The sequence below is a fragment of the uncultured Metabacillus sp. genome (genome assembly GCF_947503125.1).
Classification (GTDB): Bacteria; Bacillota; Bacilli; order Bacillales; family Bacillaceae; genus Metabacillus.
The window spans coordinates 57,672-115,342 of sequence record NZ_CANNCR010000012.1 but is presented as its reverse complement, the minus strand read 5'-3'; the positions used below and the strand labels follow the sequence as shown (position 1 = coordinate 115,342).

54 protein-coding genes and 1 other annotated feature (2 of these 55 cut by a window edge) are annotated in these 57,671 nt (G+C 36.8%); of the genes, 11 read left to right on the top strand and 43 right to left on the bottom strand.

All coding sequences use genetic code 11. From position 1 onward, the window contains the following. The 4 genes from Q1B07_RS11090 to Q1B07_RS11075 form a co-directional block, all read right to left on the bottom strand. On the bottom strand, nt 1–217 hold the 5' end (the start) of the coding sequence (locus tag Q1B07_RS11090) for an SDR family oxidoreductase (protein WP_299094480.1). Its footprint begins 545 nt before the window's first position; only the first 217 of its 762 coding nucleotides appear in the window; it begins with the start codon at nt 215–217; its stop codon lies beyond the left edge, outside the window. Nucleotides 218–419: 202 nt separating this feature from the next. Then, nucleotides 420–578 carry a hypothetical protein gene (locus Q1B07_RS11085; RefSeq protein WP_299094481.1) on the bottom strand — a complete coding sequence of 53 codons (159 nt, stop codon included), beginning with the start codon at nt 576–578 and terminating at the stop codon, nt 420–422. A gap of 77 nt (nt 579–655) precedes the next feature. Beyond that, nucleotides 656–2,029 carry an argininosuccinate lyase gene (gene argH / locus Q1B07_RS11080; protein WP_299094482.1) on the bottom strand — a complete coding sequence of 458 codons (1,374 nt, stop codon included), beginning with the start codon at nt 2,027–2,029 and terminating at the stop codon, nt 656–658. Continuing rightward, nucleotides 2,026–3,225, bottom strand: a complete 1,200-nt coding sequence (locus Q1B07_RS11075; RefSeq protein WP_299094484.1) for an argininosuccinate synthase — start codon at nt 3,223–3,225, stop codon at nt 2,026–2,028. Before Q1B07_RS11075 ends, argH begins: the two co-directional genes overlap by 4 nt. A gap of 273 nt (nt 3,226–3,498) precedes the next feature. Between Q1B07_RS11075 and Q1B07_RS11070 the strand changes: the two genes are divergently transcribed. Next, nucleotides 3,499–3,816 carry a hypothetical protein gene (locus Q1B07_RS11070; RefSeq protein WP_299094486.1) on the top strand — a complete coding sequence of 106 codons (318 nt, stop codon included), beginning with the start codon at nt 3,499–3,501 and terminating at the stop codon, nt 3,814–3,816. 211 nt (nt 3,817–4,027) lie between these two features. Here the strand turns inward: Q1B07_RS11070 and Q1B07_RS11065 are convergent, their stop codons facing one another. The 9 genes from Q1B07_RS11065 to sppA form a co-directional block, all read right to left on the bottom strand. Beyond that, on the bottom strand, nt 4,028–4,540 hold the full coding sequence (locus Q1B07_RS11065) for a MogA/MoaB family molybdenum cofactor biosynthesis protein (RefSeq protein ID WP_299094487.1): 513 nt from the start codon (nt 4,538–4,540) through the stop codon (nt 4,028–4,030). Next, nucleotides 4,533–5,390 (bottom strand): EcsC family protein, encoded by an 858-nt coding sequence (locus Q1B07_RS11060; RefSeq protein WP_299094489.1) that lies wholly within the window; start codon nt 5,388–5,390, stop codon nt 4,533–4,535. Before Q1B07_RS11060 ends, Q1B07_RS11065 begins: the two co-directional genes overlap by 8 nt. A gap of 135 nt (nt 5,391–5,525) precedes the next feature. Beyond that, nucleotides 5,526–6,713 (bottom strand): acetate kinase, encoded by a 1,188-nt coding sequence (locus Q1B07_RS11055; RefSeq protein WP_299094490.1) that lies wholly within the window; start codon nt 6,711–6,713, stop codon nt 5,526–5,528. A gap of 383 nt (nt 6,714–7,096) precedes the next feature. Continuing rightward, on the bottom strand, nt 7,097–8,086 hold the full coding sequence (locus Q1B07_RS11050; protein ID WP_299094491.1) for a class I SAM-dependent methyltransferase: 990 nt from the start codon (nt 8,084–8,086) through the stop codon (nt 7,097–7,099). Nucleotides 8,087–8,521: 435 nt separating this feature from the next. After that, nucleotides 8,522–9,022, bottom strand: a complete 501-nt coding sequence (gene tpx / locus Q1B07_RS11045; protein WP_299089173.1) for a thiol peroxidase — start codon at nt 9,020–9,022, stop codon at nt 8,522–8,524. A 131-nt stretch (nt 9,023–9,153) separates the two neighbouring features. Beyond that, a complete protein-coding gene (gene ytfJ / locus Q1B07_RS11040) occupies nt 9,154–9,609 on the bottom strand; it encodes a GerW family sporulation protein (protein WP_299089175.1) in 456 nt (151 codons plus the stop codon). A gap of 77 nt (nt 9,610–9,686) precedes the next feature. After that, a complete protein-coding gene (locus tag Q1B07_RS11035) occupies nt 9,687–10,370 on the bottom strand; it encodes a DUF2953 domain-containing protein (RefSeq protein ID WP_299089177.1) in 684 nt (227 codons plus the stop codon). Between the two features lie 102 nt (nt 10,371–10,472). Next, the gene (locus Q1B07_RS11030; RefSeq protein ID WP_299089179.1) at nt 10,473–11,000 is read right to left on the bottom strand and encodes an RDD family protein; all 528 of its coding nucleotides are present in this window, start codon (nt 10,998–11,000) and stop codon (nt 10,473–10,475) included. Between the two features lie 14 nt (nt 11,001–11,014). Continuing rightward, nucleotides 11,015–12,019 (bottom strand): signal peptide peptidase SppA, encoded by a 1,005-nt coding sequence (sppA, locus tag Q1B07_RS11025; RefSeq protein ID WP_299089180.1) that lies wholly within the window; start codon nt 12,017–12,019, stop codon nt 11,015–11,017. A gap of 153 nt (nt 12,020–12,172) precedes the next feature. Between sppA and Q1B07_RS11020 the strand changes: the two genes are divergently transcribed. Next, on the top strand, nt 12,173–12,976 hold the full coding sequence (locus Q1B07_RS11020) for an NAD kinase (protein ID WP_299089318.1): 804 nt from the start codon (nt 12,173–12,175) through the stop codon (nt 12,974–12,976). Between the two features lie 60 nt (nt 12,977–13,036). On the opposite strand, the gene Q1B07_RS11015 is transcribed toward Q1B07_RS11020, so the two are convergent. From Q1B07_RS11015 to ezrA, 6 genes are all read right to left on the bottom strand, one after another. Beyond that, the gene (locus Q1B07_RS11015; protein ID WP_299089181.1) at nt 13,037–14,632 is read right to left on the bottom strand and encodes an amidohydrolase; all 1,596 of its coding nucleotides are present in this window, start codon (nt 14,630–14,632) and stop codon (nt 13,037–13,039) included. 119 nt (nt 14,633–14,751) lie between these two features. Next, nucleotides 14,752–16,335, bottom strand: a complete 1,584-nt coding sequence (locus Q1B07_RS11010) for an acyl-CoA synthetase (RefSeq protein WP_299089182.1) — start codon at nt 16,333–16,335, stop codon at nt 14,752–14,754. A 543-nt stretch (nt 16,336–16,878) separates the two neighbouring features. Beyond that, entirely contained in the window at nt 16,879–17,091 is a 213-nt protein-coding gene (locus tag Q1B07_RS11005) for an alpha/beta-type small acid-soluble spore protein (RefSeq protein WP_046517455.1), read from the bottom strand. An 88-nt stretch (nt 17,092–17,179) separates the two neighbouring features. Continuing rightward, nucleotides 17,180–18,379 (bottom strand): tRNA uracil 4-sulfurtransferase ThiI, encoded by a 1,200-nt coding sequence (gene thiI / locus Q1B07_RS11000; RefSeq protein WP_299089188.1) that lies wholly within the window; start codon nt 18,377–18,379, stop codon nt 17,180–17,182. Between the two features lie 4 nt (nt 18,380–18,383). Further along, nucleotides 18,384–19,529 (bottom strand): cysteine desulfurase family protein, encoded by a 1,146-nt coding sequence (locus Q1B07_RS10995; RefSeq protein ID WP_299089190.1) that lies wholly within the window; start codon nt 19,527–19,529, stop codon nt 18,384–18,386. A 281-nt stretch (nt 19,530–19,810) separates the two neighbouring features. Next, complete coding sequence (ezrA, locus tag Q1B07_RS10990; RefSeq protein WP_299089191.1) at nt 19,811–21,508, bottom strand: septation ring formation regulator EzrA; 1,698 nt, start codon at nt 21,506–21,508, stop codon at nt 19,811–19,813. A gap of 407 nt (nt 21,509–21,915) precedes the next feature. Between ezrA and hisJ the strand changes: the two genes are divergently transcribed. Beyond that, nucleotides 21,916–22,722, top strand: a complete 807-nt coding sequence (hisJ, locus tag Q1B07_RS10985) for a histidinol-phosphatase HisJ (RefSeq protein ID WP_299089193.1) — start codon at nt 21,916–21,918, stop codon at nt 22,720–22,722. On the opposite strand, the gene refZ is transcribed toward hisJ, so the two are convergent. After that, a complete protein-coding gene (refZ, locus tag Q1B07_RS10980; RefSeq protein WP_299089195.1) occupies nt 22,705–23,355 on the bottom strand; it encodes a forespore capture DNA-binding protein RefZ in 651 nt (216 codons plus the stop codon). The genes hisJ and refZ overlap by 18 nt on opposite strands. Nucleotides 23,356–23,475: 120 nt before the next feature. On the opposite strand from refZ, the gene Q1B07_RS10975 reads away from it, so the two are divergent. Next, a complete protein-coding gene (locus Q1B07_RS10975; RefSeq protein ID WP_299089197.1) occupies nt 23,476–23,955 on the top strand; it encodes a GAF domain-containing protein in 480 nt (159 codons plus the stop codon). Between the two features lie 35 nt (nt 23,956–23,990). Here the strand turns inward: Q1B07_RS10975 and Q1B07_RS10970 are convergent, their stop codons facing one another. Then, the gene (locus Q1B07_RS10970) at nt 23,991–25,796 is read right to left on the bottom strand and encodes a diguanylate cyclase (protein ID WP_299089199.1); all 1,806 of its coding nucleotides are present in this window, start codon (nt 25,794–25,796) and stop codon (nt 23,991–23,993) included. Nucleotides 25,797–26,223: 427 nt separating this feature from the next. On the opposite strand from Q1B07_RS10970, the gene rpsD reads away from it, so the two are divergent. Beyond that, a complete protein-coding gene (rpsD, locus tag Q1B07_RS10965; RefSeq protein WP_299089200.1) occupies nt 26,224–26,826 on the top strand; it encodes a 30S ribosomal protein S4 in 603 nt (200 codons plus the stop codon). 225 nt (nt 26,827–27,051) lie between these two features. Here the strand turns inward: rpsD and tyrS are convergent, their stop codons facing one another. Further along, complete coding sequence (tyrS, locus tag Q1B07_RS10960) at nt 27,052–28,314, bottom strand: tyrosine--tRNA ligase (RefSeq protein WP_299089201.1); 1,263 nt, start codon at nt 28,312–28,314, stop codon at nt 27,052–27,054. 81 nt (nt 28,315–28,395) lie between these two features. After that, nucleotides 28,396–28,619 (bottom strand) — a binding site (T-box leader). A 189-nt stretch (nt 28,620–28,808) separates the two neighbouring features. On the opposite strand from tyrS, the gene Q1B07_RS10955 reads away from it, so the two are divergent. Further along, entirely contained in the window at nt 28,809–31,700 is a 2,892-nt protein-coding gene (locus tag Q1B07_RS10955; RefSeq protein WP_299089203.1) for a transglycosylase domain-containing protein, read from the top strand. A 277-nt stretch (nt 31,701–31,977) separates the two neighbouring features. Here the strand turns inward: Q1B07_RS10955 and acsA are convergent, their stop codons facing one another. Continuing rightward, nucleotides 31,978–33,693, bottom strand: coding sequence for an acetate--CoA ligase (gene acsA / locus Q1B07_RS10950; protein WP_299089204.1), 1,716 nt, complete (start codon nt 33,691–33,693; stop codon nt 31,978–31,980). A 252-nt stretch (nt 33,694–33,945) separates the two neighbouring features. On the opposite strand from acsA, the gene Q1B07_RS10945 reads away from it, so the two are divergent. Beyond that, nucleotides 33,946–34,578 (top strand): GNAT family N-acetyltransferase, encoded by a 633-nt coding sequence (locus Q1B07_RS10945; RefSeq protein ID WP_299089205.1) that lies wholly within the window; start codon nt 33,946–33,948, stop codon nt 34,576–34,578. Between the two features lie 152 nt (nt 34,579–34,730). Further along, a complete protein-coding gene (locus tag Q1B07_RS10940) occupies nt 34,731–35,900 on the top strand; it encodes an acetoin utilization protein AcuC (protein ID WP_299089319.1) in 1,170 nt (389 codons plus the stop codon). A 70-nt stretch (nt 35,901–35,970) separates the two neighbouring features. On the opposite strand, the gene ccpA is transcribed toward Q1B07_RS10940, so the two are convergent. From ccpA to Q1B07_RS10915, 5 genes are all read right to left on the bottom strand, one after another. Beyond that, nucleotides 35,971–36,972, bottom strand: coding sequence for a catabolite control protein A (ccpA, locus tag Q1B07_RS10935; RefSeq protein ID WP_299089207.1), 1,002 nt, complete (start codon nt 36,970–36,972; stop codon nt 35,971–35,973). Nucleotides 36,973–37,376: 404 nt separating this feature from the next. Next, nucleotides 37,377–38,453: a bifunctional 3-deoxy-7-phosphoheptulonate synthase/chorismate mutase gene (locus tag Q1B07_RS10930; protein WP_299089208.1), complete on the bottom strand. Its 1,077-nt coding sequence runs from the start codon at nt 38,451–38,453 to the stop codon at nt 37,377–37,379. Nucleotides 38,454–38,819: 366 nt separating this feature from the next. Next, a complete protein-coding gene (gene ytxJ / locus Q1B07_RS10925) occupies nt 38,820–39,149 on the bottom strand; it encodes a bacillithiol system redox-active protein YtxJ (RefSeq protein WP_299089209.1) in 330 nt (109 codons plus the stop codon). Nucleotides 39,150–39,198: 49 nt separating this feature from the next. Continuing rightward, a complete protein-coding gene (locus tag Q1B07_RS10920; RefSeq protein WP_299089210.1) occupies nt 39,199–39,705 on the bottom strand; it encodes a YtxH domain-containing protein in 507 nt (168 codons plus the stop codon). A gap of 33 nt (nt 39,706–39,738) precedes the next feature. Continuing rightward, nucleotides 39,739–40,167: a DUF948 domain-containing protein gene (locus Q1B07_RS10915; protein WP_299089211.1), complete on the bottom strand. Its 429-nt coding sequence runs from the start codon at nt 40,165–40,167 to the stop codon at nt 39,739–39,741. Between the two features lie 224 nt (nt 40,168–40,391). Between Q1B07_RS10915 and Q1B07_RS10910 the strand changes: the two genes are divergently transcribed. Beyond that, entirely contained in the window at nt 40,392–41,507 is a 1,116-nt protein-coding gene (locus tag Q1B07_RS10910) for an aminopeptidase (protein WP_299089212.1), read from the top strand. A 65-nt stretch (nt 41,508–41,572) separates the two neighbouring features. Here Q1B07_RS10910 and Q1B07_RS10905 read toward each other — a convergent pair whose 3' ends face one another. From Q1B07_RS10905 to Q1B07_RS10855, 11 genes are all read right to left on the bottom strand, one after another. Continuing rightward, nucleotides 41,573–42,139 (bottom strand): ABC transporter permease, encoded by a 567-nt coding sequence (locus Q1B07_RS10905; protein WP_299089213.1) that lies wholly within the window; start codon nt 42,137–42,139, stop codon nt 41,573–41,575. Nucleotides 42,140–42,147: 8 nt separating this feature from the next. Continuing rightward, nucleotides 42,148–42,336, bottom strand: a complete 189-nt coding sequence (locus Q1B07_RS10900; RefSeq protein ID WP_299089214.1) for a hypothetical protein — start codon at nt 42,334–42,336, stop codon at nt 42,148–42,150. Then, on the bottom strand, nt 42,336–43,262 hold the full coding sequence (locus Q1B07_RS10895; protein WP_299089215.1) for an ABC transporter ATP-binding protein: 927 nt from the start codon (nt 43,260–43,262) through the stop codon (nt 42,336–42,338). Before Q1B07_RS10895 ends, Q1B07_RS10900 begins: the two co-directional genes overlap by 1 nt. A 193-nt stretch (nt 43,263–43,455) precedes the next feature. Continuing rightward, entirely contained in the window at nt 43,456–44,754 is a 1,299-nt protein-coding gene (murC, locus tag Q1B07_RS10890; RefSeq protein WP_299089216.1) for a UDP-N-acetylmuramate--L-alanine ligase, read from the bottom strand. Nucleotides 44,755–45,081: 327 nt separating this feature from the next. Beyond that, nucleotides 45,082–45,735: a hypothetical protein gene (locus Q1B07_RS10885; protein ID WP_299089217.1), complete on the bottom strand. Its 654-nt coding sequence runs from the start codon at nt 45,733–45,735 to the stop codon at nt 45,082–45,084. A gap of 39 nt (nt 45,736–45,774) precedes the next feature. Further along, nucleotides 45,775–48,906, bottom strand: coding sequence for a DNA translocase FtsK (locus Q1B07_RS10880; RefSeq protein ID WP_299089218.1), 3,132 nt, complete (start codon nt 48,904–48,906; stop codon nt 45,775–45,777). 335 nt (nt 48,907–49,241) lie between these two features. Further along, the gene (locus Q1B07_RS10875) at nt 49,242–50,045 is read right to left on the bottom strand and encodes a DUF1444 domain-containing protein (RefSeq protein WP_299089219.1); all 804 of its coding nucleotides are present in this window, start codon (nt 50,043–50,045) and stop codon (nt 49,242–49,244) included. A 38-nt stretch (nt 50,046–50,083) separates the two neighbouring features. Beyond that, entirely contained in the window at nt 50,084–50,401 is a 318-nt protein-coding gene (locus tag Q1B07_RS10870) for a thioredoxin family protein (protein WP_299089220.1), read from the bottom strand. A 170-nt stretch (nt 50,402–50,571) separates the two neighbouring features. After that, nucleotides 50,572–51,069 carry a hypothetical protein gene (locus tag Q1B07_RS10865; protein WP_299089221.1) on the bottom strand — a complete coding sequence of 166 codons (498 nt, stop codon included), beginning with the start codon at nt 51,067–51,069 and terminating at the stop codon, nt 50,572–50,574. Nucleotides 51,070–51,257: 188 nt separating this feature from the next. Then, complete coding sequence (locus Q1B07_RS10860) at nt 51,258–51,773, bottom strand: DUF84 family protein (protein ID WP_299089222.1); 516 nt, start codon at nt 51,771–51,773, stop codon at nt 51,258–51,260. Nucleotides 51,774–51,792: 19 nt separating this feature from the next. Continuing rightward, the gene (locus Q1B07_RS10855) at nt 51,793–52,866 is read right to left on the bottom strand and encodes a M42 family metallopeptidase (RefSeq protein ID WP_299089223.1); all 1,074 of its coding nucleotides are present in this window, start codon (nt 52,864–52,866) and stop codon (nt 51,793–51,795) included. A gap of 171 nt (nt 52,867–53,037) precedes the next feature. Here Q1B07_RS10855 and Q1B07_RS10850 point away from each other — a divergent pair, with 171 nt between their 5' ends. Beyond that, nucleotides 53,038–53,349 carry a PepSY domain-containing protein gene (locus tag Q1B07_RS10850; protein ID WP_299089224.1) on the top strand — a complete coding sequence of 104 codons (312 nt, stop codon included), beginning with the start codon at nt 53,038–53,040 and terminating at the stop codon, nt 53,347–53,349. Between the two features lie 60 nt (nt 53,350–53,409). On the opposite strand, the gene Q1B07_RS10845 is transcribed toward Q1B07_RS10850, so the two are convergent. Together Q1B07_RS10845 and trmB are read right to left on the bottom strand one after the other, a co-directional pair. After that, nucleotides 53,410–54,264: an MBL fold metallo-hydrolase gene (locus tag Q1B07_RS10845; RefSeq protein ID WP_299089225.1), complete on the bottom strand. Its 855-nt coding sequence runs from the start codon at nt 54,262–54,264 to the stop codon at nt 53,410–53,412. A 139-nt stretch (nt 54,265–54,403) separates the two neighbouring features. Beyond that, on the bottom strand, nt 54,404–55,051 hold the full coding sequence (gene trmB, locus Q1B07_RS10840) for a tRNA (guanosine(46)-N7)-methyltransferase TrmB (RefSeq protein WP_299089226.1): 648 nt from the start codon (nt 55,049–55,051) through the stop codon (nt 54,404–54,406). A 266-nt stretch (nt 55,052–55,317) separates the two neighbouring features. Here trmB and Q1B07_RS10835 point away from each other — a divergent pair, with 266 nt between their 5' ends. Then, nucleotides 55,318–55,596 (top strand): YtzH-like family protein, encoded by a 279-nt coding sequence (locus Q1B07_RS10835; protein ID WP_046517397.1) that lies wholly within the window; start codon nt 55,318–55,320, stop codon nt 55,594–55,596. On the opposite strand, the gene Q1B07_RS10830 is transcribed toward Q1B07_RS10835, so the two are convergent. Continuing rightward, entirely contained in the window at nt 55,593–56,405 is an 813-nt protein-coding gene (locus Q1B07_RS10830) for a phosphotransferase family protein (protein ID WP_299089229.1), read from the bottom strand. The two genes, Q1B07_RS10835 and Q1B07_RS10830, sit on opposite strands and share 4 nt — an antisense overlap. A 221-nt stretch (nt 56,406–56,626) precedes the next feature. After that, on the bottom strand, nt 56,627–57,671 hold the 3' end of the coding sequence (gene pulA / locus Q1B07_RS10825; RefSeq protein WP_299832733.1) for a type I pullulanase. The gene runs 1,082 nt beyond the window's last position; 1,045 of the gene's 2,127 nt are visible here — the last part of the coding sequence; its start codon lies off the right edge, out of view; it ends in the stop codon at nt 56,627–56,629.

Genomic DNA, 57,671 nt, shown 5'->3' with positions numbered 1-57,671 from the left:
ATTGATCAATCATCTTCGAAAGATCTTCTTTTTTTGTTACATCCGCTTGAACAAAGTGAAGACGATCTTGAAAATGTGAGAACTTAGCCTGAAATTCCTTGACGGCACTTGTATCTTTTCGATAACTCACCGTAACAGAAAAACCATTTTTCAAAAATTCCTCTGTTACCTTCTTACCTAAGCCTTTTGAGCCTGCCGTAATAAGGGCATGTCGCACGATCATTTCCTCCTCATATAACTTGTCCTTATGTATAGAGCTATCCCTTTCATCTTTAACATTCTGATAATAACAATTTTTTGTCTCTATTGTGATAATAACATATCCATTTTACAATAATCTGTTTGAAACCTTCATATTTCTTCTATATTTAAAACAAAAAACCTCCAAACACATTATTGGTGTTTGGAGGTCTAATCGGTTAGCCATTCCTTATTTCGAAGTGCTCTTGGAGGAAATTTTGTTCATATTGCTGTTCAACTACCCCGCTGGAATAGGCATCCGTTATTTGCTTCATCGTTTCCTCTTCGCCTAAATGATCGTAGTAGTAAGTCTGCCTTGTTACTCTTTTTTTATACAACACGTTCAGCTCCTTAATCTCTTTTTTGCTCGCGTTTAGTGTTTCTGAAATTAAGAAGCTTATTCCATTTTGAACGTTTATTTAAACGTTGCTTTTGCCTTATCAATTGCTTTTCGAACCACATCAAATCCGGTACCGCCGGCGCTCATACGTTTTCTCACTGCTTCAAAAGGATTGATGACTTCATATAAATCTTCTTCAAACAGCTCAGAAGCTTGTTTATACTGTTCAAAAGGTAAATCCTTTAAATAAATACCTGATTGAATACATTTGTAGACAAGTGTGCCAACAACCTCATGCGCTTCTCTGAATGGCATTCCTTTTGTAGAGAGATAATCTGCTAATTCTGTTGCATTTGAGAAATCTTCTTTGGTTGCCTTTTCCATCTTATCCTTATTTACTTTTAATGTATTGATCATACCGATAAAGATCTGGAGGCTTCCTTCAATCGTTTTTACCGTATCAAACATACCCTCTTTATCTTCTTGAAGGTCTTTATTATATGCCAAAGGAAGTCCCTTTAGAATCGTCAATAAAGACATTAAATTCCCATAGACTCTCCCTGTTTTCCCTCTAATTAACTCTGCCATATCGGGATTTTTTTTCTGTGGCATGATGCTGCTTCCTGTTGCATATGTGTCATCGAGCTCAATAAATTGAAACTCTTGAGAGCACCATAAAATAATCTCTTCACAGAAACGTGATAAATGCATCATTAATAATGAACTATTGCTAAGGAATTCAATGATAAAATCACGATCACTAACACCGTCTAAGCTATTTTCGTAAATTCCATCAAACTCAAGCTTTTCAGCTGTATACTTACGGTCAATCGGAAAGGTAGTACCCGCAAGTGCAGCACTGCCTAAGGGAGAAAGATTAATACGCTTCAGTGATTCCTGAAATCGCTGTTTATCACGATCCAGCATCCAGAAATACGCCATTAAATGATGGGCAAATGAAATCGGTTGTGCCCGTTGAAGATGGGTATAACCTGGTAAAATCGTTTCTACATGCTTGTCAGCCTGTTCTATAAGAGCATTTTGGAGCCCTTCAATCAATTCAATAACCATTGCTACATGTTTACGTAAATACAAATGCATATCAGTAGCAACCTGATCGTTACGACTTCTTCCAGTATGTAGCTTTCCACCAACAGGTCCAATTTCATCAATTAACATTTTTTCGATATTTAGGTGAATATCTTCATAGTTAACAGAAAAGGTAAGTTCATTCTTTTTGGCCTTTTCTAAAAGAGATGTTAAGCCTTTTGTAATTTGTTCTGCTTCATCTTTGCTGATGATGCCGCACTTGCCAAGCATATCGACATGTGCAAGACTTCCTGTGATGTCTTCCTCAACTAATTCCTGATCAAAATGGATGGATGCTCCGAACTCATCCACCCATTGTTCAGGGGTTTTTTGGAAGCGTCCACCCCAAAGTTTTTTCATACTTCCACCTTCTTGTTTTTTACCATGCTGTTTACTTTTGTTGGCAGTCCAAATAATTCAATAAATCCGATTGCTGCATTGTGATCAAATGCATCGTCTTTAGTATATGTCGCAAGTTTTTCATCATATAAAGAATACTCAGATTTTCTTCCTTCTACAATAGCATGCCCTTTAAATAGTTTTACACGCACTGTTCCTGTTACATATGTTTGAGTTTCCTTTAAGAAAGCATGTAAAGCAGTCTTTAGAGGAGAGAACCAAAGTCCGTTATAAATAAGCTCTGCAAGTTTTTGCTCGATTACCGGTTTGAAATGAGCTACTTCTTTTACTAATGTTAAGTCTTCTAGCTCTTTATGTGCTTTAATAAGTGTCATTGCACCCGGGCACTCATATACTTCACGAGATTTGATACCCACAAGTCTATTTTCAACATGATCAATACGTCCCACACCGTGCTTTCCTGCGATTTCATTTAGCTTCAAGATCAATTCATGAAGCGGATATGCTTGATCATTGATTTTTACAGGAACACCTTTTTCGAAATGAATTTCAATAATATCAGCTTGATCAGGCGTTTTTTCCAATGGTGCTGTTAAATCATATGCACCTTCTGGAGGAGCTGCCCATGGATCTTCAAGGACACCGCACTCATTGCTTCTTCCCCATAGGTTTTGATCAATTGAATAAGGGCTATCTAAGTTGATTGGAATTGGAATACCATGCTTTGCCGCATATTCGATTTCTTCTTCACGTGACCAACCCCATTCTCTTACTGGAGCAAGCACTTCAAGATCTGGATTTAATGCTTTAATTGAAACTTCAAAACGAACTTGGTCATTTCCTTTTCCAGTACATCCGTGCGCAATCGCTACTGCATTTTCTTTTTCAGCAATCTCAACAAGTTTCTTTGCAATTAACGGACGAGATAATGCAGAAACTAGCGGATATTTTCCTTCATATAATGTATGAGCTTGTAAAGCAACTAACGCAAAGTCATTAGCAAACTCTTCTTTCGCATCAATCATATATGATTCAATCGCTCCAACTTGAAGAGCTTTTTGCTGAACAAATGCTGTATCTTTCCCTTCACCTACATCAAGGCACGCTGCTACAACATCATACCCTTTCTCTTGTAACCATTTAATTGCAACAGAGGTATCTAATCCTCCAGAATAAGCTAACACAACTTTCTTCATCTATTTGTTCCTCCTCGGTTGTATAAACATGAATATATGTTAATAAAAATACATTTTCTTTATAGGTAACACTTTACCAACTGCGCCCTATTTCGTCAATAGAAAAATGCATATTTTCACAGAATCTTTGTATAAAAATTAACGCATATGAATGAATAGCCAAATTCAGTTATATTGTGTGAATATTCAAACACATAAAAGCTATAAAGTGCGGTAGTTCTTACCTATGGAATGTTGTAAAATCTAATAAAACATGTTTCGGGAGGAAATGAAATGAACGATTACTTTATCTATGACTCTAGACTAAAAATAAAGATTCCCAAATTAACAAAGCCATGGGAATTGTATAGTGGATATATTCAAAATAGCATTTTAACCGAATGGGAAAAAATTCGCGGCGGAATACCTGATCGTATAGCTGAGCTAGAGCATGAAATTAATAGGAAACAAAATGAACTTAATCTTGAGGAGGATTTTCCTCATTCTTGTAAATTAAATGAAGAAATCTCTGAACTTGCCTCCATCATTAACGACCTTTGGATATGGTTTAGAACAACACAGTATATATCAATTGAAAAAGTTCACAATTAAGAAAAGTGCAAGCGCCTGTCTAGAGTAAATAAGGCGCTCATAAATTGACTATTCATGAGCGCCTTGGACCCTAGAGAGGCTGGGGGCTTGCGCTAGACACAAAAACTAATTAAAAATATTATGCTTGGCACAGACCTTCTGTTTTACTTTTTATATAATAGAGGAAGAGTGGAAGCAATCGGCAAATAACCAATTTTTTTATTGATAAAATCTATAAGTCTTTTCTTATTTCTCTTATGACATGTCCTAATTCAGGGATAATCAGTTTTTCCATTGCTAGTTTTACAGCTCCTGAAGAACCCGGCATAGCAAAAACAGCTGTATTCATTGAAACACCTGCGATCGCTCTACTTAAAATGGCTGCAGAGCCAATATCCTCTGTATAGCTAAGTATACGGAAAATTTCACCGAAGCCCGGTATTTCTTTTTCAATAATTGATTGAACTGCTTCGATGGTGACATCTCTTTTGGCAATCCCTGTTCCTCCATTTGTAAGTACCACATCGATGCCTCGGGCTTCACAGCCTTTTAAGACGGAGCTTCGAATCAAAATTTTTTCATCTTTTACAATTTCATAACCAGCCACATGATGTCCATGCTCCTCCAACAATTTCATTATCAGCTTCCCGCTTTTATCTGTTTCTTCCGTTCGAGTGTCACTGATCGTGATGACTTTACACTTCACTGAATGAGGAGCTTCAAGCTTATGTTCAATACTACTCATCATAAAGACCTCCTGCAATATTTTTCTCGCTTATTAATCGGTACTGATAAAATTTATTAGCAAAATCCGTTACTTGACGAGTCAGCTGATAATTTGCACCTGCACCAATCATAATGCTAATGAGAGGAAGTCCGGCGACAAGTCTTCTTTTAAAAAGAGAGATCACGGAAAGCTTTGCAATTTGCTTTAAGAGAAATTCTAAGCTTTGTGAGTTAACCAGGTCATCATTCCCTTCATAAAAATAGGACATCATATTATCTGACGTCAGCTCCTCCTTCAAATCAAGCCATGCTTTATATTGCAGATGCTTCGGCATTAATGATGCATGATAAACCTTTAAAGAGGTCATCATTTCATAAGGATTCGATATTTCATATCCGTAACACATTGACACCATTTGAATCGATCGTAAATTAAGAATTGTTTGAACCGGTATATCAATACCCGTCAAAAGAAGACCGCCGGTACCAGTTATCCCACCTTGCAAAAAAGAATAAAGGCGGTGTTTTGATGTTTGAAGGTCAGCTAAATAATGAAGCTGATCGATTGGCAGCTTATGTAAATCACTAAAATCTATAATGTCTTCATTCAATGCTTTTGCTGATAACAGGATTTGTTTTTTTGCATCCTGTTGAACAAAGGAGCTTTGAATAAAAGAGTGGAGATGAAATAAACTTGCATCCAACTTCTTAAAAAATAACCGTTTCATCGAATCAGGTATTTCATTAAGTTTATGATTCATCCATCTATCAAATGTGCGTTGAAAATCCGTTCGAAGATCATTCTGCAACTCACTTTCCCACAACATGATCTCATCTAAAATTGCTCTCTCGCGTATTGAATCGATCATCCTAACGTCTCCTTTATTCTATGATAAGTTGATCCAGCTTAACGGATAATAATGCCTCTGAATAAAGTCTCTCTTTATCATAACACAAAAAGACAGCCGATTTCTTCCCGGCTGTCTTTTAATCCAATCACTGTATTACTTTGCTATGCGTAAAACATCACGTGCAATCATAACCTCTTCATTTGTAGGGATCACTAATACCTTTACTGGTGAATGCGGATAGCTGATATAGGCTTCCTCACCACGTACTTTATTAAGGGCTGGATCCCAATAAATCCCCATAAACTCTAGGCCTTTTAATACACGTTCACGGATTTCTATACTATTTTCACCGATACCTGCAGTGAAGATTATCGCGTCTACACCTGACATTCTTGCTGCATAAGAACCAATATATTTGTGAATACGGCTCGCAAATACTTCAAGAGCAATTTTAGCTCTTTCATTACCTTCATTTGCAGCTTGTGTAATATCACGAAGGTCACTTGAAAGTCCTGATACACCTAAAATCCCACTCTTTTTATTTAAGATATCAAGTACTTCATCTGCTGACTTTCCTGTTTTCTCCATGATAAACGGAATGAGTGCTGGGTCAATGTTTCCTGATCGAGTCCCCATCGCAACTCCTGCAAGCGGCGTAAAGCCCATAGAAGTGTCAATTGATTTTCCACCCTCGATTGCTGCGATACTTGCACCGTTACCTAAATGACAAGAAATCAAACGAAGATGTTCAATTGGTCTGCCCAAAATTTCTGCTGCCCGCTCTGAAACATATTTATGTGAAGTTCCGTGGAATCCATATTTACGAATCCCAAAGTTTTCATAGTATTCATATGGAAGACTATATAAGAATGATTGCTCTGGCATTGTTTGGTGGAAAGCTGTATCAAATACTGCAACAGCTTCAACATTTGGCAATACCTCTTTAAAAGCTTTAATCCCAACAACGTTAGCTGGATTATGAAGCGGCGCTAATTCAGATAGATCTTCAATCTGTTTTAGGGTTTCATCTGTAATTAGTGCTGAATCATTAAATACTTCCCCACCATGTACAACCCTGTGGCCAATTCCTTCAATCTCATCTAAAGACTTAATTATACCTAAATCGGTTAATTTAGATAAAAGAATTTTTACTGCCACGGCGTGATCAGGAATATCTGAAATTTCTTTTTGATTTTCCCCATTTACTGAAATCGAAAATATCGAATCTTTTAGACCGATTCTTTCTACTAATCCTTTCGTTAATACTGTTTCGCTAGGCATATCAAAAAGTTGAAATTTCAATGATGAACTACCAGCATTAATTGCAATAATTTTTGCCATTCTGTTACTCTCCTTTTTGTCCGTTCCAACTGTAAATACATAATGTCGCTTATAAAAACAGTAAGACGCGATTCTTCCTTTATTTATTGTTATTGTCATACAATATTTATTATTTAACAGCTAGACATTTAGCTTTTTTATTACCTATTATTCTTTGCAAAAAGCTTTCGATTATTATCTGCCTTTTCCATTTAAACACTGCCATTTCAACATTTCAAGAACTTGATTTAATTGTTATCGTTTACAGGTAAAAGTCTTATTATTCTAAAAATTTTGCCATCTGGAAGACAACAAATTCTTCGTGCTTCCCTTTCGAATAAAGCTAAAAATCCCCATAAAAAAAGAGGCCTATATAGCCTCTTATCCATCCGTTCATTTCCTTCCTATTTATTTTCCTTAAACCACTGGTCAATTTGCTTCATAATCGAATTCATTGCTTCTTTATTAGAGAATTTAGGTAATTCAACTAACATTGCCTGCTTCGGCGGTTTACTTGTTTCACCCTTCTTTTGGACGATTAAGATGCTTTTTCCATGCTTTTCATCTTTAAATAAGGATAAAGGCAACTGAATAAATCCTTGGATGATGGCAGTCTTTCTTAAATATTGATTAAGCTTAGGTGCTTCTTTTGTATCAAATAGAGAATTAGGAACAATAAAAAATAAGTAGCCATCTTCTTTCACATGGTTTATGCTCTGTTCAATGAATAAATGGTGAGAATAGGAATGGCCTTCATCTGCCCTGAGTTCATACCTTAAAGCCTCCACGTCATTAGGATAATACCCTACAGGCAGGTCGCATACAACGATATCAACCGGGTCAATCAACAACCGTTCCAAGCTATCTTGATTAAAAAATTGTACGGGATGTTCCTGAAGATTTGCACTAATATACGCTAATTTAATAAGCAAATCATCTACTTCTACTCCATAACTATCAACCTGTTTATTTGAGAGATAATTTATGATCGTTGTAAGCAAATTACCCGTCCCAACAGCAGGATCTAAAATGGAAATGTTCTTTTGATTACTTACAAATTTGCTGACCAAATAGCCGAGGAAGATCCCAATCGTATCTGGTGTCATTTGATGGTTAGGATGTGCCGCTTCTTTTAACCCTTTTAAGATCGCCAGCTGGTACGCCTTGCGAATTTCTTCTTTATTTAATGCACTGATTTGAATTGCTTCATATTTCCGTTTCAAGCTTTTTTGTGTGATCTCACTAAGACCTTCCTGCAAAATAGATCCTTGAAACAGATTATCTCCCGTTTCAGAAACTGCCTCTATGTAAGTCATTTGACATTCTTTTGCGATAAGCTCCGCTGTTTCATTTATAACTGCAAACAAATTTTCTATTTTTGAAACTGTTTTCATCCTCATCCTCCTCGCCGTAATACTCTATCCATTTTAGACATTGTATAAAAAAAGCGCAAGGCGCCTGCCTATCGGCGACAAGCATAAGGCGAACAGGAATAGAAGGTGTACTTTACCTTCAATTCCTGTTTGACTTATGACCTCGAGCCGATGGCGCCTGGAGCTAGATTCAGAAACGCAAGCTATGTTAAGAAAATATATAAATTCTGATATTATAAGAAAAGCGCAAGCGCCTTGAACAGCCTAGGGCAAATAAGACGCTCATGAATAGAAGGCGTTCTTTGCCTTCAATTCATGAGGGGCTAGACCCTAGAGGGGCTAGGCGCTGGAGCTGATACGTGAGAGCTTATCCACAGTTCACGAAATTTTATAATTTACGCTAAACAAAAAATAAGACTGCCATAATGGCAGTCTTACACACAACTTGTTTCTTTTTTATTGGGCAGCTTTGGCAGCTTCAATTGCCGCTTCATAATTCGGATGGTTTGTTGCTTCACTGACATATTCTACATATGTTACCTTGTCATTTGCATCAACAACAAATACAGCACGAGCTAATAAACGCAATTCTTTAATATGAACGCCATATGCTTCAGCAAAAGAAAGATCACGATGGTCAGAAAGTGTTTGAACATTTTCTAAGCCATTTGAAGCACACCATCTTTTTTGGGCAAATGGTAAGTCCACACTAATGGTTAAAACCTCAACATTGTCCAACTTTGACGCATCTTCATTAAAGCGACGTGTTTGTGCATCACAAACTCCAGTATCAATTGAAGGGACAACAGAAATTAAACGAACCTTCCCTTTTGAATTTGAAAGGGTAACTTCAGATAAATCGTTTGCTAGTACTGTAAAATCAGGTGCTGTATCACCAACTTTTACTTCATTCCCTAATAACGTAACAGGATTATTCTTAAACGTAATTGAAGCCATACCAAATTCCTCCTTTTAATTATGTACAGTGTAAATATAGCCTAGCTTTTAAGATTTATCAAATGTTTTGACCAATTAATCATGAACTTCTTTCCTAACATCATACAAAAAAATAACTGCCTCAGTGGCAGTTAAAAGTCTAAATCTTGTTTTTGCTGGTGTTGTTCTTGTGAATTTTCATTATTGCTTTTATCTTTATTTTTCTTGAACATACCCTGTATTTTTTCAACTGTTTGCGGTGCTGCTTCTAATATTTTTTCATATAAATGTGTGCTTTTGTCTAAATGAAGCATTTTAACACCTGTTGATGAAACAATTAAAAATGCTATTGGAGTTATCGATACTCCGCCACCGCTTCCTCCGCCAAAAGGAAGCTTCGAAGCTTTCTGGTCACCGCCGTTTTCGCCGGCATTTCCATTGAACTCACTACCGCCAGCCGCAAATCCAAATCCTACTTTTGATACTGTTAAGATGACACTTCCGTCTGGGGTTTCTACTGGATCACCTATGATGGTATTCACATCAATCATTTCTTTTAGGTTTTCCATTGCAGTTTTCATAAGTCCTTGAATAGGATGATCACTCATGTTATGTAGCCTCCTTGTCTTAATAACAATATTTAACCGGTCGTACTCATTCCATACTTAAAAGGCAAGCCGCTTGTTTAGTTTGTAAAAAATGAAAATGGCTTTGATTTTAACTTCGGAAGGCCGCCTTTCCAATATTTAATGAATTGAATACCTGCGAACATAGCTTGCCCGATTTGAAACTGAAAAATACATTGGAATTTCGTTCTTGAACAGAATCGGTTAAAATCTGGAGTAATTGTAACGATAGGAGTTGTTTTAAACTTCATATATTGGCCGATTAATCCAATAACACCGCCTTTAATCGTCCATGCTGCTCCTGTTAATATACCAGTATGTGCTGCATCTCCGATTCCGAATTGAGAATGCCATTCTAATTTTTTTATTTTAATTTTCCGTAAAAACCTTCGAATGATTCTATTCATTCCGATAATATGCTGAGCAATCTCCTTTATATCACTCATGATGGTTAGTATATCATCAGGAGATATTTTATCTTCTTTTTCCATCACCTTTTTATCTTTATTTTCACTTCCTGCTTTTTGATCTTGCTTAATAACCAAATTTGGTCCATCATCGTCGATCTTCACTAACGGTATATCAATGGTATAGCGTATTAATCCAAACCATGCGCGAATTTTTATTTTAAACTGATCATTATCTCCAGTATGGTTAAAGTCTAAGGTTATCGTAAGTTTTGTAAAAATAAGAAGAAAAAAGAGCAAAAGGACAAAAAGTATAATGATCATGATCCAAAACACGGTTTTCACACCCTTTCAATCTACCATTATCACCTCTCTAAAACGAAATTAAACCTGTTGTATTCAATATTAAATTTAAAAAACATCAAAAAAGCCAGCTGATTATTCAGCAGGCTTATCTTCACTCTTTTTTATAAATAACTTCTCATGGATTACTTGTGTATCTGCAAATATATCGTGAAGTCCTTGTTTCTTTGGGGTAAACGCAACAATGAGATAACCGATCCATATCGTTTTCGATATATAACGGCCAATTAATTCCCGAAATAAAATTGTCCCCCAATTTAACGTTTCATCTTTAGCAGAAATAACTTTAATTCCAAAAACCATTTTTCCTAATGTTTGATTAAGATTTTTTGTCATTAATACAAAATAGGCGAAAAAAATCACCGCTGTTGCAATTGAAACGGGAGAAAACATAAATGAAGTATTGGTATCTAGACCAAGTAACTGAAATACCGGGTAAATAATAATACGATTTACGCTTCCAATAACAAGCAGGTCGATTATATATGCCCAAAAACGGATCCAAAACCCCGCTTGTAAATAATTGTAATCACTTACCTTTTTTATATGAACAGATTCATAAGGCAACTCTGTATTCTTTGCTCCTTCATAAGTAGCGTCCACTTTTTCATCCCTCCCTATTCAGAATATAGGTACATTAATCTTGGAGAGTTTGAGTTTGACAGCAGCTGATATAAGCTTGATAGTTCTGCATCTTCTTTAAAGACCTTGCTAACACTCATTGATAGGAATGATTCAAGACCTAGTGCTGTTCCATATTCAACGACTTGTGGATCCTCTAAATCAAGGTCCTTTTTCATTGCGGCTACCACATCATCAAAATAACCAAGCTCATCAATTAGCTTCTTTTCCTTTGCTTGTCTTCCATCATAGATACGTCCGTCCGCCACTTTACGGACTTCCTCCTCTGATAACGGCCTTCCCTCTTTAATCACTTGAACAAAGCCATTATAGGCATTGTCAACCATTGTTTGAAGAATTTGTCTTTCCTCATCTGTCATTGCGCGTGTTGGTGAGAAAATATCCTTATAAGGACCACTCTTTATCGTTTCAAATTTAACCCCATACTTTTCAGCTAATTCCCCATAATTAATCGACTGCATGATGACCCCTAGTGAACCTGTAAGGGTATCTGGAGCAGCGAAGATTTTATCTGCTGCAGTAGATATGTAATAACCACCTGATGCTGCCTGAGTCCCCATAGATACGTACAACGGTTTTTTACTTTCTTCCTTTAGCTCCATAAGCTTTTTATGAATTTCCGCACTTTCCACTACACCTCCGCCTGGTGAATTAACTCTAAGAATGACACCTTTTACACTTTCATCCTCACCAGCTGCCTCCACCATATCTAAAAAGGTTTGGTGATGATAGCCTGCTGTACTAAAAAAAGAGGTAACATCTTCCCCCGTATCTTGGATAACACCACTTACATCTAATACGAGAATTTTATCAAAGGAAGATCCTTCATCAATAATTTCCTCTGAAAAGCCAGAGGTTGTTGCAAATGCTTCTTTAAACATTTCACTTTGGTTAATAAACATCATAGTTGAGCTGATAATAATCGAAAAGACGAATAATACACCAGCTATTGCTAATGCTCCCCAGCGTTTACCATTCATTAAGTTTGTCTCCTCCTTATACATGAACTGATATGATATGATTTACATAGCTTTTAACATTTAATTATGTAAAAGTGGTAAACTAAATAACATAGAGTATTGTAACACTTTCAAGGAAAAAAGTGGAGATTTTACCTATATTGAGGAGGAATCATTGTGTCAGATCGTCGTAATGTTTATTTTTTCTACAAAAAAGAAGATAAGCTAATAGAGAAAATTCAATCTCTAATTGATTTTGCAAGGGAACATGAATTTCGCGTAGTTGAAGATCATGCACAAGCTAATATTATTGTAAGCATTGGCGGAGACGGTGCCTTTTTACAAGCTGTTCGAAAAACAAACTTTCGATCAGACTGTTTGTATGTTGGAATTGGAATTGATGATACATTGAGCTTGTATTGTGATTTCCACCTTGATGACAGACAAAAAATGATTCAGGCAATGACTGAATCAACAATTGAGGTAAGACGCTATCCTGTCTTAGAAGTAAAGATAGATGAAACGACCATGTTTAAATGCCTGAATGAATGTTCCGTTAAATCAAGTATTATTAAAACGTTTGTTATGGATGTATACATAGATGATCTTCATTTTGAAACATTTAGAGGAGACGGCATGCTGATTGCGACTCCTACAGGCAGTACAGCATATAACAAATCTGTAAATGGAGCAGTTGTCGATCCGATGCTGCCATGTTTACAGGTGAGTGAGCTGGCCTCCTTAAATAACAATCTATATCGTACACTCGGCTCATCATTTATTTTAAGTGACAAAAGAAAATTAATATTAAAAATTGTACAGGATGGCAATGACTACCCGGTCATTGGAATGGATAATGAAGCATTAAGCATTCAAAATGTGAAGCAGCTGGAATTCGGGTTAAGCGAGTTCCCGATTAAAACGGTAAAGCTGAAAGATAATTCATATTGGGAAAAGGTAAAAAGAACGTTCTTATAAACCTCTTCATCCCGCAAAAAATAAGAGGAAGCAGCGATCTGCTTCCTTTTTACTTGTTACTTATTCTTTGCTTTCAGTTTGATACATAATTTCATTATCTACCACAGTCATCACGACATTTGTTGTTAATAAATCCTTGTCTGCCACCTCAAAAATATCCTGATCAAATACGGTAAAATCTGCTTTAAAGCCTTGCTTGATCATTCCAAAATCATGTGAATGATGAATAGCGTACGCACTTCCTTTAGTAAAAAGTTCAACCGCCTCGTAAACTGAAAGCTTTTGTTCAGGATTATAACTTTTCCCTGATTGTTCATACAGACTCGTTCTTGTCACTGCAGCATAAATACCTAATAGAGGATCAACTGGCTCTATCGGCGCATCAGACCCGCCAGCACAATGGATTCCTTCTTTGAGGAGGGTTTTCCATGCATAGCATGTATCCATATGTTCTTGTCCAATTCGCTCAATCACCCAAGGAAAATCACTTGCGACAAATCGCGGTTGAATATCTAAAATGATTGGAAGCTGTTTTGCTTTTTCAATTAACTCTTTTCTTAAAATTTGGGCATGTATTAAACGGTCATGCTGTCCCTTAAGCGGCGGATGCTCTTCAATAACATCCAGTATCCAATCAAACGCTAAATCGCCGATGACATGAACTGCTACTTCCATTTTGTAAGACCTTGCTTTTTTGACGAGTTTAGCTAATTCAGCCTTTGAATGAATTGCCACTCCTGATGTGCTGGGATCATCTTTATATGGAAAACTTAACAGCGCAGTTCTTCCTCCTAAAGCCCCATCAGCAAAAATTTTCATAGCACCAAATTCGCCATACTGTCCAATTGTTCTTTCTTTTTCCTTGAATTCATCAACAACCTGATGATGGACAAGAAGATGGGTGCGAAATTTTATCCCTTTGCTTAAAACATTCTCGAAAGCACCTAACGTATTATCTAAACTGCCATAATAAGATAAATCCTCAGAATGAGCACCAACAAGCCCCTTTTTCAGGCAATCTTGGATTGATATTTCAAGGGTTAGTTCCAGCTCTTCCTGGGTCGGAAAAGGTGTTACTTGATAAATAAGCTCCTGAGCCTGATCCAGTAAATAACCAGTCGGTTCATTATTCTCATCTCTAACAATAACGCCTCCTTGCGGGTTAGCCGTATCAGCAGTAATTCCAGCAAGCTTTAAAGCCTGTGAATTAGCGATAACCGCATGTCGGCAAATTCTTTTCAGGACTACCGGATGATCCGGGGCAACTTCATCCAATTCCGTTTTATGAATAATTTTTTGGTCAGCTAATTGATTTTCATTCCAGCCTTCTCCAATTACCCACATACCTTTTTTCAAGTCCTTGACTCTCTGTTTAATCCTGTGTATTATTTCCTTTGAGTGTGTAACTTTAGAAAGATCCAGTCGTAATAGCTTTTCACCATGTCCAATTAAATGAAGATGACTATCGACAAGGCCCGGGATCATCGTCCTTCCATTTAAATCATACTTCTCCTTAAGGTCCTCTTTGTATTTTTCTACTAATTTTTGATACCTTCCTGTTTCAATAATACAGCCATTTTGAACATATACTGCTTCAACTTTTTCTCCTTCATTTTCTAACGTATAGATGTTTCCACCGAACCATAATGTACCCAATACCATTCCTCCAAAAATTTATTTCTATCAGCATGGTACCATAATGCATAACAGATCAAAAAAACCAGGCAATATCCTGGTTTTTTTGATCTTGTTAAAAATATATACATAAGTGTGAGTTACGCTTGTTTCAATTCAAGCTCACTCTGCCTTAACTCAATCCTGCGAATTTTGCCTGAGGTTGTTTTCGGTAATTCATTAATAAATTCAATTTCCCGCGGATATTTATATGGTGCGGTCAACTCTTTCACATGTTCCTGTAAAGTTTGAATGAGATCAGCATTGGTTTTATGAGAAGGATCGCGTAACACTATATACGCTTTTACAATATTTCCCCTTATTTCATCGGGGCTTGCTACTACCGCACATTCTTTTACTAACGGATGTTTGACAAGTGCATCCTCTACCTCAAATGGACCGATTGTATAGCCGGAGCTAATGATAATATCGTCACTTCTGCCTTCAAACCAAAAATAACCGTCTTCATCCATTTTTGCCCTGTCTCCTGTAATATAATAATCTCCTCGATACTGCATCGCCGTACGTTCAAAATCCTTGTAATATTCTTTAAATAAAGCTGGTGTATCCTTATGGACGGCAATATCTCCAACTTCATTTATTCCACAAGGCAGACCATCATCATTAATAATGATAACATCATTACCTGGTGTTGGTTTCCCCATTGATCCAGACTTAATTTCCATTTCCTTCATAACACCAACTAGAAGAGTATTCTCTGTTTGGCCATAGCCATCACGTACCTTTACATTAAAATAGCGCTGAAACGTATCAATTACTTCACGATTTAAAGGCTCACCGGCAGATACAGCACTATGAAGATTTGCAAGAGAATAGTTTTCCAGTTTCTCAACCTTTGCCATTAATCGATATTCGGTCGGCGTGCAGCATAATACATTTACTTTGTACTCATCTAACAGCTTTAAATATTTCTCGGGTTCAAATTTCCCATGATAAACAAGGCCAGTTGCACCTGATCCCAACACAGATAAGAACGGACTCCAAATCCATTTTTGCCATCCCGGTCCAGCCGTTGCCCAGACAGTATCCTGTTCATTTATACTAAGCCAATTTTTTGCTGCTGTTCGTAAATGGGCAAATGCCCACCCATGTGTATGTACGACACCTTTCGGATTCCCGGTTGTGCCAGATGTGTAGGATAAAAATGCCATACTATCTGATTTTGTCTTTGCTATGTCCATTGATGTACTTTGATTTGCCATAAGATCGTCTAAAGAGAGCCAATCCTTCTCATTTCCATTCACTACTATCTTTATGAGTTGATCATATTCTTTAATCTGCTTAAACTCATTTGTATATAAACCGTAGCTGATGACAGCTTTAACATCTCCATGTGACACTCGATATTGTAAATCCTTTGTTCGCAACATTTCAGAGCTAGGAATTACGACTAAGCCTGCTTTTAAAGCACCTAGATAAACAGCATATGCTTCTATAACCCTGGGAATGACAACAAGAACTTTATCGCCTAATGTTAATCCCACATTAATTAAAGCGTTTCCAATTTGATTTACCTTATGTAATAATTGCCGGTAGGTAATCTCCTTTTTTTCACCTTGTTCACTTTCCCATAACAATGCAACTTTTGTTGAATCTGCTGCATACTTTTCAAATTCTTCTACAAGGTTATAGCTTAATGGTGCAAGTAGTTCTTCCCTTACCATTGTTCCCCCTCCTTCATGTTTGTACAATAATATTATACCTAATAGTGTCAATATTTTAAATATTAACTAAGAAGCGGAAGCGCCTCGAACAGCCCCGACAAGCATAAGACGCTCATGAATAGAAGGCGTTCTTTGCATTCAATTCTAAATTTGCTAGACTTGCGAGGCTAGGCGCTGGAGCTAGAAATCAAGACTATGTAAAAAAGCTTTTCTTTCCACGATAATAAAAAAAGCGCAAGGCGCTATGCATTCGGAAACAAGCATAAGGCGAACAGGAATAGAAGGTGTTCTTTACCTTCAATTCCTGTTTGACTAGACCCTAGAGGCAGTCAAAAACTAGGGCGGCCTTATCTCTTAACTGCACTTGCACGTCCTGTGCTTCGCCGATGGCGCCTGGAGCTAGATTCAGAAACGCAAGCTATGTTAAGAAAATATATAAATTCTGGTATTACAACCAAAACCCACAGAATGTGAACTTTTGCAACGATACAATGAAAAGAGCGGGGATCTCCCCGCCCTCAGTAGCCATTATTTATTCATTTATTAACGTTGAACAGAACCGCTCATTTGTTGTTGAGCAAAAGATACTAAACGTTTAGTGATTTCACCACCAACAGAACCGTTAGCGCGTGAAGTAGTTTCAGCACCTAAGTTAACACCGAACTCAGTAGCGATTTCATACTTCATTTGATCGATAGCTTGTTGTGCACCAGCTACTAGTAATTGGTTAGAGTTGCTTGATCTGTTTTGTGCCATGTGTATCACCTCCTTGTGAGTATAGATTGTGTAAATACACATGGCTTCATTCATCATTATTTTTGGTAATTGTTAGCAACTCTTGTTTTTAAAAAAGATTGCTGAATTCGTCCTTTTGTTCCTTCGTGACAGTGATGGTTTCAACATTGTTTATTGCTTCATCAACGAGTTCATCAAAATCAACGAAACTTTCAAAACGTGAAACTTTATGAAGCTTTGGTTTCGTTTTTGGGTTTGCAGGTGTAAAAATTGTACAGCAATCTTCAAAAGGGCGAATTGATATATCATGAGTACCTATTTTTTTAGCAATTTCAATGATCTCTGTTTTATCCATCGTAATTAACGGTCTTAAAATAGGAGTGCTGGTCACATCGTTTATTGCAACCATGCTTTCTAATGTTTGACTTGCCACTTGTCCAAGGCTTTCACCTGTTATTAATGCAAGTGCCTGCCTGCTTTCCCGCAATTTATCCGCAATTTTCAGCATCATTCTGCGCGTAGAGGTCATCGTATAATTTTCAGGGACTTGCGCTTGAATTTTTTCTTGTATTATTGTAAATGGAACAATATGCAGTTTTATGCTTCCACCGAAGGCGGTCAACTCCTGTGTTAAATCAATAACCTTTTGCTTTGCACGTTCACTAGTATAAGGCGGGCTAAAGAAGTGGATAACTTCTAATTCTACTCCCCGTTTTAATGATAAGTAACCAGCAACAGGGCTATCGATTCCGCCTGATAATAAAAGCATGGCTTTGCCGCTGGAACCTACTGGTAAACCACCTGCTCCTTTATAATCATAACAGGTTAAATATGTAGCCTCACTTCGGACCTCAACTCGAAGGTTAATGGTCGGGGTTTTTACATCAACTGTTAAATAGTCTGTATTTTTAAGTATATGACTTCCAATTTGGTAATTTAATTCGTTTGTATCAAGCGGAAATTGTTTGTTTGCCCGTTTAGCGGTTACTTTAAATGTATCATTCGGCTGATAAAGACTTTTGATTGCTTCTAATGCAGATTCTTTAATTTTCGTTATCTCACTTTCACATTTAATCGCTAAACTGAATGATTGGATACCAAAAATGGATTTCAGCTTTTCAACGATCACTTCATGATCCTCGTCATGTAAATGAAGATAAAGTCTATCGCGTGTACTTTCATATCCTAAGTTGGGATAATCTGCTAGTACCTCTCTAATATTTCGTTTTAATCGGTCAACAAATTTTTTTCGATTACGTCCTTTAGTAGATATTTCCCCAAATCGAATTAATATGTGATCAAATTTCATTTTATTACCTCATAACCTTTGCTAATTTTTCGATCCCCTTTGATAATGTCGTAATAAAAGGAGGGATGATTTCTTCATTTTGTTCAAGGGATAAACTTACCCGTATTGCGCTTTTTGCAATCTCCTGTTGCTTATTCATTGCTAGCAGGGTATTACTTATGGCTTTTCTTCTTGATGAACAAGCAGATGTTGTTGAGACAAAGATGTTATGCTCCCCAAGAAAATGGATTAGTACCTCTGCCTTCACTGCTGGCACTGAAAAATTTATGATATGTGGCGCGGCATTCTTTTGTGGTGTATTGACAACGACTCCATCTATATTCAATAATTCTGTTAGAAGTTTATCGCGAGTTTGTTTCAGTGTTAAATACTGGTGTGCGGCATTTTCAGTTGCCATTCTAAGTGCTTTCGCTAAGGAAACGTTTCCTGCAAGACTTTCCGTTCCTGACCTTAACTGCCGTTCTTGAGAACCACCCGAAAAAAGAGGAAGAAGTTGAACTCCCTCCCTTACATACAAAGCACCCGTTCCATTTAATCCATGAAATTTATGACCTGAAATCGTACACAAATCAATATTTGCTTTTTTTATATCTAAAGGTACCTTTGTTATTCCTTGCACATTGTCAACATGAAATAAGACGTTAGAATTAGGTTTTAACATTTGGCCAATCTCCATTATCGGCTGGATCGATCCTACTTCATTATTTACATGCATAATTGAAACAAGAATAGTATCGTCACGTAATGCTTTTTTCATGTGTTCAATTGAGACGAAACCGTCCCCATCAACAGGGAGATAAGTAACCTTAAATCCAAAGGCTTGTTCAAGCTGCCGAAACGTTTCTAAAACAGATGGATGCTCCACCATTGATGTGATTAAATGTTTTCCTTTATGTTGATTCGCTAGTGCAGCTCCTTTTATTGCAAGATTATTTCCCTCAGTACCTCCAGAAGTAAAAATAACCTCTTGCTGTTCCACTCCTAATAGTAGAGCGACTTGTTTTCTTGACTGAATAAGCAGCGACTCTGCCTCACTACCAAGCTTATGTAAAGAAGAAGGATTGGCAAAATAAGCTTCTGTTACTTTTGAATATGCTGATATAACCTCTGGATAAGGCATCGTTGTCGCACTGTTGTCTAAATACAACATCTTGTTTCCTCTCTCCATATGTAAGTTAGAATTTGATTAATTCCTAGTATAATTTCACTTTATACAGTTTGTTATCTTTTATATTTAGGTTGTAATAATACCATATCAAAAACAGAAATAAAAATATAGAGCTAGGCCTAGAGCTAGACACCAAGACTAAGTGCTAAGTTATGCTTTATCTCTAAACAAAAAACAGGAATGCCGAATGAAATGACTATGTAAGCAGTCCTAATTGCCTTCATCATAGTACATTTCAATTAGTCATCCCTGTCTTTTAAAACTTAACTGCGTTTTTCCTCATCAATCATTTTTTGTATTTTTTGTAAAGAGCCAGGTTCAACTTGCTCAAGAGCTGCGGCTGCCGTTTCTAATGATTGGTTGTATTCATATTTTCTAAAGAGCTTTTCTGCCTCTAAAAATTTTGCTGCAACCTCAGGATTTTGATTACGATATCGATTGCCATATTGAATCACTTGTTCAACCAGATAAACCTGTTCAATCAATTCATTCGCAACATGCTTTAACGTTTCAACGGATTGGACCGCTTCTTCCAACAATTGATTTACAACAAGCATATTTAACGGAAGTTCATCCAATTTTACAGTTACCTTAGAAACCTCTTTTTTAGCTTTTTCAATTAATTCAACAAAATCAGCAGGTAATCCAGGTATGTTGCTATGGTGAACTGCCCTGCTAGATTCAAGCAACACTTTTTTCAGATGATTCAATTTTTCACGTGCTTGAAGCTCATCCTTTCTTAACATTTGAAGCATTTCCCTATATTCATTATGATCTTCAAACAGCTTATTAATTTGTGTTTCTATTTCTTGCAACTCTTCCTTGATAATTGAATGAGCAACATGGTCAGTTTGTAAATTTTGCTCAATATGTGTGAATTTCTTTTCAATTTGCGAAAGCTGTTTTTCAATTAGCTTTTGCTTATCAAGCTCTGTTTCAGACAATTGATAGCTTTGCTTAACAAGGTCAGTCTCTTCTATCGTTGCTGCTTTTTGTTCCGCAAAATCAATTAATTTACGGTTTATTGAATCTTTAGTTTGTTTTACAAAATGATGGGCTTCTACTTCATTTTCTAATAGATCATAAATGGTATCGATTGATTCTTGTGTTGCTTGAAGACTTTCTCCAATATCCTCAATGTCTGTATCTTCTATTTGTTTCCGGTATAACTCCAATTGTTTATTAAATTTTTCAAGCTCTGCTTCTACCTGAATATGTTCAAGATAATAGCCATTGGCTTTCATTTCCTTATAGCCTTCTGCTAATTCGCTTAACAGATTAGGCAATGTTATATTACATTCGGTTAAAAGCTTAGGGATTTCATTTATTTTTTCTTGGAGAAGGTCAAGCTCTTGCTTTAGCTTCACTAAAATATCCCTGGCAGATAAATAATTTCCTTCATTCGTTTCCGAATCAAACTTCTTTAACTCCTCGGAGATTTCTGTTAATTTCTCCTCTAATTTAACATGTGCCTTGCCAAATTGGTGGCTGTGAGCAATTAATGTCTTTTTTATTTTTTTATATTGCTGTTTGATTTCTTCACTTTCAATCTTGTTTTTTTCCTCACTGAAGACTAACTCATTTATTTCTTCAATGATTTTATCGATATTTTCATCAATTGTTTTTAGTACTGTTTCAATATGCTGAAGAACATTTTTAGCTTTCGTAAAACGATATTTATCAGATAAATCCTCAGCATCAAAAAGAAGTTCCTCTACTTCTGGAAGCTGCGTAGTAACGATTTCATCCCATTCACTTCTCCATTGCTCAAACAGCTTTTCTGCCTGCCCGACCATTTTTAATTCCTTCACCTTAGATAATTCATCTACTATAGACCGATTCATGATTTCAATTTTCCATGCTTCTAAGCGATCAACATCTTTATAAATTTTTCTTCTAAACATGTATCCTGTCCCAAAGAGAATACATACTAAAAGAATTAATCCAATAATAACTTCCATAATGAGCCCCCTCGTTGTTACACAAAATCCTCATGACAGGAAAAAAACTCCCCACTGATGAAAGTTTTACAACATCATGCTGATAAGCGTTTTTCGTAAATCTATGTATAAATGAAACATTCATATTTCATAACGTTTGAATTTCAAATAAAAAAAGAAAATACCTTCAACATCTTTTTCTACTGAAAAAGGTCCCTATCATTTAAGCATCACATTTTTAATGTTATTTCAATGTATTTATGATACCATGTAAACGACATTTTTTGACCAGAAATTTTAATTTTTTTACATTATTTGTACTCGATTGTCAAGTTAGCCACGTAAGCAAGGATTTAACTAATAATCAAGCAATAAACGGTTTCAATATTCATTTTTAAACCATTTGTTATGAAAGGATGATGACGAAGATGAAAAAAGATGGACATGTTCATTCTCCCTATTGTCCGCATGGGACAGCTGATCGACTAGAAGAATATATCGAGCAGGCAATAAAAGAAGGGTTTGATTGTTTAACCTTCACAGAGCATGCGCCACTTCCAATCAAATTTAAAGACCCTACGCCTGATGAAGACAGTGCCATGAAATTAGAAGATATCGATTCTTATCTTTCAGATCTAAAAATTTTAAAAGAAAAGTATCGAAACCATATCAAGATCAACATCGGGTTAGAAGTAGATTATATCAAGGAATATGAACACGAAACAAAACGGTTTCTAAATCAATACGGTAAATTTCTCGATGATAGCATTCTTTCTGTTCATTTCTTAAAGCTGAAAGATACATATTTCTGTATGGATTTTGACGAGAAGATATTTGGTAAAATGGTTGAATTTGCCGGTTCCTTACAAGATCTTCATTATGCCTATTATCAGGAGGTATTACATTCGATAAAAAGTGATCTTGGTCCCTATAAACCTAAGCGCATTGGGCATCTAACATTGGTTCATAAGTTCCAAAAGCTTTATCCGATTACATTCCCGACTGAATCTATTATTTCAAAGGTGCTTCAAGCGATAAAGGATCATGGATTAGAGATTGATTTTAATGTTGCTGGATTAAGAAAAGAATTTTGCGGGGAAACGTATCCAGGAGAAGCAATTGCTAAATTCGCACAAAAACAAAAAATCCCTCTTATCTATGGCTCAGATGCCCACAGTGCAAGGGATGTTGGGAAGAATTACTCGCATTATGATCAATTAACGAACGGCAGCTAAATTTCCTTCCAGAGTTAGATTCTCTGCCAGCAATGAGTTAAGCCAAATTTTTAATTCTTTATAATATTGATGAACAAAATAGGCTTCGTGCGGTTGGATATGAAGAACCTCACTCATATATTGCGGCTGCAAATATGGCATATGCAAAAGGCTTCGTAATTGGATAATCATATGTGGTACAAAACCTTTTCGAATAGATCCTTCCTCTATCCCTTGTTCAATGACAGCCTTGATGTAATATTTTTCCTTCGTTAAATAGGTCGTCATTACTTCACGAATAAGGACAGAATCCACTGTCACTTCACGGTATACAAGTCTTGAAAGTTGACGGTTCTCGTGTTGATAATTTAATATATCTAAAATAGTTTTACTTAAGACGATGTGGGCATTTCCGTATTTTAAATGGGCATAATTATCTTCAATTACTCGAATATACTCCTCATAATATTGAGAGACAAGGTATTCGAGTAAACCGCCCTTCCCTTTAAAATAATAGGAAATATGAGCAACATTGACATTTGCGCGATTGGCAATTTCCCTCACAGACGTACCTGTAAAGCCTTTTGAATTAAATAAATAAATCGCTGCATTAAGAATCTTTTGCTTCGTATCACGTGATGGTTGTTTTGTCATTAGGATCACCTCCGTTCTCATATAACTATACATTCCATTAATAGCGCTAGATTCCTTTATCATTCGCTCGACAAAGTTCTGATGACTTTGTTAATTCTTAGCTAAAGGTAGGTAATGACGATGTTTCATGTCGAAAAATATACAGGCAGTAAAGAAAAACAATATCAATTAATGATTAAACAGCTGAAAGCTCTTTTAGACGGTGAAGATGACCTGATCGCAAACTTATCGAATGCATCAGCATTATTAAATCAATTTTTAGATGATATAAACTGGGTAGGCTTTTATCTTTTAAAAGAAGATCAGCTTGTACTAGGACCTTTTCAGGGATTGCCAGCTTGTGTGCGCATTCCATTAGGAAAAGGTGTATGCGGTACAGCAGCAGTAAACAAGAAAACAGAACGCGTTGCCGATGTTCACCAATTTCCTGGCCATATCGCCTGTGATGCTGCTTCCAATTCAGAAATTGTTGTTCCACTTATAAAGAATAATGAACTAATCGGCGTTTTAGACATTGATAGTCCAAACAAAAATCGATTTGATGAAGTTGACGAAGCTTCGTTAGAGGAATTTGTTAGGACTTTAGTTAACTATATTTAGAAACAAAAAAAGTGAGCAGCCCGCTCACTTTTTTTTCATACCTGTACCATAACTTGATTTTTCCCTTCATTTTTTGCCATGTACAATGCCTTATCTGCTCGGCTAAAAAGCTGTTTAAAGCTTTCCTTCATCACAGTATTCCAATAAGATACCCCGCAGGATATGGTGATTGTCGGATTTGTATTCTCTTTTACCCGTTTCACTATTCTGTCCGCAACCGTTATTCCTACATGCAAATCTACTTGCGGAAGATAGATTGCAAGTTCTTCACCACCCCATCTCGCGCCAATATCGTTCTCGCGTATATTACTTTTTATGATATTGGCAACTTGGACAAGGATATCGTCACCAATTTGGTGACCAAACGTATCATTAATCATTTTAAAATTATCAATATCAATTAAAACAAACGTTCCTTGACGATCCATTTTCATAGAATTCTCAATAAAACTAGTAAAGTACTTACGTGAATACAGTTGGGTCAAATGATCTGTTTTAACTAATGTTTCCAATTCTTCTCTTAACAAGGAATTTGTCAGTGCAAGAGTTGAATGATGAATAAGTGATTGCAGCAATTTAAACATATCAAACGAAAAATGATAAGGAGTTTTATGAAGAACTAGAGCACATCCTTTAAAATTCTCGCTCTGAACCATCGGTACAGCCATAACCGAAGAAAATGAAGCATTTTTTAAGAAGTTTGTAATATCACCGATGAATAATCCTTCCAAATCCTTTTCGATTTTTCCTTGAACATACTCAATATAAACCTTAGCCTCGTCTTTATGAAAAAAGCTCGTACTTCCGGGAAAAATGTGGACAGAATGATTGGGAGCAAGATAGAAAAAACCAACTTCATCGGCATCAAATGAATTCATAATACTTTGTACCATATAATTCATTGTATCTGCTAACCTTAAATTCTTATTTAAACGATGAGTTGTTTCATTAATCAGCTGTAAGTCTTTTATTAATCGTTTGGATTGCTCATACAATTGAGCATTTTCCAACGCTTTACCAGCTGCATTGGCTAGCATTGTGATAAAACTTTCATTATGATCCCCAAGCTCCAGGCTCTCATTTGCAATAACTTGCAATACACCATATACGCCTTGTTTCCCGATTAATGGGGTATAGAGCTTTGTTTGATTCTTTTTTTTCTTCTTTATCAGCTGTGCATTCCCTGTGACATAAGCCTCCATCGCCAGCTCATTACCTGTTTGATGGTCAAAATCCAAGTTTTTGATCGGTATATTTCGAAGGTTCTCATGATCCTGTGATAAAAATAAATGGAAATGATATCCATAAAACTTTTTTTGTAAAATCGTCATCAATTCCGTAAGGACATCTTCTTTATTCATAATAGAGTGCAATTTATCAGTTAAATGATACAACTGCTCAAATTTATGTTCATTTCGTGTCCTTTGAACCGAATTAAAACAATGGCTATAGAAGGATGAACAGGCTTTTGCTATTTCGTCCAATACCTTGTCAGAATAATGATTAGCTTCTAATTCATTCAACTCTATTAAACCATGCAGCACATTATCATGAAATACTGGAATGAAAACTTGCTCTCCATTAACATAACATTCGCCCTCAATAAAATCGTGTGGTATAAAGTGAATCGGACCATAGTTTGATTTCATATATGGTGATACGTAAGTTAACATATCATGTATCGGAAGGAATACAGCTTGTTCTACAGATAGTTCCTTTTTCATAACAAATGTTAACTTTTCGATTATTTCATTTACTGAATACTGTTGGTGATTGTTACTTACATATTCAAAAAATGCACTTTTTATTGACATTACAACAATTTGATCATAATCACCCATATATCTCACCCACACTATCAAGCCACAAAAACGTGACTTATTTACTATAAATAAAAGAATTTCCATTTCATTATATCATAAAATCCGCTCATATATTTGTATAAAGTTGGAAAGTTTTTCATCCTCCATACTTCCCATTTTCCAAAAATTAGTTTGTAAAAAGCCATAAATATTTAATACTTTTATCCCTTTATGTAAAGGCTCTTGACTTTATACATGGAAGATCATATAATGTTCGTTGTGTATAAAATATGCAGCCTATTGATGAAGCAATCTTGATTTCATTTTGTTCCCCTTTTCATCAAGGAGGTGTATCGAGTAACTCTATGCTGCTGGAGCGAGGATACATGAAAACAAAATGTGCAAAATTGTGCAGTCAGTCTGGTTTTTATTTTATGCAAAATAAAAACATAAAGGAGGAGTTAGCATGGCTCGTTATACAGGCTCAAGCTGGAAACTCTCTCGTCGTTTAGGTATTTCTTTAAGCGGTACAGGTAAGGAATTAGAAAAGCGTCCATATGCTCCAGGACAACACGGTCCAGGACAGCGCAAAAAAATCTCTGAATATGGTTTACAATTACAAGAGAAGCAAAAGCTTCGTCATATGTATGGTGTAAATGAGCGCCAATTCCGTAACCTATTCGATAAAGCTGGCAAATTAGCTGGTAAACATGGTGAAAACTTCATGATTCTTCTTGAATCACGCCTTGACAACGTTGTTTACCGTTTAGGTTTAGCTCGTACTCGCCGTCAAGCACGTCAAATCGTTAACCATGGTCATATTCTTGTAGATGGCGGACGTGTAGATATCCCATCTTACCAAGTAAAACCTGGTCAAACAATCACTTTACGTGAAAAATCCCGCAACCTTGACATCGTTAAGGAAGCAATCGAAGTAAACAACTTCGTACCTGATTACCTAACATTCGACGCAGACAAATTAGAAGGTACATTCACTCGTTTACCTGAACGTTCTGAATTACCTGCTGAAATTAACGAAGCTCTTATCGTTGAGTTCTACTCTCGTTAATAAAAAAATCCTGGCCATTTGGTCAGGATTTTTTTATTAAGAAAAGAACAAGCGCCTTGCTCAGCTTAGGCAAATAAGACGCTCATAATTAGAAGGCGTTCTGAGTGGTTAGACCCTAAAGGGGCGAGATGCAGGAGCTAGACACAAAAACTAGGTTAAAATTTTACCTTTCGAAAAAAGAGCTGTCCCTACCTGAGACAGCCTCCATTTTATTTAATACGATCATTATACATATCGAATGAGAAAATACTTTTTCTTCCCTCTGCGGATGACAGTATACTGTCCATCAATTTTATCTTCCTCTGAAAGAATCTTTGCCAGATCTTGAATTCGCTCACCATTAATATAGATAGCACCATTTGTAATATCTTCTCGCGCTTGACGCTTTGAAGGTGAAATTTTCGCTTTGATCAGTAGGTCAACCAAACCAATTTCTTTTTCTTCAATGTTTGTAGATGGTACATCCTTAAATCCTTCTAAAATTTCATTGCCTGTTAATTGTTTAATATCCCCGCTGAATAATGCGGCAGAAATCTTAATGGCTTGTTCTAATGCCTCTTCGCCATGGACAAGTTTGGTTACTTCTTCAGCTAGCGCTTTTTGCGCAAGGCGTTTTTCTGGTGCATTTTTTACTTCTTGTTCAAATTCCTCAATTTCTTGTTTTGAAAGGAATGTAAAGTATTTTAAGTATTTTACCACATCACGGTCATCTGTATTAATCCAAAATTGGTAAAACTCATATGGCGATGTTTTTTCACGATCCAACCAAATCGCTCCGCCTTCTGTTTTACCAAATTTTGTACCATCAGCCTTTGTTACTAAAGGGATTGTTAATCCAAATGCCTTCGCATTTTCCTCTGATTTACGGATTAGCTCCAATCCAGCAGTAATATTTCCCCACTGGTCACTTCCGCCAATTTGCAACTTACAGTCATTGTTTTGGTATAGCTTTAAGAAATCAAACGATTGTAAAATCATGTAGCTAAATTCTGTAAAGGAAATACCTGATTCAATTCGTGTCTGAACAGAATCTTTTGCAAGCATGTAATTAATGCCAAAGTTTTTCCCGACATCTCGTAAGAATGAAATAACATCAAGACTGCCAATCCAATCATAGTTATTTACAATAATAGCTGGATTTAACTCTGCCTCGAAATCAAGGAATCTTGATAATTGTCCTTTAATTCGATCTGACCATTCCTTTACAATATCAGCGGTATTCAATGTACGCTCAGCTTTCTTTCCACTTGGATCGCCAATCAATCCCGTAGCACCGCCGACAAGTGCGATTGGATGATGACCATGCTGTTGAAATCGTCTTAGCGTTAAAACAGGAAGTAAATGTCCAATATGAAGGCTATCTGCGGTTGGGTCAAAGCCGGAGTAAAGCTTTAGTTTCCCTTCTTCTAATGATTTGGCAAGACCCTCTTCATCTGTTACCTGGTTGATCAAGCCTCTAAATTGTAAATCATTTAATAATTCACTCATTATTTGGTTCTCCTTTACTTATTATATTCTTGTCTACAACCCTTTATTGTTAGAACGGACGCCAAAAAGCCCCTTCATTAATGAAGGGGCGAAAGTTTCGCGGTACCACCCTACTTAGGACTGTGTCATTACTAGATCCTCACTCGGTCATTTAACGGTTAAACCGTCTTTTTCTACTCGGGATTCCCTTTCAAAAAAGAAGCTCATGGACGTAATTCATGGACAATCTATATGCTGATTTCCACCAACCATCAGCTCTCTATAACAGGGAGATCTCCACTACTAAAACCAATCTTAGCCATTTCTTATATTGAATTAACTACATGCATTTTACCCATAATCTAGGCCGAAAGTCAATACCGGGAATAAATCATCGACAAAAAAATCCATATCTTCTTGGCATAGCAGAGCCCTTGACCATCCCTTTTGACAAAACCATACAAAATTTGCGTTTTCTTATGGTATAATATTTAAGATTTGGGGGGGATTGCATAATGAAAAAAAAGGATGAAATACTTAGGCGCTTCTCACCTTTCACGAACAAAGATTTAGCAAGAAACTTTCGGATATCTTATAACGTTATCGGAAATCTTTTCTTATTATTCCTTGTGATTGGGCTCATTGGTGTTTGCTTTGCCGGGGGTGTTGGTGCTGGATATTTTGCTTCATTAGTAAAGGATGAACCGATTCGTTCGTATGAAGCATTGAAAAACGATATATACAATTATGAAGAAACATCACAGATTTATTTCGCAAACAATGTCTATCTTGGGAAATTAAGAGCAGACATTGATCGTGAAGAAGTAAAATTAGAAGATGTATCACAACATTTGGTTGATGCTGTCATTGCCACAGAGGACGAACTTTTTTATGAGCATGATGGTGTTGTACCAAAAGCAATCATGCGAGCTCTGTTTCAGGAGTTTACAAATGCACAAGTTCAAACAGGCGGCAGCACCCTTACACAGCAGTTAATCAAAAATCAAATTTTAACAAATGAAGTATCTTTTGACAGAAAAGCAAAAGAAATTCTCCTTGCATTACGTCTAGAAAAATTCTTTGAAAAAGAGGAAATTATTGAAGCTTATTTAAATGTAACAGATTTTGGACGTAATTCAAACGGACGAAATATTGCGGGAGTCCAAGCAGCAGCAAAAGGTATTTTTGGTGTTGATGCGAAGGATTTAAATATTCCTCAATCAGCATTTATTGCTGGCTTGCCGCAAAGTCCGTTCGGCTATACGCCATTCTCAAATGATGGCGGTACTGTGAAGGATAACCTCGATCCAGGTATTAACCGAATGAAAACTGTTTTAAAGCGGATGTATGCCGGTGGGTATATTACAAAGGCTGAATATGAGGATGCTTTGGCCTATGACATACGAGCCAATCTAACACCTAAAAAACCTTCTGCAATTGATCAATATCCTTTTTTAACATATGAAGTTGAAGCTCGTGCAAAGGAAATTATCATGGTACAGCTTGCGAAGAAGGATGGGTATACAGAGGATGACCTGAGTAAGGATGAAGGGTTAAGAAAACAATATTATGCATTAGCAGATCAAGGGATTCGACATAAAGGATACCGAATTCACACAACAATCAATAAAAACATATACGACAAGATGCAAAAAGTTGTGGCAAATTATAAATATTATGGCAGTGCCAAGCCTGAAACGATTAAAGATCCTGATACAGGAGAAACGAAAGTGGTCCAAGAACCAGTCGAAACTGGTGGAGTTTTGATTGAAAATATCACCGGAAAGATTATCAGCTTCGTAGGAGGACGTGATTTTAACCGGGAAAACCTAAATCATGCCACACGTGCTGAACGACCTAATGGTTCTACAATGAAACCACTTCTTGTCTATGCACCTGCAATGGAATTAGGAAAATCACAACCCGGATCAGTAATTGCAGATGTTCCATTTTCATTAGGATCATGGAGACCGCAAAACTACGGCGGCGGCTACCATGGATTAACAAGTGCTAGGACAGCCTTAAAGCATTCCTATAACATTCCAGCTGTTAAAACATACTTATCAATTATGGATCAAAAGCCGCTATCATATTTAGAAAAAATGGGTTTTACAACTCTTCACGAAAAAGATTATAGCGCCGCATCCTTGAGTCTTGGTGGAATGACAATCGGTGTGACGGTTGAAGAAAACGTTAATGCTTACACAACCTTCGCCAATAAAGGGAAGTTTATTGATGCTTATATGATTGAAAAGATCGAAACAAGTGACGGAAACGTTATCTATCAGCACGAGAAAACAGAAGCAGATGTATTTTCCGCGCAAACAGCATATTTAACGCTCGATATGATGCGTGATGTCATTAGCAGCGGAACAGCCGCTTCCTTAAATGGCTATCTATCATTCAGTGCGGACTGGGCAGGAAAAACCGGTACTGGTCAAGATTATCAAGACGCATGGTTCGTTGCCACAAATCCGAATGTAACATTTGGAACATGGATTGGGTATGATACACCAAAGCCGCTGGAGCAAAATTATAAGGGGATGTCTTACAGTAAGCGGAACATCTTATTATGGGCTAAATTAATGAATGCTGCTTATGAAGCGAACCCAGAACTGATTGCACCAAAAACTCGTTTCCAAAGACCGGACGGTATAGTTTCAAGATCATATTGTACATTAACAGGTGAACTGCCGTCAGATCTTTGCCAAAAGGCCGGCTTAGTTGCATCAGACCTCTTTAATGCTAAATATGTTCCGAGAACAGTTGATGATAGCTTGACAAGCGGGAAGTATGTCGTTGTAAAAGATCGAGCATATAAGGTCCCTTCATCAGCACCGGCAGAATTTGTTCAGCAAGGTGTTATGCTGAAGAAAGAAATTCTTAAGAAGCATGGTATATCAAGTGTCAGTGACTTACAACGATTATTACCTAATTCATCGAAATTAGGAAACCTTGTGATAACCGAAGGAAATGAAATTGCTGATAATGGATCATCTCCAACAAAGGTAAGCGGGATTTCTGCCAGCGGTACGAAACTAAGCTGGAAGGCTAACCCTGACAATGATGTTATTGGCTATCGTGTATATGCAGCAGCAAATTACTCTACAAGTTATAAAAAAATCGCTAGTGTTCCAGGCTCTAGTTCCTTGGCTGTCTCAGTCGGTCAATCACCAGCAGCTTATTATGTTGTAGCAGTCGATGTAGCAGGCCGCGAATCAGCACCATCAAACATTATCAAAATTGGGGCATATGCAGAGAAAAAACCTGTTTCTGTACCACCAGCAACAACAGGTGCTGCTAATAAAGAAACAAAAGAAAACAAACCACCTGCTCCACCACCAAAAAAAGAAACGCCTGTTACAAAACCTGCTTCTACTGATAATAAGCCGCCAAGTGCGACTTAGTAATACACAATGTGGCTGTCTAAAAAGTCCATTTTAGTGTAATATAACTCAAAATTCAAAACCCAAGAATGTTGATATATGACAGCATTCTTGGGTTTTCTTTTTTTCAAGATTGGGTTGAAGTTACTTTTCGGACAGCCCCATTGTATAGATAAAACGATCTTTACCAGCCCTTCAAACCACTGAGTCAATCTATAATTGCCCCCCCAAATAATCAAAGGCCAAAGATTTTCACGGTGTGAATCATCTTTGGCCTTTGATTTATACTACTATTATATCAATCTTCCATTGTTGAAAGGTCACCTGTCGGCAAGTCAAGCTCCCATGCCTTTAAGACACGGCGCATAATTTTTCCGCTTCTTGTTTTAGGAAGCTTATCACGGAACTCAATTTCACGTGGTGCAGCATGAGCTGCTAACCCTTTTTTCACAAATGTTCGAATTTCCTCTTTTAACTCATCAGTTGCCTCATATCCTTCACGAAGAGCAACAAAGGCTTTGATGATTTCTCCCCTTACCGGATCAGGCTTACCAATAACCCCGGCTTCTGCGATTGCAGGATGTTCGATAAGCTTACTCTCAACTTCAAATGGACCGACACGCTCACCAGATGTCATAATGACATCATCAATTCTGCCTTGGAACCAGAAGTACCCATCTTCATCCATATATGCTGAATCACCTGATACATACCAATCCCCCGGCATAAAATATGATTCATATTTTTCCGGATTATTCCAAATAGTGTACATCATTGATGGCCAGCCTTTTTTAATTGCTAAATTCCCCATTCGATACGGTGGCAGCTCATTACCTTGATCATCAACGATCGCTGCTTCCACCCCAGGAATTGGTTTTCCCATTGATCCTGGTTTAATTTCCATACATGGATAATTACAAATAAGCTGTGCACCAGTCTCAGTCATCCACCATGTATCATGGATGCGTTTATTAAATACTTTCACACCCCAGCGTACAACCTCAGGGTTTAATGGTTCGCCAACACTTAGAACATGTCTTAGGGTGCTGGTATCGTATTGTTTTACAAGCTCATCCCCTGCACCCATCAGCATTCTAAATGCTGTTGGTGCACTATACCATACCGTTACACCAAAATCCTCAATTGTTTGATACCAATGATCTGGACTGAAGCGGCCGCCAACGATCACATTGGATGCACCTGATAACCAAGGTCCGAAAATACCATAGACCGTTCCGGTTACCCAGCCCGGGTCAGCCGTACACCAGTATACATCATCCTCCTGTAAATCCAATACCCATTGAGCAGTTTGATAATGCTGAACCATTGCCTGATGAACATGCAAGACTCCCTTCGGTTTCCCAGTTGAACCAGATGTATAGTGCAACAGCAATCCATCTGTCTTCTCAACCCATTCAATCTCAAGCTCCTTGCTTGCTGTTTTCATTTCAGCGAAAAAGTCAATATGCTGTGAGGTATCAACAGAGTCACCGACGACAACAACATGCTTTAATGAAGGTAATTCATTAACAGGGATTCTTTCAAGTAATTCAGGAGTTGTAACAATAACTTTTGCATCACTGTCCAAGAGACGATCTTTTACCGCACCTTCCATAAACGCTTCAAATAAAGGACCAACAATTGCCCCAAGTTTGACAGCACCTAAAATGACAAAATACAACTCAGGCGTTCTAGGCATAAAAACAAATAAGCGGTCTCCCTTTTCAACATCAGCAGTTGTTTTAAGCACGTTTGCCGCTTTATTTGAAAGTTCCTTCATTTCTTTAAACGTAAATTTTTCTTCACGTTCTGGGTCGCGATAATAGAGGGCGATTTTATTTTTCCGAAATGTTTCTGCATGCTTATCAATAGCTTCATAGGCTGCGTTCACACGGCCAGTTTCAGACCAAGTAAAGTTCTTTTCTACCTCTGACCAATCAAATGAATGATAGACAGAATCATAATCTTGCAAATTAAAATTCCCCTTAACAGATGGCAACGCTTCCAATTTCATCATATACTCCCCCTTATGTAAGTCCTTGACAACACTATTATATTACAATACTTCATTTTTCTCAATTTTTGAAATTTATATAATTTAATCATATTGTAAACGCTTCATTTTATAAATAATCTAGTATAATAAAGGTATAGGCCTTCCTACTATTGTTTATCTTCCAATGGATCTATTATTATATTAAACAGATATGGAGAAGATCGGGATAAATTTACTACATATTTCTTACTTTATAAAGGCGGTGACCTAATGATACACCTTAAGACATATAATGCTAAAGAAATCAAAACACAGAATGGAAGTATTTTCATTGAGGGGCCGATCTCTCAAGAAAAACTAGCTAGCTATGATTTTCATGAAGGCTTAGTTGCATTTAGACAGCCTAAACAGCAACATAAAGCATTAGTTGAAATAGCGGGGCTGCCTGAAGGTAGAATCATTATTGCAAGAGTTCATGATGTGATTGTTGGCTATGTTACCTATCTGTATCCAGACCCATTAGAGCGATGGTCTGAAGGAAATATGGAAGAGCTAATAGAATTAGGAGCCATAGAGGTGGCACCTAAATACCGCGGTTATTCGATAGGAAAAAATCTGCTAAAGGTTTCCATGATGGATGATGCCATGGAAGACTACATCATCATTACGACTGAATATTATTGGCATTGGGATTTAAAGGGTTCTGGCTTAAATGTATGGGAATACAGAAAAATAATGGAAAAAATGATGAATGCCGGCGGCTTGGAATGGTATGCCACTGATGATCCTGAAATCAGCTCACATCCAGCCAATTGCTTAATGGCGAGAATCGGAAAAAGAGTCAAACCGAAATCTATTCAACAATTCGATCGTCTACGCTTTCAAAACCGATTTATGTACTAATAACTATCAACTATTACCTATCGCAATAAGAGACATTCGCTAATGTTGAGGAGGCGTACTAACATGAAGTCAACAACCGTTTCGATGATGATGACTAACTTACAAGCTAAAGGAGTTAAAGCTATATGGCAAAAAATTGCGGGGAACAGCAAATGTCAGTAAATGATACTGTTTTTATCTATTCTCCTCAATATCAAGCTTATAAGTTTCATCAAAATCATCCATTTAATCAGTTACGAGTTGAACTTACCTTTGACTTATTAAAACAAATGAATGCTATACAGGATAAAGATATCATAACACCCAGGACCGCTTCAGAGGATGAATTAGCACTTGTTCATGATAAAAGATATATTCAATCAATTAAACGAGCTGGACAAGGACAATTAGATGAAGAAGAAGCACTTAATTATGGAATTGGAACAGAGGATACACCCATTTTTCCCAATATGCATGAGGCAAGCTCCCTTTTGGTCGGCGGAACCTTAACGGCAGTCAATTATGTAATGGAAGGGAAAGCAAAGCATGCTGCCAACTTCGGTGGCGGCCTGCATCACGGTTTTCGCGGAAAAGCATCAGGATTTTGCATTTATAATGATTGCTCTGTAGCCATTAAGTTTTTACAAAAAAAATATGGGGCAAGAGTGTTATATATTGATACTGATGCCCATCACGGTGATGGGGTTCAGTGGACATTTTATGATGATCCAACTGTCTGCACACTCTCCATTCATGAAACAGGACGATATTTATTTCCAGGGACCGGGAATATTACAGAACGAGGCTCCGGGAGAGGATATGGCTATTCATTTAATATTCCATTGGACGCTTTTACAGAGGATGAATCATGGCTTCATGCGTACCGTACATCTGTCACAGAGGTTGCTGCATTTTTCAAGCCTGATGTCATTCTCACGCAACATGGGACAGATGCCCATTATTATGACCCATTAACACATTTATCAGCATCAATGGCGATTTACCATGAAATCCCGCGGCTGATACATGAAATCGCTCACAAATATTGTAATGGACGATGGATTGCAGTTGGCGGCGGAGGCTATGACATTTGGCGGGTGGTTCCTAGAGCATGGAGCTTGATTTGGCTGGAAATGATCAACATGAAAGCACCAAAAAAACTGCCGAAGTCCTGGATTGATAAATGGCAAGCAAAAGCACCAATTCAGCTTCCTGAAGAATGGTATGACCCAGTTGACTTATATAAACCAATTCCCCGCAAGCCGGAAATAGAAGAAAAAAATGCATTAACGGTTTCAAAAGCACTATATTCGCTTCGGCAAAACCAAGAGAAAAATAAATAAAAAACGAGCTGAACAATTAGTCTGAATAACATAATGGTTCAGACTAATGTTCGCTCATTTTTCACTTCGATTATTTCGTTGATTGTCTATACTCAATTCGATGTGGAAGCTCAACGATATGATTATCGACTTCTTCTTTGTTCATGTATTTTGTAAGTAATCTCATCGCAACAGCGCCAATATCATATGTTGGCTGAACAACTGTTGTAAGGGTTGGACGCACCATAGTCGCAAGTCGAGTATTATCAAAGCCAACAATTTCAAAATCAGATGGGATTGAGTAATTTCTGTCTTGCGCAGCGTGGATGACACCTAATGCCATTTCATCTGTTCCTACGAAAATGGCTGTTGGTTTTTCATTCAGCTCATCAATTTTTTCAAATGCTTCAATTCCTGAATCATACGTATAATCACCTTCAACTACCAATGCCTCATCAAAAGCAATACCAGCATCTTCCAGTGCACGTCTATATCCTACAGACTTTTTCAAACGATTTACCGGCTCTTCAGCAGGTCCTTCAACATATGCGATCTTCTTATGGCCTTTTTCAATCAGCATTGATGTCACATCGTATGCAGCTTGTTCATAATTAATATTTACAGAAGGTGTTGTATCTGTTAAATCAACAGATGCAGCTAACACGATTGGAACTGGTGAACGCTTAAATTGGTCAACAAGCTCTTCAGTTACATTTCCACTCATGAAAACAATACCATCAACCTGTTTTCCGAGCATTGTGTTTAACAAATGAAGCTCTTTGTCTTTATTTTGGTCTGAGTTGCTTAGAATGATGTTGTATTTATACATTGTCGCAATATCTTCAATTCCTCGAGCAAGCTCTGAATAAAAGATACTTGAAATATCGGGAATGATAACCCCAACAGTTGTTGTTTTCTTACTTGCTAATCCTCTTGCAACTGCGTTAGGACGATACCCTAATCTTTCAATGGCATCCAATACTTTTTTTCTTGTCGTTGGCTTTACATTTGGGTTCCCGTTTACTACTCGAGAAACAGTTGCCATCGATACATTTGCCTCACGGGCAACATCATATATTGTTACACTTGTCATTATGAACACTCCTTCAAATACTTCAAGACGTATATTTTAAATTTTCACTTTAAATTTCGCTATATCATATGTAGAAAATTTGTTTCTCTTGTCAAATAGCCAGATTTAAGCGCGTACTATGTAAACTTATCATACGATACTCTGAAAATGTCTGCAATCAATTTCATTTGATTTTTGCTTTGTTGTCACATTTTGTTCATTTTTTCACAAGCGCTTTTTAAAGTTCAATGAATAAATCCTATCTTTAAAAAGGTTATAGAAATATTTTTACCATAAAATATAACATTTATTTATAAAAAAAGAAACAAATAAAAAGATTGACCCATTTTCCAGATTCTCCTTCATCATTTAGATGAGTTTTTAGGAAAATCCAGTGAGCCAACCTTAAGTAGATATCAAATAAATTATACGTTTACTTTCACTAAAGGTTTTAATTCGGTTATAAACTGGTCAAATTGATCAAAGTCCATTTGCTGTGCTGAGTCAGATAAGGCAACAGCAGGATCAGGATGAACTTCAGCCATTACACCATCTGCACCAATAGCTAAAGCAGCCTTAGCTGTTGGAACTAATAAGTCTCTTCTACCTGTTGAATGTGTAACATCGACAAATACCGGTAAGTGTGTTTCTTGTTTTAAAATAGGTACAGCAGAAATATCTAATGTATTTCTAGTTGCACGCTCATACGTACGAATACCGCGCTCACAAAGGATAATTTGGTCATTTCCTTGTGAGATAATGTATTCAGCTGCATTTACGAACTCATCGATTGTTGCCGCTAATCCGCGCTTTAGAAGAACCGGCTTTCTAACAGCTCCAGCAGCTTTTAATAGTTCAAAGTTCTGCATATTTCGGGCACCAATTTGAATGATGTCAACATAATCTAACGCAACTTCGATATCAGCTGGATTTACGATTTCACTTATGATTGCTAAACCGTACTCATCTCCAACTTTTCTTAAAATTTTCAGACCTTCAATACCAAGGCCTTGGAAGTCGTATGGACTTGTACGTGGTTTGAAGGCTCCGCCACGTAAAATTTTAATTCCTTGTTTTACCGCTTGTTCAGCAACAGCAGCAACCTGCTCATAGCTTTCAACCGCACAAGGACCAATAATAAATGATTGGCTGCCATCACCAATTTTCACACCATTCACTTCAACAATTGTATCCTCAGGCTTTTTCTTACGGGAAACAAGCAATGCCTTACTGTGGTCATCTTCTTGCAATTCTAAGCCCGCTTTAAAAATTTCCTTAAAAATATGCTGCAAGGTTGAATCTAAAAATGGACCATCATTATATTCTTTAATGCTGTTTAACATTTTGCGTTCACGAACAGGATCATAGCGATTAACACCTTGTGCTTCCTTTGCTTTTCCAATTTCTTGTACTAGTCTTCCACGCTCATTAATCAGCTTTAAAATCTGTAAATTAATCTCATCTGCTCTCTGTCTCAATGCTTCCAATTCTGCATGACTCATCTCTCTCATCCCTTCCGAAGTAAAATATCGAAAATCACTAACCCACATTACATTGAATAAACTAAAAAGTTAAAATCGTATATAACGACAGTTTACTAACTTTAGAAGTTAGAATTCTATTGTTGTAATAGACGAAGATTCTTTATCATTCAAGAAAAGTGTGGTGCAGTTTCTTTAATTAGTTGTAATTATAAACGATAAAATCGCTCTTGTCACCAAAAACTTTAACATTTAAACGCTTTTAAGCTTTTAAGTGATAAAGTGATTATATTCTTAAACACAAAAAACCAAAGCTCCTTTATTTAATATGTATTTTAAAGGAAAAGGTGTTTGGCCTCGTGAAGTGAAGCTCAAACACCTCCTGATTTACTGTGTGATCTCTTTTTCCAACGCCTCGCTTGTGATCTTCCAATGTGAGGCATTCCATACTACATTACGCCCTTTAAACAAAAGCGCTTGTGGAGATTCGTGTTTAATTCCAAACGTTTCTGCAATATAATTAGATAGCTGTCTGGAATCCTGAACATGCAAGTGATAGCTCGGAAAGTCCTGATGAGTTTCTGCAAATTCCTGATATTCCTCAAATGCAGCCTGACTGATCGGACATGTTAAGCTGTTTTTCACAAAAAGAAATTGTTCGTGCTTATTAAATAATTCCTCAAATTGTTCAATTGTTTCAATTGTTTGTTTGCTCACAATTTTTCACCTTTTCATCCAGAATACTGCCTGCTCTTCAATGCACAAGTTATAAGTTTGTTTTTACTTCGTCTCTTATTGTTGTTTTCACTTCTTCTTCGGACTGGTCTTTGTTTTCATCTTGTTCAATTGCATCAACTGCTTCCGCAATTGCAGCTGAAATACCTTCATCATTCTTTTTTCTATCCTCTTGAGGAGTTGATGCTCCATCAGAAACTTGCTCTAAAGCCTCTGCTACTTCTTTTTGAACGACATCTGATTGCCCCTTTGAGGCGCTGGTAATATCGCGAACCTTATTCATGATTTGTGAAGACTGTTCTGTAACCACCTGTGATAAAGAGGCTGTTTTTTCTTTTGCAACATTCGCCAGCCCTGTGCCTTTTTCTAACGTTTGGCTGGTAAATTTGCCTGTACGGTCACGCATCACATTTGCTTGTTGACCAAGATTTTCGCGAATTTCCTTCCCTGATTTAGGTGCTAAAAATAATGCTGCAGCTGCACCTACTAGTCCTCCAATAAGTGAACCCATTAGAAAATCCTTATTATTTTTTGCCATTTTGATCTACCTCCTGTAAATATAGACGTTTGCTTAAATGGATGTCTTTTTTTCATTCTTTTGCTTCCATTTTGCCCAGATTTCCATTGCGGCATTACTCCATTGAACAACTTGATTTACTTTATCTTGATTCTGTTCCAAATTTGTTGAAACAGAAGTTGTCACTTTTTTAACAGATTGATTTAGCTGTTGAATCGTTGTTCCTACATCCTTTACCGATTCGACAACCGTATTTAATTTTTCTGACTTATGTTGAATATCTTCTGCAAGTGCATTCGTTTTATGTAGTAATAATGTTGTTTCCGACGTAATTCCAGTCATTTGCTTCTCAAGCCCTGATAAAGTACTTGCTACGTTGGTTAATGTTTCCTGTAAAGCCTTTAATGTTTTTGACACATATACGACTAAAATCGTAAATGCGATTGCGATTAATGCAATACTTAAGTATAAAATAATAATCATGTCTTACACCTCCTATTTCAATACTGTACATTTACCCATCATATTCTATTATAAACATAAAATTTACATTATAGCTAAATTCTCCATTCGATTTGACATTCCCTTTGTCATTTTTTGCAAAAAATAGAAAGTTTCGATTTGATGCAGTTAAAATATGTCGTTTCTTCATAGGGTTCGGGTACAATAGAATTATTGATAATACAATTAGAACAGGAGGATTTCTATTGAAGGATCCACGTATTGAAACACTTGCAAAGAATTTAATCAACTACTCAATCAGGTTGCAAAAAGGAGAAAAGGTTTTAATTGAAAATTTCGGCTTACAAAGAGAACTGGTTATTGCACTTGTAAAGGAAGCCTATGCAGCAGGCGGTTACCCATTTGTTTCGTTAAAAGATCATCAGGTTGATCGTGCTTTAATGATGGGTGGACAAGAAGAACAATATCATATGATCGCTGATTTTGAAGCAGAAGTAATGAAGAAAATGGATGCTTACATAGGCTTAAGATCTGGTCATAACATAAATGAATTTGCTGACATACCTGATGACAAAATGAAGCTGCATGGACAAACAGTCGGTCAAAAGGTCCATCGGGAAATACGCGTTCCAAAAACAAAATGGGTTGTGTTACGTTATCCAACCACATCAATGGCACAGCTTGCAAAAATGAGTACAGAGCAATTTGAAGACTTTTATTTCGATGTATGTAATTTGGATTACAGCAAAATGGACAAGGCAATGGATCCATTAGTGGAATTAATGAATCGTACAGATAAAGTTCGGTTAACTGGCAAGGGAACAGATTTAACCTTCTCCATAAAAAACATCCCTGCAATTAAATGCTCCGGACAAATGAATATTCCGGATGGTGAAGTTTACACGGCACCTGTTCGCGATTCAGTTAATGGGCAAATTACTTATAATACTTCATCACCTTATAATGGGTTTACCTTTGAAAATGTCCAATTAACCTTTAAAGATGGAAAAATTGTTGAGGCAACAGCAAATGACAGTGAACGAATCAACAAAATATTTGATACCGATGAAGGTGCAAGATATATTGGAGAATTCGCAATTGGCGTCAATCCATTTATTCTCCAACCTATGCAAGACATCCTTTTTGACGAAAAAATTGATGGGAGCTTCCATTTTACACCAGGACAAGCCTATGACGATGCATACAATGGAAACAACTCCAACATCCATTGGGATATGGTCATGATTCAGCGTCCTGAATATGGCGGCGGAGAGATTTATTTTGATGATGTGCTAATCCGAAAAGATGGCCGTTTTGTCATTCCTGAACTGGAAGGGTTGAATCCGGAAAACTTAAAGTAAAGCGAAGCTTATAAAAGAAATGACGCTTGATCATTCGATTTCAAGCGTCATTTTAGTATGGTTAATTAAACGTGTACATCTCTTTTCGTGAATGATAAAGCAGATAAAAAAAGAAAAAACACCATATGGACCAAAACATTAATAATAGAATATGGTAGTGTCATCCCCTCGAATAATGGTTCTCCGAAGAAATAAGGCATGAGATTTGTATTTGCAAATAACAAATACTTTCCTGCTTCATATTGATAATGTTCTAATAGAGTGATCACTACATCTGATGTAAAGACAAGAAAGATTGGCACGGATATGGAAAAAACACTGCTTCTTGTTAAAGCTGAAAAGCAAAAAGCTAAAGTCCCCATCACGATGATCTCTATTAATTGAAAAAGATATCCTCCTAAACCAACTAAAACTCTTTGATCAAGAGTAATAGCCGTATCCATATAAAAAACAAACCCAAGAAGCATAGACATGAATAGTTGTAATAACACAAGTAATATGATCGTGTAGATCACCACTATATATTTTGAAAGTAAGATTTTAACCCTTTTGACTGGCCGGGTAAACAAAAACTTAATTGTCCCCTTTTCAAATTCACTTGAAACCATATCACCGGCAATAATGATACACATCAATTGAATCACATCAATAAGTAGGAGCTGACTTGGATATAATCCCAAAATGAAAATTCAATTCCTTTAAATAAAAACATAAAAAAGATGCTGACAATGAGATTCATAATCCCCATTATGCCGATCATTATCCAGATTCTTGGGCGCTTGAACAGCTTCATGTGCTCATTTTTAATTAAGTGAAGAAATGGCGCCATTATTCTTCACCTCGCAATCTATGTAGAAACATCTCTTCAAGCGGACTACCTTGACGTTCGATTCCAACGATATCGATACCAGCTTCAACAAGCATTCTATTTAACTCCGCAACATGCTGTGTCTCCAATGCAATAGAAAAACCGCTGGAATGAAATTCCGTGATGTCTAAATCAGAACGGTCTTTTAAAAAGGATTTTGCTTTTCCGATATTTAATATTCTAAAAGAATAGGTCTGTTTTTTAGTTGACCCATTTTGTAAATCACGTAATGAGCCTCGTTCGATACATGTTCCATCATTTATCACCAGTACGCTATCACAAATTAATTCTATTTCTGCTAATAAATGACTTGAGATAATAATGGAAACGTCTCTTACTACTGAAAGCTTTTTTAATATTTCCCTTAAGCTGATGATTCCTTCAGGATCTAATCCATTTGTCGGTTCATCTAAAAATAGAATGGACGGCTGATGAAGTATGGCCTGACCCAAACCCAGTCTTTGCCTCATCCCTAATGAATAGGTAAACACTTTATCAGAAATATATTCTTCCATCTTGAGAAGCTCAATGACCTCATCCATACGTTCATATGAAAAGTGATCTGTCATTCTGAAAAAATGAAGCAGATTATCATACCCTGATAAATAATCATACATGACAGGATTTTCAATGATGGCTCCAACATGGGTAATCGCTTTTTCAAACTCTTTATTCAAATTCATATTTTCGATGTAAATCGTCCCATGAGTCGGTTTAATGAGACCGACTAGCATTTTTAAAATCGTTGTTTTCCCCGAACCATTTGGCCCAAGTAAACCAAGTATTTCTCCCCTTTTTAGTTCAAAGCTAACATCATTGATAATGGGTATTTTGCCTATCTTTTTACTTAAATTATTTACTTTTAATACAATTTCATTGTTTATCATACAAATACTTTTCACCTGACTCTATTATTTATTTTTGATGACCTTTTCTATCGGTTACTAAAGAAACTGACAGAATCTTTGCTTTTGAAACGGTAGGGGAAAAGACTACTGTTTAAAGACATAATAAAAAGCTGACTTAAATAAGAAACATTCTCTACTAAAATGTTCTTATTTAATAATCAGCTATTTACTGTTACGCTAAAACCTTTTCATATGCTTCCTGGTATTTTTGAATATCCCCTGCTCCCATAAAGACTAAAACAGCACGTTCATGTGCTTTTAGGACAGAGGTATCATCTTCATTAATGAGATGGGAATTGTCAATTTTCTCAATCAGGTTATTAATTGTCAATTTTCCGACATTCTCTCTGGCAGAGCCAAAAATATCACATAAATAAATATAATCTGCTTTTTGCAAACTTTCAGCAAACTCATCTAGAAATGATTGAGTTCTTGTAAAGGTATGCGGTTGGAACACAGCGACAATGTCTCTGTCAGGAAACTTTTGTCTTGCTGCATCAATTGTTGCTCTAATCTCGGTTGGATGGTGGGCATAATCATCAATAATGATTTGATCTCCGACTCTTTTTTCATTAAAGCGTCGTTTCACACCTTCAAAAGTTTGCAGCCTTTGTTGAATGATCTCAACATCAATTCCTTCATAGTGACAAAGTGCGATAACAGATAGAGCATTTAATACACTGTGATCGCCATATGTCGTAATTTTGAAAGAGGCATAGAAGGTGTTTCGTACAAACACATCAAATGAAGTGCCATCCGTTGATTTCACAACATTTCTTGCTTGAAAGTCATTGTCATCTCCAAAGCCATAATAAACAACAGGAACCTTAGCTTGTATTTGCTGAAGCTGCTCATCATCACCACAAGCAATAATCCCTTTCTTTACTTGAAGGGCCATTTCCTGAAATGCGCTAAACACATCTTCAATATTGGTAAAATAATCAGGATGATCAAAATCAATGTTTGTCATGATCGCATAATCTGGTTTGTAGGATAAGAAATGTCTGCGATATTCACAAGCCTCAAAAACAAAATATTTACTATTAGGAATCCCATTTCCCGTTCCGTCACCAATTAAATAAGAAGTTGGCTCAGCACCTTGGATAACATGTGATAATAATCCGGTTGTAGATGTTTTTCCATGAACACCAGTTATCGCAACGCTTGTATACATTTGCATAAATTCACCTAAGAAACGGTGATAACGGATGACAGGCAGTCCAAGGCTATGAGCTTCTTCAATTTCCGGATGTGTATCAGGAAAAGCGTTACCTGCAATAACAGTTAAACCTTCTCTAATATTCTCCTTCGCAAAGGGTAATATTTTTATATTACGAGCTTCCAGAGCTTTTTGCGTAAAAACCTTCTTTTCAATATCCGAGCCCTGAACGACGTAATTCATATCATGTAAAATCTGTGCAAGGGCACTCATTCCAGTCCCTTTAATTCCAACAAAATGATAAACAGTCATAATTAGAACCTCCAACAAACGTCTATCTGATTGACAGTATATGACGCTCATCTAGATTTGCAACCCATCTATATGAATCGAATAAGAAAAGCACAATTGCCTACCCGGTGCTTAGCATCAAGATTCGCTTTGGAGAGAGACTCCAATAACCGCATTGAATCAGGTTTTTGCGATGTGTGCACCTGCATTATGGGAACGCAAATATTCGTTTTACACTTATACTTCCTTATTTTTCATAAACATATGTAATAAGCTTACGGTTGTATATTATATCATTTGCCATTTAGATTGACCATGAAAATAGTGGAACCTTCGGTAAATAGATATTTATTTTCCGCTTAGCAGTTCACTAGTCCAACTATAGTTTATGGCAAATTTCTTCAAAAATGTACGCCAGCTATCCGAACTTTTTTCAAGATGCTGAAGCATACTGGCAATTGATTTTGTATTCCGCTGAACATACAGTTCACTTATACATAAAAGCTGGTCAAATACTGGGATAGATCGTAAAAAAATAATATCTTCTTGTGCAGCATATTTATTGGCCTCACTCTTTATTGTGCATGTTTCACCAGTAAGTAATTTCTTTGCATGTATATGATGTTCATCACATTTTATTACTTTAAATGGTTCAAGTGCACTTGCCATAAAAAGCGCATGGACGATCCTGTCTAAAGGATGTCCCTTCTTACTTAATTGCTCTACAAATGTTTGATATATTGTTGTTCCTCGAATGGTTACATAGTCATAAGCGAACCAATCAAGAAAAAGCTGCTCTTCCATTTTAGAGAAAATGGCAGTGGGTATACATCCGACTTTTTCACTAAAAATATGCTTAGCCTTTACTTTCTCCCGAATGTTGACATCACGGGCAACATAGTTATGGAGAGAAGCAGCATGTTGACAAATAAAGCTTGAAAGCTGATGTTCTTTTTCCTTTCGCAGCTCTTGAAAATGAATAATATTATTCATGGTTGCCAAATTTACCTCTTTTTTATCCTATCATACTACTTTCTCTCTCTATTCTCCATGAATCGTTTCTAATTCTTCTTCAGATATTAAAATGTCCCTTGGCTTACTGCCACGATTTTCAGATATAATCCCTTGCTCTTCCATCATGTCAATCAATCTGGCTGCCCGGTTATATCCGATTCGAAAACGTCTTTGAAGAAGGGAGGTTGATGCTCCACCTTGATTGACCACAAATTCACAAGCTTCTAGAAAAAGTTCATCTTCCTCGGTTTGAATCGTTGCTTTTTTCACCAATTCATCCTGATGGAATAAATAATTTGGCTTAGCTTGAAGCTTCACATGTTTGACAACTCGTTCGATTTCTTCATCTGAAACAAATGTCCCTTGCAGCCTTACAGCTTTCGAAGAACCATTTTCTAAAAATAACATATCCCCTTTACCAAGCAGCTTCTCGGCCCCGCTTACATCAATAATCGTTCTTGAGTCCACTTGGGATGATACCGAAAAGGCGATTCTTGTCGGGATATTCGCTTTAATTAATCCTGTAATAACATCAACAGATGGACGCTGTGTTGCTACAATTAAATGAATGCCGCATGCCCGCGCTTTTTGCGCAATACGGCAGATTGCTTCTTCCACATCATTTGGTGCAACCATCATTAAGTCAGCTAACTCATCGATTACGATCACTAAATATGGCAAATGTTCACCTTGTTTATATTCTTTGACAAGCTGATTATATCTCGTAATTTCTCTTGTTCCTGAACGGGCAAATAATTCATAGCGTCGTTCCATTTCCTCTACAGCCCATTTTAATGCCGCGGTAGCCGCTTTTACATCGGTAATAACAGGGCTTACTAGATGCGGAATATTATTATAAGGAGCTAACTCAACCATTTTCGGGTCAATTAGCATCAGCTTGACTTCCTGTGGCGCTGCTTTATAAAGCAAGCTTACAAGAATCGTGTTAATGCAAACACTTTTCCCTGAACCTGTAGCACCCGCAATAAGTCCATGCGGCATTTTCTTTAGATCTGTGACAACAGGCTGACCAGAGATGTCTAACCCTAAAACTGCCGTCATAGGGGATCGGTTTGTTATGAATTCCGAACTTCGTAAAATTTCCCGTAAATAAACCATCTTACTTACCTTATTCGGCACTTCTATTCCGATTGTATTTTTGCCTGGTATAGGTGCTTCAATTCTAATATCCTTTGCTGCTAAGCTTAATTTAATATCATCGCTAAGATTTGTAATCTTGTTGACTTTTACACCCGGCTCAGGATGAACCTCAAACCTTGTAACGGCAGGGCCTTGTGTTACATTTACGACACTAGCGCGAACATTAAAGTTTTTAAATGTTACATCTAAGAGCTCTCTTTGATCATTTAACCATGAATGATCCTCTGAAACTTCCTTCTCTGGTATATTCAAATAAGCAAGTGATGGGAATTGATAGCTAGTCTCTCTGGCTCTCATCCGCTGCTTATCACGCCCAAGCATCATTACATTGAAAGGCAGGGTTTTGTTGCCTGAATTTGCTTTTTTATTTACATGTTGTTTCACTTCCGTTGGACGTTTTTCTTGCTGTGGAAGATCAGATTCTTTTCGTTGTTCCTCTTGACCAAGATGAACAGATTCTTGTTCTTGCTCTTTTTGCAGTTCCTCTTGACTCTGAGCATCTAATTCTTGATTTATTACTTTTCGTTCTTCTTGACCTAGTTTTTGTTCTGGTTCGATTCGCTGTTCCTCATAACCGAAAGCAATTGGTTCTTGATTTATTTCATTTTGTACTTCCTCTTGACTAACATGACTTCGTTCTTGATCTACTTCTTTCTGTTCTTCCTCTTGAACTAGGTAAAGCAGCTCTTGTTCTTGTTTTTCTTCCTGGTCATCTTGACCTGGAAGAGCTGGTTCTTGTTCTATTTCGTTTCGCTCTACTTGACTAAGCTGCCTTAGTTCATGTTCTACTTCTATTTGTTCCTCTTCATGACCAATGTGAGATGATTCTAGTTCAGGTTCTTTCAATTGGCCTTCTTGAGGAAAACGATCTGGTTCTTGGTCTATTACTTTATGTTGTTCTTCCTGACTATGATAATCTAGTTCATGTTCTACTTCTTCTCCTTCTTCCTCTTGTTCAAGAAAATCTAATCCCTGTTCCATTTCGTTTACTTGCTCAACTTGACCTATAACTTCAAATTGTTTTTCTGCCATTATAGATTGTTCTTCTTGATGATGTGTCACAGGTTGTTGAATCTCATCGAGATCATAGGCTAAGGGTTGCTGCCAAACGTTTGAGGGGCTGCTATAGACCACTTCAGCATCCTCTATGCTTTCAGCGTATTGATCGTTTCGAGAGAACTCAAGCGTGTTTTGCTTCTCAATTGTCCATTTCGTTTCTGCTATATTTTTAGCCGTCTCGATTGGCCTGTCGTCCTCAAGCATACTGGTCAAATGATTAACTTCTTTATCAAGTTGTCTTTCATTTGTCGCAACCTTCATTTGCGCAATTTCAGTAGAATGAGATCCTGCTACATGGTCATTCGTTAAAAGACTAGCTTGTTGTTGTTCTTGTTTCTCTATCTCAATCTGATTATTTCTAATAACTGATACCCTTTGAACTTTTTGAGTTAATTCTGCTGCTGTATCGGATAAATTCATCTCGCTAGTATTTGAATTTGCCATCTCTTCTGTTTGGATTTTTTCTAATCTGCGATGATACAGCATGCTTTCTTCCCTTGGTTGAAAGCCAAAAACAGGTGACGGGATAGCAGACGGACTGAAAGGACGTTTTGGTTTTTCTTCTTCCGTTTGCTGAGATTTTACTCTTGGCTTATAGGTTTGTTGTTTTTGTTTCTGAGTGTTCACTGACTCTTTCTTATGATTCATATGATTCTTTTGTTCATATGTACGTGTTGTACGTGTTATGCTTCTAGGACGATCATCAATGCTTGCTCGTTTCTCATCAGGAATAATCGGAAACCTGAAGTTGCCTTTTGGATACTGATAAGCAACTCTTGCTTCTGCTATATGTTTACGATAGGTTTGTCCTTCAGGACTTGAAGGTGTGCTCATAACGTTTCGGGCTATATGATCGTCTTGCGGTTGATTTTGGCTGTTTTCATATTCCTTATCTTCTTCTCCTGTAAGGAAGGACACTAATTTTGTTAACCAATTCATCTTTCATCACTCTTTCAAATTTCAAAGATTTCTTACTACACCATTGTATCAATAAATGTCTAGATTTGTAGATAATTTCAATGTGACTCATATACAAATCCTTATTATGACATACCACCTAGTAGGTAAAAGGTTTTACATCTTAACATCCATCTTCTGCATTTCTTCTAGATTTTCTTCGAAAGAGCCCCTATTGCTAATCATGCTTGAAAAATAAAAAAGAGGGTAACCGATTCATTGGAAATTAAATCAGCATCCTCTTTCATTTTCTCTTAAACTGTACGGTTCCTTTTATCGATTTATGGGGATATGTGGTAGTAGAGAGTACCACTAGATTACTTTACCGGTTTATTTTTCCCCAATATAAAGATTGGTTCAAGCTTATGATCTTCATATAAAAATGATAATGCGGTAATTGGTACAGTACCGCTCGCGAAGAAACTCATTGTTAATTGCGCAAGAATATCATAGCCTGTATTATTGCGAATATCGGCAATAATGAGTACATCCTGATGTGGAACAGCAATCGCCATTTTACCTTCGATCTTTGCTGAAAAGGAATGTAATAAACTTTCATCCAATATTCTGCTTGCATCATAGCCGTCATTTGCATTAAAGAAATAAAAAAGGTTTCCCGCAACCTTGTCTTCTTTTACTTTTGTCTTTAATGATCTTATATTAAAAGATGAAACTTCTTTTAACTGCTCTCTAGTCCATCCCTCTTTTTTCATCATTTTCTCATCAATAAGACGATATGTCTTGCCTAAATCTAGTGCATAATAGATCCTTGTTTCAGCAGTGTGCTCACTAAAGCATAGTGTGATCCCTTCTTTGCTCTCAGTAGGGAATGAAGTAGAGCGGATAACAGGAAAAATGAATTTCTCTTTCCCTGTTAACTCCTGTTTTTTGTTCATAACAGTTAGCGCTTCTTTTACATAATAGACTACTTCATCAACTGCCTTTTCCTTTGAGGTCTCCCATTTTGCAATAATGCCTGGAAGTGACAGTGTTACACCTTTTTTAGTAGCGGAATCCTCAATTCGAAGTGAATCCTTTTCCCGATCAAAATCAAAGCGCCACTCAGGCTCTGTTAATTTTCCTTTTAATAGCTCTGCCATTTTTCTTGAAGTCATTTTCATAATCATACCCCTCCCTTCTGGGTGAAAATAAAGTTTAATTAGTTTTTAAGATGATTGATAAAGTCTTGTATTTCTTCCTGCGTTTTCCGGTCCTTGCTCACGAATCGACCAGTTTCCTCCCCTTTGTTAAAAGCAACAAAGCTTGGGATTCCAAACACATTTAATTCACCACATAAATCAATAAATTCGTCGCGATCTACATAATAAAATGTGTACATGCTATTTTCTTTTTCGATCTCAGGTAGAACCGGCTCAATGACACGGCAATCCGGACACCAATCAGCTGAAAACATGAGGATCACATTTTCCTCTTGAATGATTTGTTTATATTCATCAATAGAATTGAGCTTTTTCATAAATCATACCTCCATCTTTGTCTCTACTGTTTTCCACATTTAGTTTATATGATTCCGTATCAGGTTTCCACTTTGCCAGTCTATATCAGCTAAAATCCTTTCCAAAAAACAAATAAAAGCTGAAATCAAAGCCATTCACTTCCCCTTTGATTTCAACCTTTATACTGATTTTATTGAACTGAAGCAACAATATCCATCATATGTTTTGCATCCTCAGCAACATTATTTGCTTTTGCTTCAGTTGTTAATTTTGTCCCACCTATCCCAACTGTAACCTCATACATACCTTTTTCAAGCTTATTAACATATAGGTAACCGAAACGTTTAGAATCTTTAAAGATTTCAGAGATGAATGGATTTTTGTATTGTTTTGTTAAAGTCTCATATGAAACATTGCTAGTTGCTTCTTCATTTTGATTAACAAATAAAATATAGCTTTGATTCCCTTTTTCAAGCAATACATTATATTTTTTTGTTTCCTTTACTGAAAATCCTTCAGGCAGATAATAAGAAAATAACGCAGTTTTTTCATTAGCATTTATCGATTTTCCTTCAAAGGACTGCTTTGTTGCATCTATAGTCGTTTTCGTTAATTCTTCATCTGAAATTGTACAGCCCGCTAAAAAAAGCGTTACCAAAACAATTAGAACGAAAGAAACTTGCTTCATATCAATCCTCCTCATTTTTTACTAGATATAGAAGACTCAATTTATAATAACCATATTGTTTTTTGGTTGACAAGAAAAATCAGATCAAAGGGTATCATTGTTAATAATGGTAAATAGAGGGATATGATCGTTAATACGAGGAATTTTATAAATATGAATAAAGAAAAAAACGACGTTTCCGCCGCTTTTTATTTATTCTTCTGATAAAGATATTGACCAACTAAGAGCTGCGAAAGCTGTGTGAACATTTCCGTTCTATCAACAATGCCATTTGTAAAGATTCCAATTGCTCCTTGGTGATGACGGACATTATGTATTTTCACATATTGATCCATCACATCACCTAGCTCGGTTCCATTGAAAACCTCTTTTCCTATTTCTTCAGGCACAATGATTCTCGCACCGCCAGCTACAATCGGCTGAAGCTCCTTACAAATTAGTGCACCCCAATTACATAAAAAATAGCCATGCTTTGTTTTGATTAATCCGCCTTCTAAGCCGACCCCAATATCAGCCTCGACTGCATCAAGGGCATTTTTTGCACGATTTATTGCACCTGTCATGGTTTCATCGTCAGTCAAAGGCTGTGCAGAAACATGAGATGGGACGTCTATAGATCTAAATTCTCCTGGCAGGTAGGAAGCAAAGGCTGCTTGTACTGCATTCACCTTTGTTGGATTTTTTGTTCCAATAGCAATCTTCATTTCTACTCTCCTCTAAGCTTTACGAATTGCTTTTGATTGATCCAACAGTTGAGACATCACACGCCTTCACGAGACGAACTAAAAGTTCTTTTGCCGCAGCATAATCATCAACATGCATAATCGATCCAGATGTGTGGATATAACGTGAGCATACCCCTATAACAGCCGATGGTACCCCTTGGTTTGACACATGAACACGTCCTGCGTCAGTACCGCCTTGTGAAACAAAATATTGGTATGGGATATCATGTGTTTCAGCCATATCAAGAATAAATTCCCTCATGCCGCGGTGTGTTACCATTGAACGGTCATAAATTCGCAGTACTGCACCTTTTCCAAGCTGTCCGAACTCTTTTTTATCACCGCTCATATCATTGGCAGGGCCGGCATCTAAGGCAAAGAAAAGATCAGGATTAATCATGGTAGCCGCTGTTTGTGCCCCACGTAAGCCAACCTCCTCTTGAACCGTTGCACCTGAAAAGAGCGTATTTGGCAGCGCTTCATCTTTTAATTCCTTAAGCAGTTCAATTGCAAGCCCGCAGCCATAACGGTTATCCCATGCCTTTGCAAGAATTTTCTTCGGATTTGCTAAAGGTGTAAAAGGACAAACCGGTACAATTTGCTGACCTGGTTTAATGCCTAGCTGTTTTGCATCATCCTTATGATCTGCTCCAATATCAATTAACATATTTTTTATGTCCATTGGTTTTGAACGTTGAGCCTCACTTAATAAATGTGGAGGAATCGAGCCAATTACACCAATAATAGGGCCTTTCTCAGTTATAATTTGAACCCTTTGTGCAAGTAATACTTGACTCCACCAGCCTCCTAGTGGTTGAAAACGAAGCATCCCATTATCTGTTATCGCGGTAACCATAAAACCTACTTCATCCATATGACCAGCTACCATAATTGTTGGATCCTCAGCTTTTCCGCGACGAACTCCAAAAATACTTCCCAGCTTATCCTGAACCAACTCATCGGAATATAGTTCAAGCTGGCTTTTCATAAACACCCTTACTTGATGTTCATTTCCAGAGGCACCAGGTAGTTCTGTTAATGTTTTAAATAACTCTAAGGTTTCGTTGTTCATCTCATTCCCTCATTTCCACGCACTCTGCGTCTTTTTCTATTGACTTATTAATATGATTAAATTGAAGCATCTAAAAGTATGGCTGCTTAATATGCTATAATGGTTTTTGGATACAAAATATGTACCTGAAAATCAACTTTATTTTGACTTATTCGACTAAGGGGTGACAATGTGAAGGGTAAATATTTCTTGCTCGGCTTAGGGCTAGGTATTGCTTCAACTTACCTTCTAAGCAATCAATTAAAGCCGATGTCAATCTCTTCTGATAAAGCTTTGGAACTTGTTAAGAAAGCATTTAAGGAGAAGGGCCCAATTGATGGTTCCTGGATTTATACCATACCTGAAACCTTTTCAAATGAGCATTTGTCATATCAGGTTTTTAAAACTGGCATCTCTCGTACAGTAAATGATCAGCTAGAACAATATGAAGCCTTTGTTGACACAAAGACAGGTGCCATTGTCCATGTTGAAAAAATTGCATAAAGCGAGACTTCCATCAGTAGGGGTTTTCCTCATCCCCTACTGTTTGAAGTCTTGCTGTTTTTACCGAGCATCCCGCTTTTTCCGTACGACCTTTTCTACAATATCACCTTGATCATTCCATTTTATTCCCCGATAAAAGGCATCATGATAAAAGATGAACCAGGCATGATGTGCTTCTCCAATTTTTAGCCAATTTAGCTTATTTTCAATAGATGTCACCGGATAATCATCATAAGCTAACACCCATAATGGATTTCTGTGCGCATGTGTAGGCATTAAATCAGCCATATGTACAGCCATTTCTCCACCATCTTGCAAGATGACAATACTGTGGCCATTACTATGTCCGCCTGTATGGTGCATTTCAAGACCATTGATAACCTCCAGTGATTTTTCAAATGTTGACACTTGCTCCTCAATGGCTTCCCAATTGTCTTTCCAATATGTATTGCGTGAGCGAATATTAGGGTTCTTCATTTCTTCCCATTCAATAGAAGAGGTAATAATTTTTGCGTTTGGGAATACAGAGATTAGTTTATTCCCCTCCCATTTTGTTAATCCGCATGCATGATCAAAATGCATATGTGTCATCAAGATAATATGTATGTCCTCTGCTGATAGTCCAAGCGCTTGCAATGATTGTTCAACAGCAGATTCTTCTGTCACTCCAAAATTTCTTAGCTGTTTTTCATTTAATTTCCCAGAACCTATACCAGATTCAACAAGAATATTAAAACCGTCTTTTTGAATAAGCATAGGATCTGTCCTTAACTTAATTTGATTTTGTTCGTTAACAGGATATTTTTTGGACCAAAGCGGCTTTGGAACAACCCCAAACATTGCTCCACCATCTAAATGTGTTACCCCGCCATTTAACCAAGTAATTTTTGTTCCACCAATTTGAAGTGTTTCCAATCTCATCCCTCCCACATTACTATTATCTTAACATAAGAATAAACTCAAATGACAAAGGAGAAAAAAGCAAAAAAAGAAAATGACATTGTACCGTCATTTTCCCTTTTTCATTCGTTCTTACAACAATCATTTATATTGTTTATTCTTCGTTCATAAACTTTGCTTCAACCCGGTAAATTCTTTGACCCTTTTCAGAGAATTTCTCTTCATATTCTGTCATGATATTTCCTTCGAAATCACTATTATGAAGGTCAAGACTTACGAATTTCAACTGCATTCCATATTCAGAAAAGCTAATGAGTGAAAATTCAAATAACCCTTGGTTATCTGTTTTAAAATGGATTTCTCCGCCTTTTACTAAAATCTTTTCATAAATTTCTAAAAAGCTTTTGTAGGTAAGGCGTCTTTTACTATGACGCGATTTTGGCCATGGATCTGAAAAGTTTAAGTATACACGTTCAATTTCATTATCATCAAAATAATCGGTTAAATTTTGTGCATTTACATTTAGCAGCTTCATATTTGGAAGCTTTTGGTCGACAATTTTTTGTAATGCAGCGACAATGACGCTATCAAAAAGCTCAATTCCTATATAATTTATTCCAGGGTTTTGTACGGACATTCCTGCTAAAAATTGTCCTTTCCCTGTACCAACTTCTATATGAATGGGATGATCATTACCAAATACCTCATGCCACTTTCCTTTATATTGCTCAGGGTTAGCAATGACATATTGTGAATGCTCGGCAATAAAATCCTTTGCCCAAGGTTTATGACGTAAACGCATGAAGACACCTCTATCGATTTAATATCGAACTAAACGATATCATGAAATAAGCAAGCATGCAAGACTTTAAATGATGCAGAAGATCAAATGGAAAAAACAGCCGAAAATTGAAAACAAAAGGCTGACAAGAAGGATTTTTACCTTTTATGTCAGCCTTAGAATAATTCATCTTTATAAAAGACAAGTTAATGTTAAATGGTTTACACCAATCTTGTTATCATTGTAGAACGTGGATACGTTTCACTTTACGAAAGGAAGTGCATAGTTTGCCTATTCAATACCATGATCAAGTCAATTTATTAAAAGATATTTTATCTGAACATCAAAGTGAGTGCTGTGGAACAGTTGCAGAATGTGAACAGCTTGAACGATTAATAAAATCGCTAATGGTGAATACTAACATTGATCAAAACGTAAAGGGCATTCTTGAAAATATTTATTCCTATAGTCAAGCTGGAATAAACTCCGCATCGCTTGATCAGCATATCGAGTCACATCAGAACCAATTGTCACAATGGATTCAGGATATTGATTCTTTTTCTTAATTACCATTCATTCTAACTAACATCATTCTTATGTGCTCAAGCCAGTTTTGCTTTTCTTCTTCATTTTGTTTTGCATGGTACCATAAAAATGAAGTTAACGCCTGCAATAGCACATACCAGTAAATTCTTGTCAGTAAATGCTCGTCTAGCTTAAGGCCATATGATGCAAGCCAGTCTTCCCAGTCAGTTTCATTTATATACCAATATAAAAGAATTCCGATATCAATTGCTGGATCAGCAATCATCGCACCGTCCCAATCAATTAAATATAATTGATTAGTTTCTGATAAAAGCCAATTATTATGGTTAACATCACAATGACAAACAACAAATTCATCACATTGAACATCTGGAAGCTGGTTAAGCAATACAGCAATTGCCTGATTTATTTCCGGCTGCTCAATTCTTTCTAAAGCAACTACTTGCTCAATATCTTCGATTATGGAGTTAGGAGTGAGCGGTTGCTTTCCTAATCTTTTTAACATATCCAATAGTTCTTTAGAGCGATGAATTTTTTGCAACAGCTGAGCCACATTTGAACCGTTCATATCCATCGGTTTTAATTTCCTGCCGTTTAAACGGTGTTGTGCAATAATCACATCACCATTTTCCATCCGCTTTGTCCAAACCAGCTTTGGAACGATTCCTTCTGCCGAAAGCACAGCTAAAAACGGTGAACTGTTTCGCTTTAGAAAAAGCTCCTGTCCATCACGCTCTGCGAAATAAGCATCACCTGTTGCTCCACCAGCCGGTGTAATTTTCCACTCACTACCTAATACTTGTTCCAACCAGTTCCCATTCAATTTCAACCCAACATTTCATAAAAGTATTTAGAAAAGTCACGCTTTTTAAACCCGCTAATATAGCGGAAAGTACGCAATGACTATAGACCAAATTTAGTTGTCTCATGATCAATATTTTTATTTTGAAATAAAAAGGATAGCTATTCGTGATGATAGAAGCTTGCACAATAGCCATCCTACTAAATTTTATCCCCATATGATAACACTAGTCAAGAAAAACTAAAAACCTAGTTTTTCACAAAAACATACGTTCCTATTTTTGAAATTTCAACATTACCATTTACAAATATTGGATCTTCCACGATAATTTTTGCAGGGTTCGCTACCATCTTCCATTCTCCTTTAGGTAAGGAAAGTGTAAAACATTGATGGAAGTGATTATTATGAACAACATAAATCGTGCTCCAAGGACCTAGATGACCAACCTCCTCTAATCTGTAGGTAAGCAATTGAGGATGATCCGCATTGAATACGACATGCTTTTGGATCAATTGAGCTGTAGGTAAGCGGAAAGCTGCATGCAGCTTTCTCAAATGAATTAATCCTTTTACATATTCAACATTTTCCTTGAAGCTTGAACGCCTGCTCCAATCGATCCAGTTTATTTCATCAGGAGAGTTATAACTGTTTTCCACATTATTTTTTGTTCGAAAGAATTCTTGCCCAGCATGGAGAAACGGAATTCCTTGTGAAAGAATGACAATACTAGTAGCTAGTCGATGTCGTGCCATTCTTATCTCATTCTCTTCATATGGAGAAAAAGAATAAAATCGATCCCACATCGTATGATTATCATGTGATTCCACATAGTTAATCGATTGGTGCGGCTCAGAAAACATATGTGGTGAACCGCTAATTAACAGCTTCATACGTTCATTTTTTTCTAAATTCGTGTAAACAAATCCGCAATCATGAACACTAAACGTACTTCCTTTTATAATATCGCGAAATTGATCATTAAAAAATCCGATGGAAGAAATCTTGTGTGCATTTTGAATAATCGCTTTCTTCTCAATTGGTAAAGGAGTATTTAAGTTCCACCCCTCTCCTAACAAAATCGCGTCCGGTTTAATAGAATGGATTCTTTCTTGTACTTGCTGCATTGTATCGGTATCAAGTATTCCCATCAGGTCAAAACGGAAGCCATCCACATCAAATTCATTTATCCAGTAGGCTGCACAATCGATAATAAATTTTTTTACCATATACCTCTCTGAGGCAAGATCGTTACCGACTCCTGTGCCATTGGATGGAAGTCCATTTGCATCATAT

Bases quoted from the DNA above. Each gene is read 5' to 3' on its own strand.
- ytfJ (WP_299089175.1), bottom strand. From the start codon at position 9,609: ATGAGTGATCATCCTATTCAAGGACTTATGAAAACTGCAATGGAAAAC.
- thiI (WP_299089188.1), bottom strand. From the start codon at position 18,379: ATGAAATTTGATCACATATTAATTCGATTTGGGGAAATATCTACTAAA.
- trmB (WP_299089226.1), bottom strand. From the start codon at position 55,051: ATGCGTTTACGTCATAAACCTTGGGCAAAGGATTTTATTGCCGAGCAT.
- Q1B07_RS11005 (WP_046517455.1), bottom strand. From the start codon at position 17,091: ATGGCACAAAACAGATCAAGCAACTCTAACCAATTACTAGTAGCTGGT.
- Q1B07_RS10905 (WP_299089213.1), bottom strand. From the start codon at position 42,139: ATGTGTATCATTATTGCCGGTGATATGGTTTCAAGTGAATTTGAAAAG.
- Q1B07_RS10920 (WP_299089210.1), bottom strand. From the start codon at position 39,705: ATGGCAAAAAATAATAAGGATTTTCTAATGGGTTCACTTATTGGAGGA.
- Q1B07_RS10895 (WP_299089215.1), bottom strand. From the start codon at position 43,262: ATGATAAACAATGAAATTGTATTAAAAGTAAATAATTTAAGTAAAAAG.
- Q1B07_RS11070 (WP_299094486.1), top strand. From the start codon at position 3,499: ATGAACGATTACTTTATCTATGACTCTAGACTAAAAATAAAGATTCCC.
- Q1B07_RS10900 (WP_299089214.1), bottom strand. From the start codon at position 42,336: ATGGCGCCATTTCTTCACTTAATTAAAAATGAGCACATGAAGCTGTTC.
- Q1B07_RS10970 (WP_299089199.1), bottom strand. From the start codon at position 25,796: ATGGGTGATTATGATCAAATTGTTGTAATGTCAATAAAAAGTGCATTT.
- Q1B07_RS10975 (WP_299089197.1), top strand. From the start codon at position 23,476: ATGTTTCATGTCGAAAAATATACAGGCAGTAAAGAAAAACAATATCAA.
- Q1B07_RS11065 (WP_299094487.1), bottom strand. From the start codon at position 4,540: ATGAGTAGTATTGAACATAAGCTTGAAGCTCCTCATTCAGTGAAGTGT.
- Q1B07_RS10875 (WP_299089219.1), bottom strand. From the start codon at position 50,045: ATGAAAATGACTTCAAGAAAAATGGCAGAGCTATTAAAAGGAAAATTA.
- Q1B07_RS11050 (WP_299094491.1), bottom strand. From the start codon at position 8,086: ATGAAAACAGTTTCAAAAATAGAAAATTTGTTTGCAGTTATAAATGAA.
- acsA (WP_299089204.1), bottom strand. From the start codon at position 33,693: ATGAAATTGGAAGCGTTGCCATCTGTTAAGGGGAATTTTAATTTGCAA.
- Q1B07_RS10870 (WP_299089220.1), bottom strand. From the start codon at position 50,401: ATGAAAAAGCTCAATTCTATTGATGAATATAAACAAATCATTCAAGAG.
- Q1B07_RS10955 (WP_299089203.1), top strand. From the start codon at position 28,809: ATGAAAAAAAAGGATGAAATACTTAGGCGCTTCTCACCTTTCACGAAC.
- Q1B07_RS10940 (WP_299089319.1), top strand. From the start codon at position 34,731: ATGTCAGTAAATGATACTGTTTTTATCTATTCTCCTCAATATCAAGCT.
- Q1B07_RS10860 (WP_299089222.1), bottom strand. From the start codon at position 51,773: ATGAAGATTGCTATTGGAACAAAAAATCCAACAAAGGTGAATGCAGTA.
- Q1B07_RS10995 (WP_299089190.1), bottom strand. From the start codon at position 19,529: ATGTTGTATTTAGACAACAGTGCGACAACGATGCCTTATCCAGAGGTT.
- Q1B07_RS10930 (WP_299089208.1), bottom strand. From the start codon at position 38,453: ATGAGTCATGCAGAATTGGAAGCATTGAGACAGAGAGCAGATGAGATT.
- tyrS (WP_299089201.1), bottom strand. From the start codon at position 28,314: ATGAGTGAATTATTAAATGATTTACAATTTAGAGGCTTGATCAACCAG.
- Q1B07_RS10855 (WP_299089223.1), bottom strand. From the start codon at position 52,866: ATGAACAACGAAACCTTAGAGTTATTTAAAACATTAACAGAACTACCT.
- Q1B07_RS10865 (WP_299089221.1), bottom strand. From the start codon at position 51,069: ATGAAGCAAGTTTCTTTCGTTCTAATTGTTTTGGTAACGCTTTTTTTA.
- Q1B07_RS11060 (WP_299094489.1), bottom strand. From the start codon at position 5,390: ATGATCGATTCAATACGCGAGAGAGCAATTTTAGATGAGATCATGTTG.
- ezrA (WP_299089191.1), bottom strand. From the start codon at position 21,508: ATGGAAGTTATTATTGGATTAATTCTTTTAGTATGTATTCTCTTTGGG.
- refZ (WP_299089195.1), bottom strand. From the start codon at position 23,355: ATGACAAAACAACCATCACGTGATACGAAGCAAAAGATTCTTAATGCA.
- argH (WP_299094482.1), bottom strand. From the start codon at position 2,029: ATGAAAAAACTTTGGGGTGGACGCTTCCAAAAAACCCCTGAACAATGG.
- Q1B07_RS10880 (WP_299089218.1), bottom strand. From the start codon at position 48,906: ATGAATTGGTTAACAAAATTAGTGTCCTTCCTTACAGGAGAAGAAGAT.
- Q1B07_RS11010 (WP_299089182.1), bottom strand. From the start codon at position 16,335: ATGGTAAGGGAAGAACTACTTGCACCATTAAGCTATAACCTTGTAGAA.
- Q1B07_RS10945 (WP_299089205.1), top strand. From the start codon at position 33,946: ATGATACACCTTAAGACATATAATGCTAAAGAAATCAAAACACAGAAT.
- hisJ (WP_299089193.1), top strand. From the start codon at position 21,916: ATGAAAAAAGATGGACATGTTCATTCTCCCTATTGTCCGCATGGGACA.
- tpx (WP_299089173.1), bottom strand. From the start codon at position 9,022: ATGGCTTCAATTACGTTTAAGAATAATCCTGTTACGTTATTAGGGAAT.
- sppA (WP_299089180.1), bottom strand. From the start codon at position 12,019: ATGAATGGTAAACGCTGGGGAGCATTAGCAATAGCTGGTGTATTATTC.
- rpsD (WP_299089200.1), top strand. From the start codon at position 26,224: ATGGCTCGTTATACAGGCTCAAGCTGGAAACTCTCTCGTCGTTTAGGT.
- Q1B07_RS11055 (WP_299094490.1), bottom strand. From the start codon at position 6,713: ATGGCAAAAATTATTGCAATTAATGCTGGTAGTTCATCATTGAAATTT.
- Q1B07_RS10915 (WP_299089211.1), bottom strand. From the start codon at position 40,167: ATGATTATTATTTTATACTTAAGTATTGCATTAATCGCAATCGCATTT.
- ccpA (WP_299089207.1), bottom strand. From the start codon at position 36,972: ATGACAAGTGTAACAATATATGATGTTGCCCGTGAGGCAAATGTATCG.
- Q1B07_RS11075 (WP_299094484.1), bottom strand. From the start codon at position 3,225: ATGAAGAAAGTTGTGTTAGCTTATTCTGGAGGATTAGATACCTCTGTT.
- murC (WP_299089216.1), bottom strand. From the start codon at position 44,754: ATGACTGTTTATCATTTTGTTGGAATTAAAGGGACTGGAATGAGTGCC.